This is a genomic window from Pandoraea terrigena, from assembly GCF_902459705.1.
Classification (GTDB): Bacteria; Pseudomonadota; Gammaproteobacteria; order Burkholderiales; family Burkholderiaceae; genus Pandoraea; species Pandoraea terrigena.
Window position 1 is genome coordinate 226900 of record NZ_CABPRU010000004.1, and the last position, 57671, is coordinate 284570.

At 66.1% G+C, this 57671-nt stretch carries 44 protein-coding genes (2 of these 44 only partly in view); 20 read left to right on the forward strand and 24 right to left on the reverse strand.

What is annotated here, in order from left to right; translation table 11 throughout:
* From PTE31013_RS11185 to PTE31013_RS11200, 4 genes are all read right to left on the reverse strand, one after another.
* Positions 1-5476, reverse strand: partial view of a non-ribosomal peptide synthetase gene (locus PTE31013_RS11185; RefSeq protein ID WP_150612869.1) — the 5' portion only. It extends 2468 nt beyond the left edge of the window; the window shows 5476 of its 7944 coding nt (coding positions 1-5476); it begins with the start codon at positions 5474-5476; its stop codon lies off the left edge, out of view.
* Positions 5476-18678 carry a non-ribosomal peptide synthetase gene (locus tag PTE31013_RS11190; protein WP_150612870.1) on the reverse strand — a complete coding sequence of 4401 codons (13203 nt, stop codon included), beginning with the start codon at positions 18676-18678 and terminating at the stop codon, positions 5476-5478. Before PTE31013_RS11190 ends, PTE31013_RS11185 begins: the two co-directional genes overlap by 1 nt.
* 132 nt (positions 18679-18810) lie before the next feature.
* A complete protein-coding gene (locus PTE31013_RS11195; RefSeq protein ID WP_150612871.1) occupies positions 18811-19785 on the reverse strand; it encodes a TauD/TfdA family dioxygenase in 975 nt (324 codons plus the stop codon).
* A gap of 70 nt (positions 19786-19855) precedes the next feature.
* Complete coding sequence (locus PTE31013_RS11200; RefSeq protein WP_150612872.1) at positions 19856-21553, reverse strand: cyclic peptide export ABC transporter; 1698 nt, start codon at positions 21551-21553, stop codon at positions 19856-19858.
* 59 nt (positions 21554-21612) lie between these two features.
* Here PTE31013_RS11200 and PTE31013_RS24800 point away from each other — a divergent pair, with 59 nt between their 5' ends.
* Both PTE31013_RS24800 and PTE31013_RS11205 read left to right on the forward strand, forming a co-directional pair.
* Complete coding sequence (locus PTE31013_RS24800; RefSeq protein ID WP_174978520.1) at positions 21613-21762, forward strand: hypothetical protein; 150 nt, start codon at positions 21613-21615, stop codon at positions 21760-21762.
* A 103-nt stretch (positions 21763-21865) separates the two neighbouring features.
* Positions 21866-23224 (forward strand): lysine N(6)-hydroxylase/L-ornithine N(5)-oxygenase family protein, encoded by a 1359-nt coding sequence (locus PTE31013_RS11205; protein WP_150612873.1) that lies wholly within the window; start codon positions 21866-21868, stop codon positions 23222-23224.
* Between the two features lie 111 nt (positions 23225-23335).
* On the opposite strand, the gene fhuF is transcribed toward PTE31013_RS11205, so the two are convergent.
* From fhuF to PTE31013_RS11225, 4 genes are all read right to left on the reverse strand, one after another.
* On the reverse strand, positions 23336-24244 hold the full coding sequence (gene fhuF, locus PTE31013_RS11210; RefSeq protein ID WP_150612874.1) for a siderophore-iron reductase FhuF: 909 nt from the start codon (positions 24242-24244) through the stop codon (positions 23336-23338).
* Positions 24241-24990, reverse strand: coding sequence for a thioesterase II family protein (locus PTE31013_RS11215; protein ID WP_150612875.1), 750 nt, complete (start codon positions 24988-24990; stop codon positions 24241-24243). The genes fhuF and PTE31013_RS11215 overlap by 4 nt, the downstream gene beginning before the upstream one ends.
* On the reverse strand, positions 24980-25252 hold the full coding sequence (locus PTE31013_RS11220; protein WP_150612876.1) for an MbtH family protein: 273 nt from the start codon (positions 25250-25252) through the stop codon (positions 24980-24982). Before PTE31013_RS11220 ends, PTE31013_RS11215 begins: the two co-directional genes overlap by 11 nt.
* 86 nt (positions 25253-25338) lie before the next feature.
* Complete coding sequence (locus PTE31013_RS11225; protein WP_150612877.1) at positions 25339-26079, reverse strand: 4'-phosphopantetheinyl transferase family protein; 741 nt, start codon at positions 26077-26079, stop codon at positions 25339-25341.
* Positions 26080-26437: 358 nt separating this feature from the next.
* Here PTE31013_RS11225 and PTE31013_RS11230 point away from each other — a divergent pair, with 358 nt between their 5' ends.
* Positions 26438-27004, forward strand: a complete 567-nt coding sequence (locus PTE31013_RS11230; protein WP_150612878.1) for a sigma-70 family RNA polymerase sigma factor — start codon at positions 26438-26440, stop codon at positions 27002-27004.
* Between the two features lie 82 nt (positions 27005-27086).
* On the opposite strand, the gene PTE31013_RS11235 is transcribed toward PTE31013_RS11230, so the two are convergent.
* Genes PTE31013_RS11235 through PTE31013_RS11270 form a run of 8 tightly spaced genes read right to left on the reverse strand, consistent with a single transcriptional unit; the run spans position 27087 to position 34252 of the window.
* On the reverse strand, positions 27087-27443 hold the full coding sequence (locus PTE31013_RS11235; protein WP_150612879.1) for a RidA family protein: 357 nt from the start codon (positions 27441-27443) through the stop codon (positions 27087-27089).
* A 55-nt stretch (positions 27444-27498) separates the two neighbouring features.
* Positions 27499-28932, reverse strand: coding sequence for an FAD/NAD(P)-dependent oxidoreductase (locus PTE31013_RS11240; protein ID WP_150612880.1), 1434 nt, complete (start codon positions 28930-28932; stop codon positions 27499-27501).
* The gene (locus tag PTE31013_RS11245) at positions 28929-29237 is read right to left on the reverse strand and encodes a (2Fe-2S)-binding protein (RefSeq protein WP_150612881.1); all 309 of its coding nucleotides are present in this window, start codon (positions 29235-29237) and stop codon (positions 28929-28931) included. Before PTE31013_RS11245 ends, PTE31013_RS11240 begins: the two co-directional genes overlap by 4 nt.
* The gene (locus tag PTE31013_RS11250; RefSeq protein WP_150612882.1) at positions 29215-30315 is read right to left on the reverse strand and encodes an NAD(P)/FAD-dependent oxidoreductase; all 1101 of its coding nucleotides are present in this window, start codon (positions 30313-30315) and stop codon (positions 29215-29217) included. Before PTE31013_RS11250 ends, PTE31013_RS11245 begins: the two co-directional genes overlap by 23 nt.
* A 3-nt stretch (positions 30316-30318) precedes the next feature.
* Positions 30319-31134, reverse strand: a complete 816-nt coding sequence (locus PTE31013_RS11255; RefSeq protein WP_150612883.1) for an ABC transporter permease — start codon at positions 31132-31134, stop codon at positions 30319-30321.
* Between the two features lie 12 nt (positions 31135-31146).
* A complete protein-coding gene (locus PTE31013_RS11260) occupies positions 31147-32085 on the reverse strand; it encodes an ABC transporter permease (RefSeq protein ID WP_174978522.1) in 939 nt (312 codons plus the stop codon).
* On the reverse strand, positions 32082-33161 hold the full coding sequence (locus PTE31013_RS11265; protein WP_150612884.1) for an ABC transporter ATP-binding protein: 1080 nt from the start codon (positions 33159-33161) through the stop codon (positions 32082-32084). The genes PTE31013_RS11260 and PTE31013_RS11265 overlap by 4 nt, the downstream gene beginning before the upstream one ends.
* 23 nt (positions 33162-33184) lie before the next feature.
* Positions 33185-34252, reverse strand: coding sequence for an ABC transporter substrate-binding protein (locus PTE31013_RS11270; protein ID WP_150612885.1), 1068 nt, complete (start codon positions 34250-34252; stop codon positions 33185-33187).
* Positions 34253-34426: 174 nt separating this feature from the next.
* Between PTE31013_RS11270 and PTE31013_RS11275 the strand changes: the two genes are divergently transcribed.
* The 5 genes from PTE31013_RS11275 (at position 34427) to arsH (ending at position 37994) form a co-directional block, all read left to right on the forward strand.
* A complete protein-coding gene (locus tag PTE31013_RS11275) occupies positions 34427-35317 on the forward strand; it encodes a LysR substrate-binding domain-containing protein (protein WP_150612886.1) in 891 nt (296 codons plus the stop codon).
* An 87-nt stretch (positions 35318-35404) separates the two neighbouring features.
* The gene (locus PTE31013_RS11280) at positions 35405-35740 is read left to right on the forward strand and encodes an ArsR/SmtB family transcription factor (protein WP_150612887.1); all 336 of its coding nucleotides are present in this window, start codon (positions 35405-35407) and stop codon (positions 35738-35740) included.
* Complete coding sequence (arsB, locus tag PTE31013_RS11285) at positions 35737-36801, forward strand: ACR3 family arsenite efflux transporter (protein ID WP_150612888.1); 1065 nt, start codon at positions 35737-35739, stop codon at positions 36799-36801. Before PTE31013_RS11280 ends, arsB begins: the two co-directional genes overlap by 4 nt.
* A gap of 9 nt (positions 36802-36810) precedes the next feature.
* Complete coding sequence (gene arsC, locus PTE31013_RS11290; protein ID WP_150612889.1) at positions 36811-37233, forward strand: arsenate reductase (glutaredoxin); 423 nt, start codon at positions 36811-36813, stop codon at positions 37231-37233.
* Positions 37230-37994 (forward strand): arsenical resistance protein ArsH, encoded by a 765-nt coding sequence (gene arsH / locus PTE31013_RS11295; protein WP_150612890.1) that lies wholly within the window; start codon positions 37230-37232, stop codon positions 37992-37994. Before arsC ends, arsH begins: the two co-directional genes overlap by 4 nt.
* 11 nt (positions 37995-38005) lie before the next feature.
* Here arsH and mnmH read toward each other — a convergent pair whose 3' ends face one another.
* Genes mnmH through PTE31013_RS11315 form a run of 4 tightly spaced genes read right to left on the reverse strand, consistent with a single transcriptional unit; the run spans position 38006 to position 41788 of the window.
* Positions 38006-39082: a tRNA 2-selenouridine(34) synthase MnmH gene (gene mnmH, locus PTE31013_RS11300; RefSeq protein WP_150612891.1), complete on the reverse strand. Its 1077-nt coding sequence runs from the start codon at positions 39080-39082 to the stop codon at positions 38006-38008.
* A complete protein-coding gene (locus PTE31013_RS11305; RefSeq protein WP_150612892.1) occupies positions 39079-39720 on the reverse strand; it encodes a hypothetical protein in 642 nt (213 codons plus the stop codon). Before PTE31013_RS11305 ends, mnmH begins: the two co-directional genes overlap by 4 nt.
* A 23-nt stretch (positions 39721-39743) precedes the next feature.
* Positions 39744-41249 carry a glycosyltransferase family 2 protein gene (locus PTE31013_RS11310; protein WP_150612893.1) on the reverse strand — a complete coding sequence of 502 codons (1506 nt, stop codon included), beginning with the start codon at positions 41247-41249 and terminating at the stop codon, positions 39744-39746.
* Complete coding sequence (locus PTE31013_RS11315; RefSeq protein WP_246174320.1) at positions 41246-41788, reverse strand: cytochrome b; 543 nt, start codon at positions 41786-41788, stop codon at positions 41246-41248. Before PTE31013_RS11315 ends, PTE31013_RS11310 begins: the two co-directional genes overlap by 4 nt.
* Before the next feature lie 345 nt (positions 41789-42133).
* Between PTE31013_RS11315 and PTE31013_RS11320 the strand changes: the two genes are divergently transcribed.
* Positions 42134-42958, forward strand: a complete 825-nt coding sequence (locus PTE31013_RS11320; RefSeq protein WP_150612894.1) for an isocitrate lyase/PEP mutase family protein — start codon at positions 42134-42136, stop codon at positions 42956-42958.
* Between the two features lie 46 nt (positions 42959-43004).
* Here PTE31013_RS11320 and PTE31013_RS11325 read toward each other — a convergent pair whose 3' ends face one another.
* Positions 43005-44393, reverse strand: coding sequence for an MFS transporter (locus PTE31013_RS11325; RefSeq protein ID WP_150612895.1), 1389 nt, complete (start codon positions 44391-44393; stop codon positions 43005-43007).
* A gap of 468 nt (positions 44394-44861) precedes the next feature.
* On the opposite strand from PTE31013_RS11325, the gene PTE31013_RS11330 reads away from it, so the two are divergent.
* From PTE31013_RS11330 to PTE31013_RS11350, 5 genes are all read left to right on the forward strand, one after another.
* Positions 44862-45533 carry a DUF1345 domain-containing protein gene (locus PTE31013_RS11330; protein WP_150612896.1) on the forward strand — a complete coding sequence of 224 codons (672 nt, stop codon included), beginning with the start codon at positions 44862-44864 and terminating at the stop codon, positions 45531-45533.
* 229 nt (positions 45534-45762) lie between these two features.
* Positions 45763-47208 carry a cytochrome ubiquinol oxidase subunit I gene (locus PTE31013_RS11335; protein ID WP_150612897.1) on the forward strand — a complete coding sequence of 482 codons (1446 nt, stop codon included), beginning with the start codon at positions 45763-45765 and terminating at the stop codon, positions 47206-47208.
* A gap of 40 nt (positions 47209-47248) precedes the next feature.
* Positions 47249-48247: a cytochrome d ubiquinol oxidase subunit II gene (gene cydB, locus PTE31013_RS11340; RefSeq protein WP_150612898.1), complete on the forward strand. Its 999-nt coding sequence runs from the start codon at positions 47249-47251 to the stop codon at positions 48245-48247.
* On the forward strand, positions 48231-48416 hold the full coding sequence (locus PTE31013_RS11345) for a hypothetical protein (RefSeq protein ID WP_150612899.1): 186 nt from the start codon (positions 48231-48233) through the stop codon (positions 48414-48416). Before cydB ends, PTE31013_RS11345 begins: the two co-directional genes overlap by 17 nt.
* 11 nt (positions 48417-48427) lie before the next feature.
* Positions 48428-49006 (forward strand): YbhB/YbcL family Raf kinase inhibitor-like protein, encoded by a 579-nt coding sequence (locus PTE31013_RS11350; RefSeq protein WP_246174287.1) that lies wholly within the window; start codon positions 48428-48430, stop codon positions 49004-49006.
* A gap of 77 nt (positions 49007-49083) precedes the next feature.
* Here the strand turns inward: PTE31013_RS11350 and folE are convergent, their stop codons facing one another.
* Positions 49084-49650, reverse strand: a complete 567-nt coding sequence (folE, locus tag PTE31013_RS11355; RefSeq protein WP_150612900.1) for a GTP cyclohydrolase I FolE — start codon at positions 49648-49650, stop codon at positions 49084-49086.
* Positions 49651-49865: 215 nt separating this feature from the next.
* Here folE and PTE31013_RS11360 point away from each other — a divergent pair, with 215 nt between their 5' ends.
* The 4 genes from PTE31013_RS11360 to PTE31013_RS11375 are packed head-to-tail and all read left to right on the forward strand — an operon-like array spanning position 49866 to position 54430.
* Positions 49866-50798, forward strand: coding sequence for an HlyD family secretion protein (locus tag PTE31013_RS11360; protein WP_246174289.1), 933 nt, complete (start codon positions 49866-49868; stop codon positions 50796-50798).
* On the forward strand, positions 50795-51772 hold the full coding sequence (locus PTE31013_RS11365) for an ABC transporter ATP-binding protein (protein WP_150612901.1): 978 nt from the start codon (positions 50795-50797) through the stop codon (positions 51770-51772). The genes PTE31013_RS11360 and PTE31013_RS11365 overlap by 4 nt, the downstream gene beginning before the upstream one ends.
* Positions 51769-52911, forward strand: coding sequence for an ABC transporter permease (locus PTE31013_RS11370; protein WP_150612902.1), 1143 nt, complete (start codon positions 51769-51771; stop codon positions 52909-52911). The genes PTE31013_RS11365 and PTE31013_RS11370 overlap by 4 nt, the downstream gene beginning before the upstream one ends.
* Positions 52912-52918: 7 nt before the next feature.
* Positions 52919-54430, forward strand: coding sequence for an efflux transporter outer membrane subunit (locus PTE31013_RS11375; protein ID WP_150612903.1), 1512 nt, complete (start codon positions 52919-52921; stop codon positions 54428-54430).
* Positions 54431-54470: 40 nt separating this feature from the next.
* Here PTE31013_RS11375 and PTE31013_RS11380 read toward each other — a convergent pair whose 3' ends face one another.
* Positions 54471-55388, reverse strand: a complete 918-nt coding sequence (locus tag PTE31013_RS11380; RefSeq protein ID WP_150612904.1) for a LysR family transcriptional regulator — start codon at positions 55386-55388, stop codon at positions 54471-54473.
* A 161-nt stretch (positions 55389-55549) separates the two neighbouring features.
* Between PTE31013_RS11380 and PTE31013_RS11385 the strand changes: the two genes are divergently transcribed.
* Together PTE31013_RS11385 and PTE31013_RS11390 are read left to right on the forward strand one after the other, a co-directional pair.
* A complete protein-coding gene (locus tag PTE31013_RS11385; protein WP_150613051.1) occupies positions 55550-55987 on the forward strand; it encodes a VOC family protein in 438 nt (145 codons plus the stop codon).
* Positions 55988-56096: 109 nt separating this feature from the next.
* On the forward strand, positions 56097-56801 hold the full coding sequence (locus tag PTE31013_RS11390) for a fumarylacetoacetate hydrolase family protein (protein ID WP_150612905.1): 705 nt from the start codon (positions 56097-56099) through the stop codon (positions 56799-56801).
* 746 nt (positions 56802-57547) lie between these two features.
* On the opposite strand, the gene glpK is transcribed toward PTE31013_RS11390, so the two are convergent.
* Positions 57548-57671, reverse strand: partial view of a glycerol kinase GlpK gene (glpK, locus tag PTE31013_RS11395; protein WP_150612906.1) — the final stretch only. 1388 nt of this gene lie beyond the right edge of the window; only the last 124 of its 1512 coding nucleotides appear in the window; its start codon lies beyond the right edge, outside the window; its stop codon occupies positions 57548-57550.

A 57671-nucleotide genomic window follows, 5' to 3' on the forward strand; every position in this document is an offset into this window, starting at 1 on the left:
TGACGGTCAGCCTGCGGCTGCGCGCCGCGCGCTGCCATGCCTGCGTGCTCGCGGCGTCGACACGGAACGTGCGCTCCCCATATCCCGGCGCGGGCGCAGTCGTGCGCAGCACGGCTTCATGCAATTGGGTCGGCGACTCGAATGCGCCAAGCCGCTCGCGCCAGAACGATTCGACGTCGCGCGGGCGGTGCGTCTGGAGCCACGCGATGTAATCGCGAAAACGCGGCGTCGCGCTGCCCGCGTCGGGCGCCCCCGACAGATAGGACTGCAGGATTTCACCGATGAGCTGAGCGCTGCTCCAGCCATCGAGCAGCGCGTGATGCACGGTCCAGATCAGTTGCCAGGCATCGTCGGCGATCTGTACAAGCGCCACGCGCTGCAACGGTGCACGCGCCAGATCGAACCCCTGGGCGCGCTCGTCCCGCGCGAGTTGGCTCACGACGATCGCCCCGTGCTGCCGGACCCGCTCGCGCCAGTCGAACTGGCGCAGCGCCTGCGGCACCTCGCGGTGCACCAGTTGGAGCGGCGGCGCCCCGTCGCGCCAGTCGAAGCTCGTGCGAAGAATGGCGTGGCGCTGCACGGCCGCCTGCCAGGCCGCAGCAAAAGCGTCGGTCTGCAAGCCTTCCAGGCGAATCTGTAGCTGGTTGATGTACGACGCGCTGCCCGGCGCCAATCGCGAATGGAACACCATGCCCTGCTGCATCGGCGAAAGTGGATAGGCGTCTTCGAGATCGCCGGCGGGCACCGGCAAGGCGTTCAGCGCGGCTTCGGTCAGATTCGCCAGCGGGAAGTCAGCCGCGCTTGTCACCCGCCCTTCAGCGCTCTCGACCACCAGTGAGGACAGCACCGTCTGCATGCGGTCCGCGACCCGGGCAATCGTGGCCTCGTGCAAGCGCGCCCGCGAGAAACGCCAATGCAGCTTCAGGCAACCATCGACCACCGCACCATCCACCGACAGCCAGTTGCCCAGTGGGGCGGCGCCGTCGCGGGCCGCACCGGCGCTCGCCTCGCTCGGCGCAAAGCGGCCGTTGTCAAACCCGGCGTCGACACGTCCCAGATAGTTGAAGGTAATGCGTCCATGCGGCAATGCGGCCATCGCCTCGCGAACCCTGGCGTCGCCGAGATAGCGCAGCGCACCGAACCCGAGGCCTGCGCGCGGCACGCCCCGCCAGATCCGCTTGACGGCGAACAGTGTTTCGCGCGGCGATGCCGCAACGTCGACCGCCAGCGGGTAGACCGACGTGAACCAACCGAACGTGCGCGTCAGATCGAAGGCTTCCGTGCCGGGCACGTCGTCGCGACCATGTCCCTCGACACACAGCACAATGCGCGCCGCTCCTGTCCATTCGCCGACGGCGTGCGCCAGCGCCGCTACCAGAAGCTCGTGCATGCGCGCACGGCCGTTAGCCACATCGAGCAGGCGCTGGGTTGCCGACGGGTCTAGCGCGACGGTAACGTCTGCCGCGTCGGCTTGACGGTCGCCATCGACCGGTATCGCGTCCACCGGTAGCGAATCGTGCGCCCCATGCAGTGCGTGCTCCCAGAACTGCAGCTCCTGCGCGGCCTCGGGCGATGTCGCCCAATCTCGCCAGTACGCCGCCCATGCCCCGATTGGGGTACTGGTGTCTGGCAGCGCCACCGGCTCCCCGGCTTCGATCTGCGTCAGCGCACGCTGCAAATCGTCCAGAAGCAAGCGCCACGAGACGCCGTCCACGGCCACGTGATGGCACACGAGCAACAGGCGCTGTCGAGCGCCGGGCAGCATCACGAGCAACGCGCGAAGCAGCGGGCCGTTTGCGAGCGACACACTCCGCTGTGCGCGCTCGGCAGCTTCAAGCGCCTCGGCGTCATTGGCCGCGATGACGACGTCGAGTGCTACGAGCGGTGCCTGCGCCGGAGCACGCTGCTGCCGCCATCCGCCGTCGGTCTGAACGTATCGCATCTGCAACGCTTCGTGGTGTGAGGCCACGGCCAGCAAGGCGGCACGCAGCGTATCGGGATCGAGCGAATGGCGCGCATCGCGAACTTCAAGCTGCACCCATTGATTCCAGTGATCCCGCTGCGCGACCGGCATATCGAAGAACCACGACTGGATCGGCAGCAGCGGCACGTCGGCGTCGACGTTGCTCTCAGTCGCCTTTGCCGTGATGGCCCCATGCGTGTGCAACGGCACCGCAACGGTGGCCAGTTCCGCCAGTGTCTGATACCGGAACACATCGCGCACCGTCACACGCCAACCGGCTTCGCGCACACGGCTCACCATTTGCAAGGCGACGATGGAGTCTCCACCGAGCGCGAAGAAGTTGTCGTGCCGGCCAACCTGCGCTGCGCCCAGCAGTTGGGTCCAGATCGTGGCCAGCGCGGTTTCGGTACCGGCCTGCGGCACTTCGGTACTGGCGCTTTGCCACACGGGAGCGGGCAAGCGCTTCCGATCGAGCTTGCCGTTCACAAGTTTTGGCAGGGCCTCAAGCACAAGCACCTGTGCCGGCACCAGATAGGCGGGCAGCCGCTCGCCGAGCGCCCGCCGCAATTGCTCGCCAAACAACGCGGCGTCGACGCCAGCGGGCGGCGTGGCACTCACATGAGCGACGAGCTGCACGCCCGCGGGGCCTTGCGCCGTACTGACCACCGCCTCGCGCACCCCAGACTCGGCCAGCAATTGCGCCTCGACCTCTCCCGGCTCAATGCGAAAGCCCCTGACCTTGAGTTGCTGATCGCGGCGGCCGAGAAATTCGAGATTGCCGTCATCGAGCCAGCGGGCCCGGTCGCCGGTGCGATACATGCGCGCACCCGGCGCCCCCCACGGATCGGGGACAAAGCGCTCCGCACTTTGCCCGGGCCGCGCCCAATAGCCTCGTGCCAACCCGTCGCCGCCGAGATACAGCTCGCCCGCCACGCCGACCGGCAGCGGCTGCAAACAGGGGTCGAGCACGTAGGCCCGACGCCGACCGACGAGCGAGCCGATCGGCGCATAGGGCGTCGGACTTTGCATGCCCGCACCGGCGGTCCAGTTCAATGGTGTGACGACCGTCTCCGTCGGCCCGTAACCGTTGAACAGGCGAGACGGTTGCAACGTCCGCATGACCACGGCGAGCGTGTCGCGCGAGAGCGCTTCGCCACCGCACGAGTAAATGAGCCCGGGGGGCACAGCGCCCGGGTGCGCCTCGACAAATTTCGCCACATGGCGCAGCAACGCCGTCGGCAATCCGGCGTTCGTCACACGGCGCTCGACGATCTGTTCGCATATCTCCTGCGCGGTCCATTGCCTCGCACCGCGCAGCACCACGCATGCGCCTTGCGACAGTAGCGTGAGCCAGCGCTCATGGGCGCCGTCGAACGCGAGCGATGCCACATGCAGCTCGCGAAACGCGGGCGTCATACCGAAGAGCGCGGCAATCGCACGGCAATGCATGGCAATCGGTCCATGACTGACGGCGACTCCCTTCGGTCGTGCGGTCGAGCCCGACGTGAATATGACGTAGGCCAGTTGGGCCGGGTGTAGCGCCGGCAACACTGCGTCCGGCACGGCCGAGGACTTTGCCAGCCCGACGTCGAGCGCCGCGACGCCGGGCGGCAAGCGCCCCGCGCCCCGCGCATCGGTCACGACGACACCAATCTGCGCGTCGGCGCAAAGCTCGGCCACACGCTCGTCAGGGTGTTCCACATCGAGTGGTACGTAGGCACCACCGGCACGCAGAACCGCGAGCATCGCCACCATCGCCTGCGGCGAGCGTTCAAGCCATACGCCCACACGCGCTTCGCGCCCGAGACGCCGGGCGCACAAGTGCGCGGCCAGCGCATCGGCTCGGCGCAACAGTTCGCCGTAGGTCAGCACCTCGCCGTCGCACTCAATGGCGGCGGCATCGGGCTGCAGCCCCGCGTGCGACGCAATCATGTCGGGCAGCAAGCGCGTGTCGCACGTTGGTTCGTCGGCCGGCGTACCCCAGGCGGCAATGGTGGCCAGTGTTTCGGGGTCCGCCAGCGGGAGGTCGCGCAGCGCTGACGTCGGCTGCGCGACCAGCGCCGCGAGCAGGGTCTGCCAATGGGCGCAGATGCGCTGCGCCGTTTGAGGCGAAAAGACATCGCAGGCATAGCCCAGTCCACCGCCGAGCGAGCCGTCCGGCGACTCGACGATGCCGAGATCGAGATCAAACTTCGCCTGCGATGTCTGCCCCTCAAGCACGGTGGCCGTTACGCCGGGGAGTTGCAGCGCTGCGACGGCATCACGCCGCTGGTGGTTCACCATCACCTGGAACAGCGGGCTATGGCTCAGGCTGCGCTCCGGAGCCAACCGCTCGACAACCTGTTCGAATGGCACATCGGCGTGGCGCTGCGCGTCGAGCAACACGTCGCGCACCTGCGCAAGCAATGGGCGGAACCCGCCGGCAAGATCGACACGCGCGCGGACGACCACCGTATTGACGAAGCATCCGACAACGCGCTCAAGCGCCGTGCGGCTACGGTGGCTGAGCGGCACCCCGACGCGTACATCGACCGTACCCTCCGGGCTGTTCTCGTCGCCCTGCCCGGCGGCGTATCGCGCCAGCAAGGCCTGGAACGAGGCCAACAACACCGCGAACGGCGTCGTCTGCGCTTCGCGCGCCAACTCGCGCACGCGCAGCGCAAGCGGCGCGGGCAGCGTGAATGACACACGCCCGCCCGCGGTATCACGCTGCGCCGGACGATGCCGGTCGAGCGGCAGCGCCAGCAGATCGTCGGCATTGGCCAGTTGCGTCGCCCAGTAGTCGAGCTGACCGGCGAGCGCATGACCACGAAGGCGCGTGCGTTGCCAGACCGCGTAATCGCCGTAGGTCGGCCCCACGGGCGCTTCTGTGGGCGTATTCCCGGCCCGCACAACGGCATAATCGTGCGTAATTTCACCGATGAGGATATCCAGCGATCCGCCGTCGGAAATCAGGTGATGCATCGTGAGCACCAGCGCGTGACGATCCGCCGCCATCCGCAACAACGTCGTGCGCACCAGCGGCCCCAGCGCCAGGTCGAACGCCCGACGACCGAGCTGCGCAACAGTTTCTCCAATACCCTTGTCGCTTGCCATGGAAGGCGTACCACCCGCCGCAAGAGGCACGACGTCGAGCGGGACGTCGATCTGCGTGTGGACCCGTTGCATGAGCTTGCCATCCTCGACGTCGAACGTGGTGCGCAGCGCGGCGTGTCGCGACACGGCCGCAGCGAACGCCTGGGCAAGGGCAGCCGCATCGAGATCGCCGTCGAGTTGCACGACGCCAGTGATGTGATAGGTGTCCGGGTTGTCATCGAGTTGCAGCAGGGTCCACATGCGCTGCTGCGCGAACGAGGCGGGCGCCTGAACGCTGCCCTGCCGCTGAGCGCTTTCGACCCAGCCGTCGAGCGGCAAGTGCTCCCGCACTTCCACGCCCTTGCGCTCGAGCAGCGCGATCATCGCAAGCCGCTGGGCTGGGGCTAAGCGCGCAAGTGTCGTTTGAATATCGTTCATCACTGTCGGTGCTCCGATCCGAGCAGCGCCGCGAGCGCCTCGGGGGAAAGGGATTCCATCTCACGCAGCGCCGCCTGCAAGGCGTCGTCGGCAACGATGGGGGGGGTGCGCGATGCGCCGGTGAGTGTGTCCAGCGCCTGCGCGAGCGCATCCAGACGGCTCGCCTCGAACAGCGTGCGCAGCGGGATGTCGACCGATAGCGCATCGCGCAAACGCGAGGCGACCTGGGTCGCCTGCAGCGAGTGGCCGCCCAGGGCAAAGAAGTCGTCGTGGCGACTCACGCGCGACACCCCGAGCACGCCTTGCCAGATCGCCGCGACAAGCGCCTCGTTCCCGGCATGCGGCGCTTCGAAGACGGCGGTACCCGCCGACTGCGGCGCCGGCAGCGCACGCCAGTCGAGCTTGCCGTTCGGCGTGAGCGGCAATGCCTCGAGGCGCACCCACTGGCCCGGCACCATATAGGCCGGCAAGCGTCCGGCAAGATGCGCTCGCAGTCGTTCCCAGAGCCGGTCTTCCGGACCAGGCGATGACACCACATATGCCACCAGTTGCTCGCCCGCGCCGTCGTTGCGCACGAGTACGGCGGTATCGGTCACGTCGGCGTGGCGCTGCAACTGCGCCTCGATTTCGCCCGGTTCGATGCGAAAACCGCGCAGCTTGACCTGCGCATCGCCCCGCCCGAGATAGTCGAGCGCGCCGTCGGCCAGGCGCCGCGCCCGGTCGCCGCTGCGGTACATGCGCGCGCCAGGGGCGCCGTCCGGGTCGGGCACGAAGCGCTCTGCCGTGAGACCTGCCCGTCCAAGATAGCCACGCGCGAGCCCTGCTCCGCCGACATACAGGTCACCCGCCACCCCGGGCGGCACATCGTTGAGCCCCGAGTCCAGCAAGCGCCACGTCAGATCGGTGATCGGCACTCCGATCGGTGAACCCGCCGTGTCGTCAGGGTGCAGCGCGCGATGGCTCACATGCACCGTAGTCTCAGTGATGCCGTACATATTGGTCAGACGCGTGGTTTGGCCAAAGCGCTGCCACCATGGTTGCAAGCGAGCAGGCGTCAGCGCCTCGCCACCGAAGACGATGTGGCGCAACGTCGTGGACGAGACGTTTTCGGGCATCGCGCCGAGCCATTGATAGAACGCGGACGGCGTCTGGTTCAGCACCGTCACCCCCTCCCGGTCGACCAGCGCCCACAGGGCACCCGGATCGCGCGCGGTATCCTGCGACACCACCACTAGCCGCGCGCCGTGGGCCAACGCACCGAATATCTCCCATACCGAGAAGTCGAAGGCATACGAGTGGAACATCGTCCACACGTCGCTGCGCACGAATGCGAAATCGCCAGATGTCGCGAGCAGCAAGCGCATGAGATTGCGATGCGTGAGTTGCGCGCCCTTCGGCCGCCCCGTCGACCCCGATGTGTAGATCACATAGGCGAGTTGATCCACATGGACCGCGCGCGTCGGCGCGTGCTCCGGCAAGGTGTCGTCGGACAGTATCGACTCGATCGTGCTCGCAAGCGGCGGCAGCCATGCCTCGCGCGCCAGCGCGGACTCGGTGATCGCGTGGGTGACGCCCGCGTCGGCGACCATGTACGCCAGACGCTCCGCCGGGTAGGCCGGGTCGAGCGGTACGTAAGCCGCACCGGCCTTGAGAATGCCGAGCATCGCCACGATGAGCCCGGTGCCGCGCGACATGGCCAGCCCGACGCGCGCTTCGGGCTGCACGCCCGCGCCGATCAGCCAGTGGGCAACGCGATTGGCTTGCGCGACGAGGGCTGCATAAGTCAGTTCGCGATGCTCGTCGCTCACCGCAATCGCGTCGCCGCATGCCTCGGCCTGAGCGTCGACGACCGCGTGCACGGGCAGTGGCACCGCGACACCGACGGGCACGTGAGCGCCTGACGGCGTTGCGCAAGGCGCCTGCGGCGTCATCGCCAAGCGCGCCACCGGGACGTGCGCCTGCGCCATCGCCACTTCGAGCAGCGTCAACCATTGACCGCCAAGGCGGCGCACCGTGGCCGCATCGAAAACGTCACAGGCATACGTCAGCCAACCGCGCAGCACGCCCGTCTCGTCCTCTTCCGTATCAAGCGCCAGGTCGACCTGGGCGTGGTGCGCTCGGCGCTCGATGGCCTGCATCGTCACCCCGCCCAGATCACGCAGCGGTGCGAAGGCGCGCTTCTGATGATTGACCGACACCTGAAACAACGGGTGCCGCGAAGCGCTGCGTACCGGTGCGAGACGCTCGACCAATTGCTCGAACGGCACGTCCGCGTGCTGTTGACCTGCCAGTAGCCGCTCACGCACTTGGCGCACCAGCGATGCGAACGTCGTCGGCGCCTCGATCAGCGAACGCAGCACCTGGGTGTTGACGAAGAACCCGACGACCGGCTCGAGGACCTCAAGCGCTCGCCCGGCCACCGGCATGCCAGTCCGTATGTCCCCTGCTCCGGTCACACGGTGCATGAGCAGGTGGAAGGCCGCAGCCATCACCATGAAGCGCGTCGCGCCATGTTCGCGGGCAAACCGGTCGAGCCGCGCCGGAAACCCTGCCGGCATCGTCAAATCGATGCTGGCGCCAGCGCCGTCACGAACGGCCGGCCGCGCACGATCGAACGGCAGGGCGAGCTCCGGATGCGTCGTGCCAAGTTGCTCCCGCCAATACGTCAGTGATTCCGCGTGCGCCGCACGATTCGACTGCTCGCGCTGCCAGAGCGCGTAGTCGCCGTAGCGAACGTCAGGCGCAGCGGTATTGCGCGTCGGCACAGTGCCGTCGGCGTGCGCCCGATAGGCACGAGCCAGATCGCCGATGAGCAGATTCATCGACCAGCCATCGCAGACCAGGTGATGCATGACGAGGATCAGTACATACGCCTGTGTGTCCAGGCGCATCACATGCACACGCCAGAGCGGGCCGCTCGCCAGATCGAACGGGGCCCGCGCAAGCGCATCGAACTGCTCTCGCACGGCGGCATCGCGAACGGCCGCGTTGGCGCCATCGGTCACGGCACCTTGCGTAAACGCGATGGGCAACGCGGCATGCACACGTTGCTCGGGCGCGCCCGCCTCGGCGTCGCTGGCCGCGATGGTCATGCGCAACGTCTCGTGCCAATCCGCCAGCGTATGCAGCGAGCGCTCAAGGACGTCGGTTTGCAAGCGCCCTTCGAGGCGAAGGGCGCCTGCAACGTGATACGCCCCGGCACGTGGGGCCAGTTGCGTTTCGAGCCAGACGCGCATTTGCGACGACGACAGTGGGAACGTGCTTCGCTTCGGATCACCGCGCAACGGCCACGCGGCGGGTGCCCTGTCCGACCCAGGTGACTGCGAAGACTCGGGCGGCGAAGCGAGCGTCGCCAGTTCCGCCACCGTCGGGTGTGACGCGAGATGCTGCGGTCCCACCTTGATCCCGCGTTTGCGCAACCGGGCGATGACTTGCAACGCCAGGATCGAATCACCGCCGATCGCGAAGAACGCTTCGTGACGACCCACCTGCTCGCGCTTGAGGACCTGGCGCCAGATGGCCGCGATGTCAGCTTCCACGCCACTGCGCGGCAACTCGACCGACGCCGCGCCCGCCGACGTGTGCGCATCACCGATCGCGAGCAACGCGCGACGGTCGACCTTTCCGTTCGCGTTGAGCGGCAACCGCTCGACACCCTCGATGCGCGCCGGCACGCAGGCCGAAGGCAATGCCGCCGCGAGTGCGGCGCTCACCGCATCGACCGTCGCCTCACCGGTAAAAAGGCCGTGCAGCCACGCGCCGCCGGGGCCGTCGTGACGAGCCACGACGGCTGCCTCGATGACCCCCGGCACCTGGCGCATGGCGCGCACGACTTCCGCCGGTTCCACACGATAGCCGCGAATCTTGACCTGATCATCCATGCGGCCGAGAAAGACAACCGCTCCGTCGGCGCGTTGCATCGCCCGGTCGCCGGTTCGATAGAGCCGCGCGCCCGGATGCCACGGATGTGGCACAAAGCGCTCTGCGGTCTGTGCCGGCGCGTCGAGATAGCCGCGCGCGACGCCCGCCCCGCCGATGTACAACTCTCCTGCCACACCGTTCGGCACCGGATTCAGGTCGGCGTCGAGCACATGCGCATCCAGATTCGCGAGCGACGCGCCGACAGGAATCGCTTCGCCGGGCACCGGTTGCCCAGGCAGCGCATACGTCAGCGCGCCGACCGTCGTCTCCGTCGGCCCGTAGTGGTTGAGTACGGCAAGTTCCGGGCGCGCCGCCCACAGTTGCGCCACGAACGAGGGATCGAGCGACTCGCCTCCTGTGACCAGCACGGCTCGCGGCAACACCGACGGTCCCGCGGCATCGAGCAATCCCTTCAGATGCCCCGGCACGATCTTGAGCACGTCGATCGGCCGCGCGCCACACCAATGCGCAAAGCGCTGCGCATCGAACGCGCAAGCCTGCGGCACGAGGTACAAGGGGCGGCCCAGGACGAGGGCACCGAACAGCGTCGTATGTCCAAGGTCGGCGGCCACCGTGGACGCCATGGCGAAGCCGCCGGTCGCGCCGGCATCGGTATCGAGGCCGCGCTCATGCAGACGTGCCGCCACGGCGTGCACGTAGTTATGCAATGCGGCGCGGCTGACCACGACGCCCTTCGGCTCTCCCGTTGATCCGGACGTATAGATCACGTAGGCGGCCTGTGCGGGGTGCGTCGCTACCGGGCGAAGGGCAGCGCCATCGTCTTGTGCCTGCGTCACATCGCGCCATCGGATCAGCGGTACGTGCGCGATGGTCGGCGCGCGATCGTCGACGATCACCGCCTTTGCACCACTGATCTTCGCAATTTTCTCAAGACGTTCTGGCGGCTGCGACGGATCGAGCGCAACGAACGCGGCCCCCGCTTTCCACACGCCCAGGATCGCACCGGGCAGCGCCGCGCTGCGCGGCAGACACACCGCCACGCGATCTTCCGGACCGATCCCGCGCGACTGCAACGCCTTGCCAAGGCGATTGGCCAGTACGTCGAGTTCGTCGCGCCGGTAGCGGGCGTCCTCGCCTTCGACGGCGAGCGCTGCACCGTCGCGATCGACATGGGCGTGCCAGTCGTCGAGCAAGTCGTGCGTCGACCAGGCGGTACCGACCGGCAACGCCGCCACCACATCGCCTATTCCCACGGTACCGAGCGGGAGGTCGAGGCAACCGGTCAGCGTCTCAAGCAGCGTCACGAAGCGCTCACCCAACGCCGCCACACTATCCTCGTCGAAGCGCGCGCGGGCATAGGCGAGTACCAGGCGCAGGCCGTCGTGCTGCTCAACGATCAACGAGAGCGGATAGTTGTTGCGCGCTTGCGCTTCGCGCGCTAGCAACGAAAGCCGTAGGCCGTCGTCACGCGGCCCCAGCAAAGCGGCATCCAGCGGGTAATTCTCGAAGACCACGATGCTCTCGAACAGCGCACCGTCAGTGGCCTCACCCCCATCTTCGCGCCGCGCTTCGCGTGTGATGGCCGACAATGCGACGTGTTCATGCTCGCGCGATTGCGCCGTCTGCGTCTGTAGCTGGCGAAGCCACTCCGCGACGGACAAGCGCGAATCGAGCGTCGCGCGCACCGGCAACGTGTTGATGAAGAGCCCGGCCATGCGTTCGATGCCGGGGATGGCAGCCGACCGGCCCGACGCCGTGACGCCGAACACCACGTCGCGCACACCGGCATGACGCGCGAGCAGGAGCGCCCATGCGCCTTGACACAGCGTGCCCGGCGTGACGCCCGCACGGCGCGCCGCGTCGCACCACGTCTGCCATTGGCCCGAAGCGAGTGTCCACGCCGCCTCGGCGTGACCGCTCGCCTGACTCGGCAAGCCGCTCGGGCGGGCAGCGGGCAACGGCGTCGGAGCGGCAACCCCGTCCAGCAGGCGACGCCAGTACGCCAGCGATGCCGTCCCGTCCCGCTCTCGCTGCCACGCGGCAAACGCCGCGAATGAAGGGGCCGACGGGAGGTCGGCATCGTTCGACACGCCGGTAGTTGCGCGCGCGGCATAGCGCGACATGACATCGCTCAGGACCAACCCCGTGCTCCAGCCGTCGAGCGCAACGTGATGACTGCTCCACAACAACCACCAGCGTGCCTGCCCCACGCGAATCAATGCGAGGCGCGGGCGATGCGCCTGCGCAAACGAGAATCCCACGGCCCGCTCGGCAGCGAAGCGTGCGTCCAGGCGAGCGTGTTGTGCCGCGCCATCCAGGTCTCGCCAATCCTCCACCGGCAGAAGGTCCGCACTCGGCGACACGGTCTCACGGGCGTACACCAGCAGCAGCGGCAAGTCGCCCGACTCGGCAACGTACGCCGTGCGCAATGCCGCGTGGCGCATGACCGTCGCGCGCCACGCGTAGGCAAACGCATCAGCATCGAGGTCGCCCTCGATGACGAATCCCTTCTGGTAGAAGTACGGGTCGGCCGTGCCCTGCTGTTGTGCATGGAACAGCAGGCCCTGCTGCATCGGCGTGGCGGGCACAATGGCTTCGAGCTGCTGCGGCGACGCGGGCAGCGTGGCCAGTTGCGCGCCCGACAGCCCCGCATGAGGAAAGTCTTCGGCCACGACGGGTTCGTGACCGGGCAGTGCTGCGGTCAATGCCGACAGCGTTGCACCGATGTCCTCGAGGAGCGCCCGTACGTCGTCGCGCGCAAATCGCGCGCGATCGTAGCGACAGACGAAACGCAGTGTGTCACCGCGTTGCCAGACGTCGACGCTCAGCCAGTTCGGCGGCGGCGCGCTCGGGTCGTGAGACAACCCGCCGTCGATGATGCCGTCGGCATCCGTACGGCCGAGGAAGTTCACGGTGACGTGGCCTTCGGGCAGCGCGTCGAGCGTGGCCCTGGCCTGCGGCGTGCCCAAGTAGCGTAGCGCGCCGTAGCTCGCGCCGTCCGCCGGGATACGTCGCCATGCCTCGCGCGTCGCGGCGAGTGTGGCCAGCGGCGTGGCGCCGACGCTTACCGACAACGGCCAGGCGGCCGTGAACCAGCCCAGCGTACGCGAAAGATCGCCCTGCCCCGTGCGGCCATCACGCCCGTGGCCCTCCACGTGAACGACATAGCGGTTGGCATTGGCCCGCACGCCCAACGTGTGGGCCACGGCGGCGGCCATGACCTCGTGCGCCCGAACATACCGCAGTCGCGCAAGCGACATCGCCAAGTCCGCGGGCCACGTGGATTCGATCTCGCCGATCCCGGTCTCGGAACGCCCAGGCCTTGCGATGCCAATGTCGTCGACGGCGCCGGACAACGCTTGCCGCCAGACGTCGAGCGCGGCTTGCGCTTCGCCGCAGCGGGTCCAATCATGCCATCGCTGTGCCCAATCTCGCATCGACTGGCCCACGGCCGGCAGTGCCACGGGCCCTCCCGAACGCGCCTGTGCAAGTGCGCTTTGCAGATCCTCCAGCAGGATTCGCCACGACACGCCATCGATTACCAGATGGTGCGCAACGAGGAAACAGCGAAGCGCGCCGGCGTCCGTACGCACAAGCAGCGCGCGCAGTAGTGGCCCGTGCGCAAGCGACAGGCTGCGCTGCACCCTTGCGAGACCTTCCGCGAGTTGAGCCTCGTCGCACATCGCCGCGTGCCAGAGCAGATCGTCGCCAGCCTGCGGCGGCACGTAGTGGGCTTGCCAGCGACCGTCATGCTGCGCAAATCGCAGGCGCAGCGCGTCGTGATGTGTCACAACCTTCGCAAGTGCTGCGCGCAGCGAGGCGATGCCGGTGCCCTCGGGCAGACGCACTTCGACCCATTGGTTCCAGTGATCGCGCCGGACAAGGTCCTGTTGGAAGAACCAGGCCTGCACCGGTGTGAGTGGCACATCGCCTTCGAGAGGCTCCGGTTCGCGCGTGGGCTCGACCTCACGGCCGAGCTCACGCGCCTGCGCGGCAAGACGCGCGAGCGTCTGGTGAGCAAAGACGTCCTGTGCGCCGAGATGCCACCCGGCCGTGCGCGCCCGGCCGACCATCTGCAGCGCGACGATCGAATCGCCACCCAGCGCGAAGAAATTGTCGTCACGGCTAACGGCGGGCAGGCGCAGCAACTGCTGCCAGATCGCGGCCAACGCCACCTCAGCGGCGCCCTGCGGCGCCTCGCCGCCGGTGCTGCGCCAGACGGGTGGCGGCAACGCGGCGCGATCGCGCTTGCCGTTCGGCAGCTTCGGCAGCGCATCGAGCACGATGATGAGCGCAGGCACGAGATAATCCGGCAGCCGATGCGACAACGTGACACGCAGGGCTTCGCCATCGAGATCGCGGCCGGCCACGTAGGCAACGAGTTGATCGCCCGCCGGCCCGTCCGCCGCGACAACCAGGGCGTCGTCGACCCTCGGTTCTCGCAATAGCTGCGTTTCAATTTCGCCAGGCTCGATGCGAAAGCCGCGCACCTTCACCTGCTGGTCGAAGCGGCCAAGATACACGAGCGTGCCATCGGCGAGGCGTCGCACCCGGTCCCCGGTGCGGTACATACGCGCGCCGGGTTCGCCGCGAGGGTCTGGTACGAAACGCTCGGCTGTCAGGCCCGGGCGACCGAGATATCCACGCGCTACGCCGTCGCCGCCAAGATATAGTTCGCCAGCCGCACCGAGCGGCACCTCGCCCAGCCACGGATCGAGCACCCACGCACTGCGGCGCCCTACCGGCTCGCCGATGGGCGCGTATGCCTGCCCAGCGAGCTGCGCGAACGGGTGCGCGTCCAGTGCACCGTCGATCGACCAGGCCACTGGCGTCATGACCGTCTCGGTCGGGCCGTAGCCGTTGATCGTCTGCGACGGATGGAACATCGCGTGGGCCGCGCGCAGCGCGGGCCACGGCATCGCCTCCCCCCCGAATGAAAGCAACCTGAGCGCCGGTGCGCCACTCGCCCCGCTCGTGGCGAGGCGGCAAAGATAGGCCGTTGGAAAGCCGGCGTTGGTGACGCCGTGGCGACGCATCGCGTCAACCATCGCCTGCGGCGCCCAGTGCCGTTCGTCCGCGATGAAGAGCGACGCGCCGCAGATGAGCGGCGCCATCCAGCGCTCGTGCGCGCCGTCGAAGTTGATCGAGAGCACATGCAGCTCGCAGACGTCGGGCGTGAGGCGGTACTGCGCGCCCGTCGCAACGCAATGCATGGCCAGCGGACCGTGCGCCACCGCGACGCCTTTCGGCGTGCCCGTCGAACCCGATGTATAGATCAGGTACGCCAGTTGGTCCGGGTGCAGTGCCTCGTCCGGTGCATGTGCCGGTAGTGAGGGATCCGCGGCGATGTCCGCCACCACGGCACGACGCGCGGGCAGCCATGGGGCATCGGCCAGCGGCGCCTCGGTCAGGACGAGCGATATCCCGGCATCGCCGACGATCTGCGCAAGACGCTCGGCCGGATACGATGGATCGAGCGGCACGAAGGCGCAGCCCGCCTTCATGATCCCGAGCAGGCCGGTGATCATGCCCGTCTGGCGCGACATGGCCAGGCCGATGCGGGCTTCCGGTGCCACGCCCTGCGCTCGCAACCATTGCGCGACGCGGTTGGCGGATCGCACCAGATCCGCATAGGTAAGCACGCCGGCTTCGTCACGCAGGGCGACGGCGCACGGATGCTGCCGCGCGCGTGCGTCGATGCGTGCCGGAATGGCCTGGAAAGGCGCACAGCCGTCGCGCGCCGCGGTGCGGCTGTAGTTCGGTGTACACTCGAACGCCACGTCCAGCGACGCAAGGGCATGTGTCGAGCGCGCGAGCAGGGCCGCAAGGCTTGCACGCCAATCGGCCCCGATGCGAGCGACAGTGGCGGCGTCGAACAGATCCGTCGCGAAGGTGAGTCGTGCTCGCAAGGCAACGCCATCGAGCGAATTCGCGTCGCGATCGGCGCCGTGCGACGTCGGATCGCGCAGCTCATCGATATCGAGCGCCAGATCATACTGCGCGCCGCTCGTGAGCGGCATTGCGCGCACATCGAGTCCAGGGGGCCAGACTGCCGCCGCGCGCGACGTGCGCGAGGTCACGGCATTGGCCACATGATGGTTCAACATCACCTGGAACAATGGCGACTGCCCCACACTACGCTGCGGGGCAATGCGCTCCACCAGGCGCTCGAAAGGCGCCTCGCGGTATGCGCTCGCTTCCAGTGCAGCGTCGCGCACCTGCGCAACCAACGTGTCGAAACTCGCCCTCGGATCGATCTGGGCGCGCCAGACCTGCGTGTTGACCACGCATCCGAGCATGCGATCGAGTCCAGCCACGTCGCGTTGCGCCACCGGCACGCCGACGCGAATGTCGGTCTCGCCCGAATAGCGATGCAGCAGCCATTGGAACGACGCCGCCAGAACGATGAAAGGCGTGGCGTGGCGCTGTGCGGCGTAAGTCAGCAAGTCGCGAGTCAGATCCGCCGTAAATTCGAACGACAGCGTCTGCCCCGCGGCGGTGCGCGCAGCGCCGCGCACACGGTCCGTCGGCAATGTCAGCACGGGCGACGGTTCCGGCAGGCGCGCCTGCCACCAGTCGAGCTGGCTGGCGAGCGCCGCACCGGTGACCCGCGCGTACTGCCAATGGGCGTGATCGCCCGGCTGCACAGGCACCCCGTCGAAAACGGGCATGCCGCCCGCCACGCACGCGCCGTAAGCCACGGCCAGCTCTTCGACAAACACGGTCATTGACCACGCGTCCGTCAGCAGGTGATGCATCACGAACACCAACCGCGACGCATCGGCAGAGGTCCGCAGCAACACCACGCGCCAAGGCGGTGTCTTGTCCGGTGAGAACGGCTGCGAGAGCCGGTCGCGGGTCAGGCGCTCGGCGGCGCCGTCCGGATCCTCGTTCGTCGTGAGATCGTGCTGTGCGAACGGCACCGCCGCGTGAGCGTGCACGATCTGCACGCTTTCGCCGCCTCGCTCGCCGAACGTGGTGCGCAAGATATCGTGTCGCTTCGCGACGGCATCGAGGGCTCGGCCCAGTGCCTGCGCATCGAGGCGTCCGTCGACGAGCAACTGGCCGCCCACGTGGTAGGCCGCACTGTTCGCCGGATCCAGGCGATGTGCCACCCACAGTCGCGCCTGCGCGGACGACTGACGGTAGACGCGCTCGCCCGCCGTCGCGCTCAATGGGGTGGCCGTCGGAATTCGCTGTCCCGCGTCGGCGCCACGGTCGGACGCATCGTGCGGCACAGGTGGGATTTTCTCGAGTTCTTTCACCCATTCGCCAAGCCGCGCATGTTCGTACAGCGAGGCAAGGGTTGCCCGCAATCCCAATCGCTCGTATACGCGGGCGATCACTTGCATTGCAAGCAACGAGCTGCCACCACAAAGGAAAAAGTGATCGTCCGGATTCACCTCCCGTCGGCCAAGCACGTCGCACCAGATATCGGCCGTGACTGTGTAACGGACATCGGAAAGGGGCTCGCTGCGCGGTTTGTCGGCCGAGCCACTGCCCGTCGTGTTCGCGGTAATCGCCCCGTTTTGCCAGACGGCCCACGCGTCGAGCGATCCCTCGCGCCAGCCCCTGGCGCACGCGCTGCGCTGCAATTTTCCACTCGACGTCTTCGGCAACGCGCCCGGATTGAGCAGCACCACCACGGACGCCGCCTGCTGACAAACGTCGGCCACCGCCACCGCGACGGCTTCGGCCAGCGATGTCGGCGTCACCAGTTTCTGCACACTGCGGCCAACCTCCGCCGCCACGCCGATACCGGGCTCACCGTCGATGTCGACAGCGAATGCCGTGACCCGCCCCTTGCGCACCAGCTCAACGTCGGCTTCGACAGCCTTCTCGATATCCTGCGGATAGAGATTGTGGCCGCGCACGATGATGACATCCTTGCAGCGGCCGGTCACATACAACTGCCGCTCGTGCAGAAAGCCCAGATCGCCGGTGCGAAGCCAGCGCCGACCGTCCGCATGCACGAACGCGTGCGCGCTTGCCTCGTCGTTGCGCCAATAGCCCTGTGCGACGCTCGGGCCGCTCACCCATATCTCGCCCACCTCGCCCGTGCCGACCGGCGATGGCGCGACATCGGCCGACTCGCTCCACGTCATGAGCCGTACGGCGTGATCGGCCTGCACCGCGCCGCAGCCCACGAGCCGGATACCGTCGCCAGCCGCCGCTTCGGCGCATTGCCGCGCCATGGCGGGACGGTCGAATTCGGCGGCGGTCATGCCATCGCCCCGCTGTCCGCCAGTGACGAAGAGCGTGGCTTCGGCGAGTCCGTAGCAGGGATACACCGCCGCCGGATTGAAGCCGGCCGGGGCGAACGCGTTGCAGAAGTCGACCAGGGTGTCGTGACGCACCGGTTCGGAGCCGGAAAACGCTAGCCGCCAGCCGCGCAGATCCAGCGACGCGATCGTACTGGCGTCGACACGCTGCGCACACAGGCGATAAGCGAAATCGGGACCGCCGCTGACCGTACCGCCAAACTGGTCAATGGCGCGCAGCCACCGCACGGGACGCTCGAGGAAGCATTGCGGCGACATCAACACCAGGCGTGCGCCGCGATAGATCGGCGACAGCAGCCCGCCGATGAGTCCCATGTCGTGATAGAGCGGCAGCCAGCTCACCATCGTGTCATCGCGCGTCATGCCAAGCCCCGCGACGATGGCCGCCTCGTTGGCCATGAGGTTCGCGTGGCTGACCATCACGCCCTTGGGCGTCGATGTCGAGCCGGAGGTGTATTGCAGGAATGCCAGGTCCGTCGGCGCAACGGCAGTCTCCTGCCATTCGGACGCCATCGCGTCGTCGATCTCGTCGACCACGACGATCTCCACGCCACGCAGTTCCGGCATGGCATCGCCCAAGGCCCGCATGGCGTCGCAATGCCGCCGGTCGGTGAGCACGAAGCGCGCGCGGGCGTCATGCAGGATGGACCGCACGCGCGCGAGATGCTGCGGCCGCGCCGACTCCGGCGGGAAGGCCGGCACCACGATCGCGCCTGCGTAAAGACAGCCGAAGAAGCCGGCCACGTAGTCGAGACTCGTGGGCATGAGCAACAGGCCCCGCTCTCCATGTGCCTGCCCGAGGCAAAGCCGCTGCAGGGTCGCCGCGATGGCGCGTGCACGTGCATCAAGGCCGGCGCAATGGAGCGTCTCGCCGACGCTGTCGTCGCCGGACAGCACACGCAGGGCCTCGCGCGAAGGCTCGAACCGGGCGCGCGCGCGCAGCAGGTCGACGATGTTTTCAATCGGGGCACCGGGCGATGCGGGGGCCGTCGCGTCGAGCGGGCCGAACGGTATGGGCAGGCGAAGAGCGTCGTTCATTACGGTAGCGACTCACGAAGCAGGAACGGAATCAAAGGCCACGGCGCAGCCACGGCCGCGATGACCACGGCGAATGGCGACGCGCCGCAGGCGACAAGCGCGAGATAGGAAAGGATGACGGGAGACCTGCGATCAATGATCGACGCCGTACGCCTGTGCCATCGCCACCACGACCTTGCGCGGCCCCTTGAACGGGGCACGCGCGTGCGCGACGAGCATGTTGTCAAGCATCAGCACGTCGCCGTTCTGCCACGGGAAGCTGATCTTTTCTGACGCCAGCACGTGACGCACGGTGATGAGCGAGTCTTCCTCGATCGGGCTGCCGTCGCCGTAATACACATTGCGCGGCAGATCCTCCTCGCCCACGACATCGAGCAGTGTCTCGCGCACGTCGGGTTCGAGATTGGAGATGTGAAACAGATGCGCCTGATTGAACCAGACCCAGTCCCCCGTCACCGGATGACGTGCGATGGCCTGACACACCTGGCGCGTACGCAACTCCCCATCGTCCTTCCATTCGCACGCAATGCGATGGGCGCGACAGTAGGCTTCGACCTCGGCGCGATCCTCCGTGTTGAAGACCTGCTTCCAGGGCACATCCAAACCATTGCCGAAATTGCGCACGTACATCAGCCCCTTCTCGGCGAAGCGATCACGCAGGGCTTGCGGCAGGCGGGCGAAAATGCGCCGGCTGTCGGCGATGGGGGTCTCCCCCCCCTCCGGCGCGGCTTGTACGCTGTAGAACCAGATCTTCATGGGCCAATCGCGCGTATACGATTGTTCGTTATGCAACGGAATGTGTTGGTGCGGTGGGTATTCGGTCGACGTGTACACGCCTTGCGCGACCTTGCTGCGCGGCGTGGAGCCGAACTCGTAGGTCAGCAGCGAATGACCAAAAGACGCGGCAAACTCGCGGAACGCCGCATCCCCGTCGATGCAAAACCCGCGAAAAAGCACACCGCCGCAGGTCGGTAGATATTGCTCCGCCAGCGCGTGCAGCGCACTGGCGGCCGCCTGGATCGGCACACCCGCGTCGCGCGGCTCGACCACCATCGGGAGGTCGCCATCGGTGCGCAGTGCGCGCACATCGAGCATCGTATCGAGCATGATTGGATCCTCAATGAAACCGCGGCGCCAGACGCGCCGCATTCTCATTGACGATCCTTGCGCCTGCAATTTAAGGGATTGAAGCGGACGACTGCGGTTTTTCCATATTCACGGCGTCCGCCACGCCCGCACTCGTCGTCGCCGGCTCGCCATCGGCGAGCAACTGGCCGTTCTCCATCTTCACCAGCCGATCGGCCAGGCCGAAATATCGGTCATCGTGCGAGATCACGAGCACCGTTTTCCCCTGCGCCCTCAACTCGGGCAGGATCTCCCGGTAGAACACCTCCTTGAACACCGGATCCTGATCGGCCGCCCATTCGTCGAAGACCAGGAACGGCCGGTCTTCCACGCAAGCGCTGACCAGGGCCAGGCGCTTGCGCTGCCCTTGCGAAAGATCGCGGGTCGAGAACGCGCCGTTCGTCACGCTCACCTTGTGCTGAAGGTGCAGCCGTGCCAGCCAGCGCGTCGCGAAGGCGTCGATGCGCGCCGCATCGGTTTGCGCGTCGTGCGCGCCAAGAAGCGTTTCGAACAGATGGAAATCGAAGAAAATCGCCGAGAAGAGTTGCCGGTAGCGATCACGGTTGTCGACACCAACGGGCTGGCCGTTCCATACGATCTCGCCGCTCTCCGGCACGTAAAGGCCCGTGAGTAGTTTCGCCAGCGATGTCTTGCCGCTGCCGTTGCCCCCGATGAGAAATGTGATTTCGCCGGGCCGGAACGTCAGGTCGATGGGCCCCATGCGGAAGATCTCGTCCTGCTGCTCGTGATAGTAGCTGTGCGTGATGCCGTGCATGCGCACGAGCGGCGCGCCTGTCGCCATGACGTCGACGGCCGTCAACTCATCGCTGCGCATGGCTTCGGTGACTTTCTGTATACGTTCGCTGGCCACCCGCGCCATGGTGAGCAGCGGAATGTTGTTGAGCATGGCCTCCAGCGGCGTGACCATGTACAGGAAGACGATGGCATATCCCGTCGCCACACGGGTGTTACCGGACGTTGCGCCGACCAGCACGAACAGCACCAGGCCGATGAGCGCGAAGAACAGGAAGCGTACCCAACTGACGGAGAAGATGAACAGCGTGAGCCCGCGCGAGCGGTTTTCGCGGACAGCCTCGATGGCGGCGCCCAGCACACGGACAAGAAACGCGTCGGCGCGGCGGCGATTGAGCTTGAGCTCCTTGGCGCCCGAAGCGAGTGTCTGGAAATGGGAGAAGAGTTCATCCTGGCGCTGGCCAGCCGTGCGCAGGTAGCGAATCACCCGGGTATGGCTGATGTGATAGCCCAACGCACCGAGCCCGATCGCCACACAGGCCATGAGGAAGATCGGCCACGACAGCACCGCCAAGTACAGAAAGCATCCCGTGACGATGGCGCCATTCATCACCAGCGTCGGCAACCCGATGAAGAAGTTGGCGACGTGGTTCGCATCGTCGGCAAGCACCGACTGCACGCGTGCGCCGCCCGTCGACTCTACCACGCGCAGTGGTGCGTTCACGATGACGCGCGAGACATGACGGCGCAGTTCGGCCAGGGTGCGCTGCCCCAGCCGCGTAAAGAGCGCGCCAGCGCACATTTGCGCGAGCATCGACAGCACGGCGAGCGCGGCGAAGCGCCACGCCAGCGCGCCAAGCTCTGCGGCGCTCGCGCCCAACGCGCGGTTGATCGAAGCGATCAGCATGACGTTCGCCATGCCGCACGCGAGCGAGGCTGCCACGGCGGCCGCAAGCAGCCAGCGCGAAGCACGCAATAGGAACAGAAACAGGAACACGACGCTCTCCGCTGGCGACCCGCCGCCGCATGCGCACACGCACGCTCTGGCGGATATCGATGAAGGAACAAGGAAGCCTGTGCGAGGCGATCCGGCCAACCTACGGCCAGATCCGCCGCTTTACCCGGCTCCATCGCTCAAAGACGATCCAGCCCGGCGAAAATTTTCCCGCCCTTGGCGGTACGGGCAAAGCGGTGACGCCGGGGTAAATTTCGGCGCCAGCCTCTCGTCTTTCGGGAAACGGATGCCCTGTGCGCATCCCCCCTGACTCTGGGTCCGGGTAAATCACCGGATGACCTTGCCGAGGCCCTCATGCACGCAAGTACCGAACCGTCCACGACGTCCATCCCTTCGCTCACCCATGATCTGATCGGCGTTGGCTTTGGCCCGTCCAATCTCGCACTGGCCATCGCCCTGGAAGAGCACGGCGGGCAAGGGCCCGGCATCACGCGGTTCCTGTTTCTCGAGAAGCAGCCTGAATTCACGTGGCACGGCAACATGCTGCTCTCGAACAGCCGCATGCAGATCGCCTATCTCAAGGATCTCGCCACCCTGCGCAATCCGCGCAGCCACTTCACGTTCATCAACTACCTGCACGAGAAGGCACGCTTGTCCGCCTTCATCAACCTGCAAAGTCATTACCCGACGCGGCGCGAGTACAACGACTACCTGCGCTGGGCGGCCGCCCACTTCCAAGGGCAATGTGCGTACGGCGAAACGGTGACCGGCATCGAACCCGTACTGGAGCGCGATCACGTGGTGGCCTTGCAAATCCTTTCGCGCGACGGCGACGGGCAAACACACGCGCGCCGCGCGCGAAACGTGATTCTCGGCGCCGGCGGCACGCCGCATATACCGCCCGCTTTCGCCCCCCTGCACACGACGGGCCACACGCGACTATTTCATTCATCGCAATACCTCGCGCGCGTCGCGGCGCTCAGCGACACGCCGCCCCGCCGCGTCGCCGTTGTTGGCGGCGGACAAAGCGCGGCAGAAATCTTTCTCGATCTTGCCGAGCAGTGGCCGCAGGCACAGGTTGATCTGATCATGCGCGGCCGCGCGCTCAAACCCGCCGACAGCAGTCCGTTCGTCAACGAGATATTCGATCCGCAATTCACCGACTTCATCTATGCGCAACCGGTCGAGCAGCGCATGCGCATTCTCGACGAGTTTCGCAATACGAATTACGCCGTGGTCGACGACGACCTGATCGCCCGCATCTACGACGTGCTCTATCAGCAGCGCGTGGGCGGTCACGGTCATCATGCGCTGCTGTGCTGCCACGACATTCAGGAGGTGCACGCCAGCGGCGAGCAGATCCGGCTGCACATGCACGAGCGCCTCTCCGGCCGCACCGCGACACAGCCGTACGACGTGGTGGTGCTAGCCACCGGATACGAGCGTCGCACGCACGAGCACCTGCTCGCCGCCGTGCAGCCCTGGCTTGACGGTCTCGAAGGCGAGCGCGACTACCGCTTGCGCACCCATGCCCGCTTTCTTCCTGGTATCTATCTGCAAGGATATTGCGAGCCCACGCACGGCCTGTCCGATACGCTGCTTTCGATTCTGGCGACCCGCTCGGCGGAAATTTCCGCCTCGCTGCTGGCGCGCGAGCCAGCTTGGACGGCATCGTCGCCCCAGGCGTCGCGCGTTGCGGCGCTCGCCGGCTAAGCCGGCCCGGCGTAGCACAGGCACGGCACTGAAGATCTCGCAGATGCCGTGCCACCGGCTCGATGAAACCCCAGACATTGGGGGGATGCATTGCGGCAGTTGGGGCGCCAGCTATTGCGGCGCATCATCGGCGACTTGCCACGCCAGTTGCCGATGAAGTTGCGACGGCGTCATCGTCAGCAGCAGTGGGCATGCGCCGCACAACAGTGCCTCGTCGCATCGAGTGCCCTTGCCCGCCAACTGATAACGCAGGCAGCAAACGCGCCGCGCACGCATCGGCGATGCAAGCGCAGGGGACGGCGAGGACATATACCTCACGGTGCGATAGAGCGGATTGTCGGCGGTCCGCCCAAAGCCGGCATCGTCGTCGAACAGCCACGCATAGTCGGCCGCCGCGCGAATGGCGAGCGACGGCACATGCCGCATCCGTTCCACAATGAACTCCAGCAGATTGCCCACATTGCCCCAAAGCACGCGCGGGGAAACCCCTGCCGCACCTTGCATGGCAGCGATCGCCGCTGGTAGATGGACATGGATCAGCGACGCGAAACGCTGCGCCGCAGGGGGGGGCACGAAGGCCTTGTGGTCCCGCGACGGCGGGGGGGTCCAGCTATCGGCAGGAAACCGGAGTTGCACTGGCAAACCGTCGCGCAGCACCACACCGCATGCGTCCGGATCGAGTGTCAGCACGCTGCCGTGAACCACCGCGATAGCCAGCGCGGCCGGTACGACGGCGCGAAAATAACACTTGCTCCACTGCGACATGAGCGCACGCGGTTCGACGCCCGGTACGATTCGGCGGACCCCTTCGAACATCGCGGGGAGGTGGTCCCCCAGGTCCGCCAGGCCGACAACGATATCGCCTTCGTGCAAGTCAACGGGCATGCGTGCACCGAATGCCAGTCCCGTGCAGAGCGGGCCGAGCTCGGCACGGACGATGTCCGGCAGACTCCCCGCCAGATCGAATTGCGCCGCACTCACGGGGGCTGGCGTCACCGGTTGCCCCGCGCGGGCACTCATCGCGCTTCCCACGCCCGTGGCACGTGCATCGCGGGGGCGAGTTCATTGGCAATCACCGCCAGCAGATGCGCAGGATCGTCGCGTACGAAGAAATGATCGCCTTCGAAGTCAGTGCGCGTGTAGGCCTTGCTGGTCTCGCAACGCCAGTCATCAAGCACTTCCGGCGCGAAGGTATCGCGCTGTCCGGCGAGCGCATGAATGGGCACCGGCAGCGGCGCACGCACCGCCCGTGACGGACGGCGATAGCGCCCGCACAACTGGAAATCGGCCTTGATGACAGGCAACACCATGGCCATCAGCTCGGGTTGCGCCAGCAACGCCTCCGGCGTGCCTCCCAGCGCGCGCATCTCGGCCAATGCATCGGCATCGTCTTGCAGCGCTGCGTAGCGCGTGTCGTCGCGCGTTGCAGGCGGCCGGCTCGCCGCCACGAACAGCGCCACCGGAGGGCGGCCTCGCGCGTGAAGCCGATGCGCGATCTCGAACGCCAGCAATCCGCCCAGGCTGTGGCCGAACAATGCGAAGCAGGCGTCGGAACTGATGTGCAGCGCCTGACATTCGTCGCTCAACTGGTCCGCAAGTTCGTGCGGATCGTGTTGCAGCGGCTCATGATAGCGCGTGCCTCGGCCCGGAAGTTCGAGCGGACGTACGGCCAGCCACGAAGGTGCGGCCTTTGCCCAGCTCGCGTAGACCGTGGCGCTGCCCCCGGCGCAAGGCAGGCACAGCAGGCGGCACGCGTCAAAAGCCATGCCGCCCCTCATCCCGTTCTTGCCCTTGTTGCCCTTCGCGCCCATCGTGAGCGTTACCCTGCGCCGCAAAATGCTCGCGCAGACTTCGCGGCCGCATGTCCGTCCAGACGGTCTCGATATGGGCCAGGCACGTCACCTTGTTCCCCGTGACGCCAACTTCGCGCCAACCGGCCGGCACAGGCCGGTAGTCGGGCCAGATGGCGTATTGCTCTTCATCGTTGATCACTACACGAAACACGCCATTTTCATCGTCGAAACTCATCGATTGCTCCTTTGAACACGCTGCGGCCTGAGCGGCGCGGCTCGCGCCCGCCCTCTGGCTGACAGACGGGTCAGCGCGTGGGCAATTTACCCCCGGGGCAACCAAGCCAGTGCCGCGCCGTAGCCGGGGGGCGCCGGCAACACCCGCAATTCCAGGCCACCCAAGGCTTGCGCAAGACCGGTGTCGCCGGTACGCCACGCAACGGCAGCAGAAGGCACCTTGGGTACACGGGCCGGATCGAATGCCTGCCCGGCATCGTGCACCACCCGCGCTACGGCGGCGACGTCCAGGCACAGCGCCGGAAGACTGCCCTGCAAACCGGTGCCGAGGGACTTGAACGCCGCCTCCTTGAGGCACCAGAGCCGATGGAACAGCGCCTGACGTCCGATGTCCTGGCGGTTAGTCCCCGGCAGCCAGCGCAGCAGCGCCCGACGCTCATCGACGTGCAGACAGAGGTCCCAAAGCTCGCTCGGTTCAGCCACGGCGTCGAGCCGCTCGATGTCGATTCCCACCCGCACGTCGCGCGAGTACGCCAGCAGCCCCCAGCGGCCCGCGTGGCTCACGTTGAAGTCAAGTGTCCCGCCGTCGGCCAGCCGTGGCCGGCCATACGCATCGGCCTCGAACACGACTTCCTCGGGCGCGGTGCCCAGCTCGGCGGCAAGCCGCTCACGCAGTGCGGCGCGCACACTTGCAAACCGGGCGCGGTCGTCCTCCCTTGCAAGGGAAGCCATTCTCGAGCGCTCGCTCGCGGACAAACGGGTCACTCCACCCCGCACCCCCAAAGCATCCGCAACCCGGATGAACTGCACCGCAATCCTCATTGGCATAACGAAATGAATGGCGCTTCACTCAAGTGTCGTCTCTCGAATCAAAATATTAATTGCAAATCATTCTCATTTTAACTATCGTTTACTATAAATTCGCTGTGAACCCTGTGCAAATCGACAGGGGGCCCCATGTCACGAGGGCCATGCCTTCGGGTCTCGCAGACGATCTGTAGTCCTGTCATTTCTCCCCGCACCGTTGTGCAGGAATGCGCCGCTGGCGTCGTTCCTGGCGGCGTTCGCCTGTCACTTTGGCATCGGCTGTGCAGGTCTCGCCTGTCACGCCAGTGTGGTTAAAAGCCGACAGTGACTGTGTGTCGCCCCACAGCCGTGCCTTCGATGCCGATCTGGAGGCAAAAGTATGAGCGAGCAGTTGAGTTACGCCGGGTGTCCCGGGCGGGGGCCAGCAGGCGCGGAGGCCACCGAGGACAGCGTCGTCGGGCAAATTTTCGTCACGCACCGGCGCGCCCTGGTCGGAACGGCAATGCGCATTCTTGGCTGCCCGTGCCGGGCGGAAGACGTCGTGCAGGATGCCTACATCAAGCTGTGCGACGCGCGCAGCACATGCCCGGTGCGCCATCCCGCCAGCTATGTGATGCAGGTCGTGCGCAATCTCGCGCTCGACGGCTACCGCCGCCAGCAGATCGAAAACCGGGTGTTCGCTGTGGAAGACGAAGCCATCGACATGCCCGATCGCACCGCGTCGCCCGAGGCGCAGGTCACGGCGCGGCAAATGATCAGCGGCATGCTCGAGCGCCTCAAGACACTGCCGGAGCGCACGCGCACGGTCTTCGAGATGTATTACTTCCAGGACTGCACGCAGCGTGAAATCGCGCAGTCCCTGGGCGTGTCGACCACGTTGGTGAACTTCATGATGCACGATGCCCGCCAAGCGCTCACGCCATGGATGAGCGGTGCCTCCGACTAGCCGCCCTTTACCGGACACGCCAATGAAAATGGCCCGCAAACCGATGCGGGCCAGAATACTGCCGGCGAATGGCCTCCGCCGATTATTTCGCGGCGGCGATCACGGCAATCTCGACGAGCAGATCAGGCGCGGCCAGGCGCGCTTCCACGGTGGCGCGCGTCGGGGGGGTGCCCGGGCTCGTCCATGCATCCCACACGGCGTTCATGCCGGCGAAGTCGGACTCGATATCCTTCAGCCAGACCTGTGCCGAAAGCAGGCGCGACTTGTCGATACCGGCGTCCTTCAGATAGCCATCGATCTTTGCGAGCACTTGCTTCGTCTGCCCAGTGATGTCCTGACTGCGATCGTCCGCCGTCTGACCACCGATGTAGACCGTCCCGTTATGCACCACGACACGGCTCATCCGTGCATTCGTGTGATGGCGTTGAATATCGCTCATTAACCACATCTCCAGAAGATTCAAAAAAACGAGTGGGAGGCGCGAGCCCCCTCACCTACTTGGGAAAGCCTGCACGCTCGTTCAGGATGTCGGGACCCTCGACCGCGGCGGCCAACTCGCCCAACGTCACCGGCTTGATGGGTGGACGGATGCGATAGTACCCGACCTCCGGCACCGCACAGCCCTGCACGTTGGCCAGCAGTTCAGCTACCGTCAAGCCGCAGAAGCGCCCCTGGCACGGCCCCATGCCACAGCGCGAAAAGCTCTTCGTCTGATTCGGGCCGACACAGCCCAAGCCCGCCATGCGCCGCACGTCGCCCGCCGTCACCTCTTCACACCGGCACACGATGGTGCTGTCGTCGGCCGGCACCCGGAACGCCTCGGCCGGCCGGTACAGCGCATCGAGGAACGGACGGATCGCCGTGTGTACCGACAGCTCACGGCGCAACGACAGCGCGCGCGAGTCGCGCTTCGCGGCGTCGAGCTTGCCGAGCTTCACGGCGGCTTGCAAGGCAGCGAGCCGTCCCGACGGCTCGGCCGCCAGCGCACCGGCGATGCCCGCGCCATCCCCAGCCACGAAGATGCCCGACAGGCTCGTCTCGCCCCAGGCGTCCGTCGTCGGATGCCAGCACAACTGTGCGTCGTCCCACGTGTGCGCGCAGCCGATCGAGCGCGTGACCTGCGTGTTTGGAATCACGCCCTGATGCAGCAACACCAGCGATGCGTCGACGCATTCGGTGCGCCCACCCACGACATACTCGACACCCTCGGCATGCTCGGTGCCGAGCACGCGCAGTGCCTCGACATGCTTGACGTGCTGCACGCCTGCCGCGCGAATGGCGCGCAGCAGCTTGAGGCCCTTCATCAGATACGACGGCGCGCGCAACGCCCCACCGGCGTGACGCAACGCGTCGCGGCGCCCGCTCGCCATGGCCGTATCGAGAATGGCGCGTACCGGCACGCCGGCATTGATGAGCTGCCAGGCGAACAGGTAGAGCAACGGGCCGCAACCAGCGAGTACGGCCGGCGAGTCGGGCACCAGCGCGGAGGCCTTGAGCAGCGTTTGCGCCGCGCCCACACCCATCACGCCAGGCAGCGTCCAGCCGGGAATCGGGAACGGCCGCTCCTGCGCGCCGCTCGCAAGGACGATGGCACCGGCTTCGATTTGCAGCGTTCCGCCGCCCGCGCCCTGACGGGTGACCGACACGCGTTTGTCCGCGCCGATCTGCCAGGCGAGCGTCTGCGGCCAATAGGCGATGCCGGCCGACGTGAATGCGTCGACCAGCCCACGCCCACGAAGATAGTCCGGGCCGAGCACCCTCGGGTCGGCCAGCGGCGAACGGCTCACGCTGCGATAAATCTGCCCGCCGGGCAGACCATTCTCGTCGACAACCACCGGCTCGAGCCCATGACGCTTCGCTTCGAGTGCCGCCGCCAACCCCGCAGGCCCGGCACCGACGACCAACAAATCCACGACTTTTACGCTCATGCCGCGCTCCTTGCACCGTTCATTCGACGCACCTGCATGCCTTCGCGCACGGGTGTCATGCATCCCTGCCGGTTCGGCACGCCATCGATCTCGACCAGACAATCGAAGCACACGCCCATCATGCAGAACGGCGCACGGTCGCTGCCCGTGACGGGCGTGGTCCGGCACGCCGTCACACCGGAGACGAGCAATGCGGCAGCGACATTCATGTCGGCCGGCACGTCAACCGGCGTGCCCTCGATAAACACTTGCACCGTCGCGCCATCCTTGCGCGCCAGCGACTTAAGCAGTGAAACGTTTGGCATAGAAATGATCCAAAAGCGCGGGACGCGGTGCGCCGAGAATCCACGGCGCGAGGGTTTCACAATGCGCGGCGGCGAGCGTCACGCCGCTGTGACAGGTCGCGAGGAACGCGCCCGGGCAGGCCTCCGAGGCCTCGTAGATCGGCAGACCGTCGTCCGTCATGACCCGCAACGCCCCCCACGCGCGCACCACGCGCACGTGCTTGAGCAGCGGGAATGGGGCGATGCCGCGCCGGGCGATGTCGGCGAGCACGTCGGGCGTCACGCCGTCGTTGAAGCCCACGTCTTCGGCCGAGTCGCCGAGCATGACCGAGCCCTCGACGGTCTGGCGCACGTAGATGGTCGGATAGTCGAGAAACGGCTTGACGCGCTCGGTCACGAGGATCTGGCCGCGCAACGGTTTGACCGGTGCGCGCAGCCCTACCATCGGCGCGAGATCGCGATTGCCCAGGCCGGCGGCCAGCACGACACGCCCGGCGTCGAGCGACACCTCCCCCATGCGCACGCGAAACGCGCTGCCCGTCTGACGAATATCGGTCACGCGCAGGTTCGGCGCATACTCGCCGCCCGCCTGCTCGAAGGCGGCGAACAGCGCGCGCAGCGTATAGAGCGGGCTGACATGACCGTCGTTCGGCGAATAAATGCCGCCCACCACGTCGGGGCCGATGGCCGGCAGCCGCTCGGCAAGCGCCTTGTGATCGAGCACTTCGTAGGTGAGGGCCGGCTCGGCTTCCTGCAGCTTGCGCATGCTCTCGACCTTGATGGCCAGCTCTTCGGGGGTCTGGGCGATATTGAAGCCGCCGGGTCGCTGAAAGCCGATGGAGACGCCGGTGCGTGCGAGCAGCTCGTCGGCGAGATCCTGCCAAAGGTTGGCGGAGTGCAGCGACCAGCGCGCATAGTTCGTACAGGTACCGCCCTTGCCCTGCACCCAGACCAGCCCGAAGTTGCCGCGCGCGGCACGCAGCGAATTGTCTTCGCCATCGCACACGACGACGCGTTGCCCCCGCTTGGCAAGCCCGTAGGCGATCGCCATGCCGACGAGGCCGCCGCCGATGACGGCGATATCGTATGTCTTTTGCATGTGTTAGTGATTCCCCACCAGAACCTTGTTGAGTCCGTAAATGCGATCGAGCATCAGCATCACCACCAGCGTCAGCGCGATGAGCAGCGTGGAGATGGCCGCCACGCTCGGGTCGACCGTCTCGCTCATGTTCATGTAAATGCGCACCGGTAGCGTGATCGTGGTCGGCGCGGTCACGAAGATCGTGGCCGTGAGTTCATCGAAACTGTTGATGAACGCGAGCACCCAGCCGCCCGCCAGGCCCGGCAGGATCGCCGGCAGCGTGATGCGGCGAAACGTCGTCCAGCGTCCGGCACCGAGCGAGCGCGCCGCACGTTCGGCTTCGTCGGCCTGCCCCGCGAGCGCCGCCATGATCAGGCGCAGCGCGTACGGGAAGATCAGCAGTGCGTGGCAAGCGACAAGGCTCACGAACGAGCCACCCATGTCGAGCAGCGTGAACAGCCTCAGGAACGCAATGCCCAGCACCACCGGCGGAATCATCAGCGGCGAGAGCAGGAACGAATTGATCGCGTCGCGTCCCGGGAACCGGTAGCGTGCGAGTCCCATCGCCGCCGGTACCGCCAACGCGGTCGACACGCTGGCCGACGTCACGCCCAGCCACAGGCTCGTGCGCAGCGCCGATAGAAAGTCCTCGTCGTTCATGAGCGACGAGAACCAGCGCAACGAAAAGTGACGCGTCGGGATGGACAGGAAGTTGTCCGGCGTGAAGGCGACCAGGCACACCACCACCAGCGGCGCGAGGATGAAGACGAGAAACACGACGTGAAACGCGAGCGCTCCCACCCCATTGCGGTCGTACCGGGAGTCTTGTTGATTCATATGCCTTCCCCCTCAGCCCAGACGGCGCGTGAAGCGCCGCTCGAGGGCGCGGTTGTAACCGGTGATGATGGCCACGTTCACGATCAGCAGCACGATGGCAATGGCGGCCCCCAGCGGCCAGTTCAGCGAGCCGAGAAACTCGTCATACGCCGTGGTCGCCACCACTTTCAGGCGGCGTCCGCCGATCAGCGCGGGCGTTGCGAACGCGCTCGCCGTCAGCGCAAAGACGATCAGGCTGCCCGAGAGAATGCCCGGCGTGATCTGCGGCAATACCACCCGCCACATCACCGTCGCCCGTCCCGCCCCGAGCGAGCGCGCGGCATGCGCGATCGCCGGATCGAGGCGCGTGAGCGAGGTCCACACCGAGAGCACCATGAGCGGCACGAGCACGTGCACCAGCGCCACCGTGACCGCGCCCATCGTGAAGAGCATTTGCAGCGGATGACCGATCAGCCCCAGCTTCATGAGCACGGTATTGACCAGCCCCTCGCGGCCCAGCAGGATCGACCAGCCCAGCGTTCGCACGACGACCGAAATCAGCAGCGGCCCCAGCACGAGCACCAGGCAGAGCGAGCGCCACGGATCGCGCATGCGGAACAGGAAGTACGCTTCGGGCACACCGACCAGCACGCACAACACCGTCACGCCAACCGAGAGCAGCAATGTGCGCAGGAAGATCTCGTAGAAATAACTGTCCGTGAGAATGTCGGCATAGTGCTGAAGCGAGATCGTCGGCAGCACCCCACCCAGGTTCGGGTCGAAGCCGCGCAGGCTCAACACGAACGTGAGGACGAGCGGCACCGCGAGCAGCACGAGGAAGAACAGCGCCGCTGGCATCACCAGTGTCCAGGCGGCACGGCGCTGGCTCGCGATCTCGGGCGAGATCGCCGCGCTCGCCTTCATACCCGGCACGGCCGATGCCCCCGGTGGCGTAGACGTCGTGGCATTCATGCGCCCTCCTGCACGAGACGCAAGGCATCGTCGGCCCAATCGAGCCCGACGGCCTCGCCATCGTTGGCCGCGACCACGCCGTCGTTGGACACGAGCACACGCAGCTCGCCGAGGGCCGTCGACACGGTGAGCACCCAATGGTTGCCGTGGAAGCTGCGCTGGCCCACGCGGCCCGCGAGCCGGCCCGCCGTCGCGGACGTCAGGCGAATACGCTCCGGCCGAAGACTGAATGTCGCCGGGCCGTTGCCCCCCATCCCCGTCGTCGGCCCGGCGTGCGCGGGCGACACCGCGAGTCGATGCCCCTGCGCGTCGAGCACCGGCACGCCGCCGCGCACATCGAGCTGACCGGAGATGAGATTGGTCTGCCCGATGAAGTGCGCGGCGAACGTGGCGCGCGGGTCTTCGTAGACATCGTGCGGCGTATCGATGCGCACCACACGCCCTGCGTTGAGCAGCACCACGCGATCGCTGATCGCGAGCGCCTCGGCCTGATCGTGCGTGACCATGACGGTGGTCGTGCCGACCTTGCGTTGAATCGTCCGCAGCTCGTCCTGCATCTGCTCGCGCAGTTTGGCGTCGAGATTCGAGAGCGGTTCGTCGAGCAGCAGCACGGGCGGTGCGATCACCAGCGCCCGGGCCAGCGCCACGCGCTGGCGCTGGCCGCCGGAGAGTTCGCGCGGATAGCGTTGCGCGTGCTGGCCCAGATGCACCAGCTCCAGCGCGTCCTGCACGCGGCGACGTTTCTGCCCGGGGTCCACGCGGCGCATATCCAGACCGAACGCGACGTTCTGCGCCACGGTCATGTGAGGAAACAACGCGTAACTCTGGAACACGATTCCGAGTCCGCGCTTTTCCGGCGGCACCGGCGTGAGGTCGCGGCCCTCGAGCAGAATACGGCCGCTGCTCGGGGCGACGAATCCGGCAATCATCTGCAACGTGGTGGTCTTGCCGCAGCCGGACGGGCCCAACAGGGAGATGAATTCGCCCTGCTCAATCGAAAGATCGACGCCCTCGACCGCCACGGTGTCACCGAAGCGTTTGCCGAGTTGCTCGAGACGCAAATATGGGGGGCTCATGACGCTTGAGGTCTCCGTGCGACTTAACGTTCGATCTGACGGTTCCAGCGCTGCGTCCACTCAGCGCGCTTCGCGTTGACGACATCCCAGTCGACACGAATGAGCTTGTCGATCTGGGCGGGCGACGGCACGCGTGCGGCCACGGCCAGCGAGAGTTGCGTCTTCTTGTTCGCCGGCGCAACGCCCGCGCTTTCGGCGAGAATGGCCTGGGTTTGCGGCGTGAGAATCGTTTGGACGAACTTCTGCGCCAGTGCGTTGTTGGCGGATTTGTCTACCACGCACATGCCCATGCTAAGGGCCACCGCCCCCTCCTTCGGATACACGAACTCGACCGGAATGCCCTGCTGGCGCAACGCTTGCACGCGGCCGTTGCCCCACACGGCGATGGCGACTTCATCCGACTGGAACAGCTCGGCGATCTTGCCCGGGGACGGATCGAACGACAGCACGTTCGGTGAGATCTTCTCCATTGCGCGGAAACCCGGTTCGATGTTGCTGTCGCTGCCGCCGTTGATCTTGGACTCGACGAGCAGCCCGTGCAGACCGTACGTGTTCTTGATGCTCGGCATCACGAGCTTGCCCTTGTACTTCGGATCCGAAAGGTCCTGCCACGAGGTCGGTGCCGGCCAGCCCTTCGACTGGAACAGTCGCGTGTTGTAGGCGATACCCGTGGCAATCAGGCCGGCCGCCACGGCATTGCCCCCCTTGAACTTCGCGATGTCGTACAGGTCGCGATAGACGGGCGCGTCGGCGAGCTTGCCGCAGAAACCCATCTGGATGGCCTGGTACATCGGGCCGTCATCGAGGAAGACGACGTCCATGCCGGCCTTGCCTTTTTGCGCCTGCAGCTTCGCGAGGTTGGTCGTCGAATCGCCGGGCACGATCACCACCTTGGTGCCGGGGTTCGCCTGCTCGAAAGCGGGAATGACGTCTTTCTTGAGCATCTGTTCAAACGAGCCGCCGTAAGCGCCGACGTACAACGTTGTGTCGGCGTGGGCAGCCGTGGCAGCGAATACCGATCCGGCGACACCGACAGAAATGGCCGTGGCGCGGGCAAGCTTGCGAAGCGTTTGGGGAACGACGGTCTTCATCGATAAGCTCCTTGCGTGAAGTAGGGTTGTGTGATGTTATGGCCCGGCAATATCAAAAAACCAACAACGTGCTGCGTGGTTTGCGTAGGTTCATTTTCGACGCGAGCACGGTCAAATCACATTTTTTCGCCCACCCATACGAAAATGTTATGACGTGGTTGAGATGAGGTTGTCATGAAGATTCGGCAGTTGGAGGCATTTCGTGCGCTGATCCTGCGCCAGACGGTCACTCGGGCGGCCGACATGCTTCACGTTTCCCAACCGGCAGTCACACGCCTGATCAACGATCTCGAGGCGGACATAGGGTTTTCCTTATTCGATCGGATCAACGGCCGCCTGAACCCGACGCCCGAAGCCATGGTGCTGTTCGAGGAGGTTGAGCGCTCGTTCGCGGGCATCGACCGCATTGCGCAGACGGCCGAGCAGATCAAGTCGCTGCGGCGCGGTTCGCTGCATGTCGCGGGCGCTCCCGCGCTCGCGCTGGAGTTCCTGCCCACCACGATGACGGGTTTCATGCGTGAGCATCCAGGCATCAGCACGACGTTGCTGATCCACGCGTCGAGCATCGTGGTCGACATGGTGGTGGGTCGGCGTTGCGACGTCGGCTTCATCGCGCACCCCCTCACGCATGCCGGTGTGAACGTCGAGACGCTGCACCGCGCGCCCATGCGCTGCATCCTGCCGCACGGACACCGACTCGCGAATCGCGACGTGATCCATCCTGAAGATTTGCGCGACGAGTCGTTCGTGTCGTATCCGAAGGAGTTCGACGGGCGGATGTATATCGACCGGATCTTTGCCGAGCGGCAGATCGACCGGGTGATGAGCGCCGAGTCGCAACTGTCCGCGGCGATTTGCGTGCTCGTGCAACACGGCGCGGGCGTGGCGATCATCGACCAGATCACGGCACGGTTCGCGGCAGGGCGCGTCGTTGTCAAGCCGTTCGAACCGGCAATCCTGTCGGGCTTTTCGCTGGTCACGTCGAACCAGCACCCGCCGTCGCAACTCGCGAAGGCCTTCGTCGACTTCACGAAGCAACGCATGATCGAACAGTTCGCCGAATGAGGCGCGCCACGCGCGTGCGCTTCGCCAGTCGACATCGGATCCTCGCACGGATTTGCAAAAATTCTATATTTCCACTACATTCGAATAATGGAAACCAATAACGCGCTCGAAGCGCTTGCCGCGCTCGCCCATTCGGTCCGCCTGACGGTGTTCCGCCTTCTCATGCAGGCCGGACCCGAGGGGCTGCCCGCCGGTCGCATCGCGGAACTCATGGACATGCCCGCCTCGTCGCTGTCGTTCCACCTCAAGGAACTGCACCACGCCGGGCTGCTCGCCAGCCGGCAGGAAGGTCGCTCGATCATCTACATGGCGCGTTTTGAAACCATGAACGCGCTACTCGGCTACCTCACGGAGAACTGCTGCGGCGGCGTCCCCTGTACGCCCGCCTCGTCCTGCGATGTCGTCGCGGAGGCCAACCAATGAGTGCCGCACAAAAAGTCGCGCCCGCGCTTCAAGCCGGGACCATCAGCTTCTTTGAGCGGTATCTGACCGTCTGGGTAGCGCTGTGCATCATCGCGGGGGTCTTGCTCGGCCAATGGCTACCCGGACTCTTCCATGCCATCGGCGCCATGGAAGTCGCACAGGTCAACCTGCCCGTGGGTCTGCTCATCTGGGTCATGATCATCCCAATGCTGATCAAGATCGACTTCGGCGCGATGGGACAGGTCGCCGGTCACTGGCGAGGCATCGGCGTCACGCTGTTCGTGAACTGGCTCGTCAAGCCATTCTCCATGGCGCTGCTGGGGTGGATCTTCGTGCGCCACGTGTTCGCCGCGTGGCTGCCGGCGGACCAACTCGACAGCTATATCGCCGGCCTGATCCTGCTGGCCGCCGCGCCCTGCACCGCCATGGTCTTTGTCTGGTCGCAACTCTGCAAGGGCGATCCGTACTTCACGCTCTCGCAAGTCGCCCTCAATGACGCCATCATGGTCGTGGCCTTCGCCCCGGTCGTCGGCCTGCTGCTCGGCTTGTCGTCGATTTCCGTGCCCTGGGATACGCTCGTCACGTCAGTCGGGCTCTACATCGTCATCCCGGTGGTGATCGCCCAAGCCATCCGCAAGGCCCTGCTGGCCCACGGAAAAGCCACGTATCAACGTGTGGTCAGCGCATTGGGGCCCTACTCCATCACGGCGCTGCTCGCCACGCTCGTTCTGCTCTTCGGCTTCCAGGGCAATGCCATCGTCGAGCAACCGCTGATCATCCTGCTGCTGGCTATCCCGATCCTCATCCAGGTACTGCTCAACTCGGGTCTGGCCTACCTGCTCAACCGCAAGCTCGGCGTGGCGCACTGCGTCGCCGGCCCGTCGGCATTGATCGGCGCCAGCAACTTCTTCGAGCTGGCCGTCGCCACGGCCATCAGCCTCTTCGGTTTTCAGTCGGGCGCGGCGCTCGCCACGGTGGTCGGCGTGCTGATCGAGGTGCCCGTGATGCTGCTCGTGGTCGGGGTCGTCAACCGCTCGCAACGCTGGTACGAATCGTCATAAGGAAACGTCATGTCCGTCACCATCTACCACAACCCGGCCTGCGGCACGTCGCGCAATACGCTGGCCCTGATCCGCAACGCGGGCATCGAACCCACGGTCATCGAGTACCTGAGCGCGCCCCCGGACCGCGAGACGTTGCAAACGATGATTCGCGATGCGGGACTGACCGTGCGCGAAGCCATCCGCGAGAAAGGCACGCCCTATGCCGAACTGGGTCTCGCCGATCCATCGCTGACCGACGACCCGCTTCTCGACGCGATGCTCGCGCATCCGATCCTGATCAACCGCCCGTTCGTCGTCACGCCGTTGGGCGTGCGGCTGTGCCGCCCCTCCGAAGTCGTGCTCGATATCCTGGCCTCGCCGCAAAAGGGGGCGTTTACGAAAGAAGATGGCGAGGTCGTTGTCGACGCCAGCGGACGGCGCGTGAAATGAGGGGCGATCTTCCCAACGTCAGTCGCGCGGTGCTCGATATACCGGATCTTCGCAAACTCGAGCCCAACAGCGTCAGCACGCACCCTCCGCGCATCCTGTTGCTCTACGGCTCGCTGCGCGAGACGTCGTACAGCCGGTTGCTGGTGCAGGAAGCCGAGCGCCTTCTTCGGCACTTCGGCGCCGAGACCCGCATCTTCGACCCCAAGGGGTTGCCCTTGGCCGATAGCGTGCCAGCCGATCACCCGAAGGTCGTCGAGCTTCGCGCGCTTTCGGCATGGTCGGAAGGCCAGGTCTGGTGCAGCCCGGAGCGCCACGGCACACTGACCGCCGTCTTCAAGAACCAGATCGACTGGCTGCCGCTGGAGATCGGGAGCCTTCGGCCAACGCAGGGGCGCACGCTCGCCGTGATGCAGGTCTGCGGCGGCTCGCAGTCCTTCAACGCGGTGAACGCGCTGCGGGTACTCGGCCGATGGATGCGCATGGTCACGATCCCCAACCAGTCCTCGGTCGCCAAGGCGTACCAGGAATTCGACACGACGGGCCGCATGAAGCCGTCGTCTTATTACGATCGGGTCGTCGACGTGATGGAAGAACTTTACAAGTTCACCCTCCTGGTCAGGGATCGCACCGACTACCTCACGGACCGGTACAGCGAGCGCAAGGACGCGGCCCCCGCCACCGCGACGGCACTCGCCGCGGCCGCGATGTCTCATGAGCGAGACGCACAGGTCAGCGACACCGACAGTGGCGAAATCGAATAAGCGACCGGGAACTAAGGCACGAGCGGCGGAGGGCAACCCATCCCGCACTGCGCAAGCAATGCCTGCGCCTGCGCCCCCAGGTCTTGCGCCGTCGGGCGAAACGGGAACGGAATGGCGTCGGGCAGCCCCAGCAACATCTTGCGCGAGCTTCGCGAATACGCCGGATCGTAGTGCCGGGTGATGAGCACCTCCGAGAGTTCGCGTTGCCGCCCCTCGTCGAGCAACGTCAGCCATTGATCGATGACCGCGCGCCCATGCAGCGGAACCAGCCGGAGAAGCTGCGCACGAAAGTCGTCCGGCCGCGCCAGCAAATGACTGTACTCCTGCATCAACAGGTCGACCCGCGCGTCCAGAGCGACGCGCACCTCGACGCACGTCGTCGCCCCGCGCAGCGATGACATCAACGACTCGGGCAGGGTGATCAGTCCGATCCGGCGGCTCTCCGCTTCGACGAACACGGGCCGCGTCGGATCCAGGCCGCGCAACGCGCCGATCAACGCGGTATCGAACGCTTTCTGAGACGGCTGGGGCACGCCCGGCATCGCCCCGAGCAGTGACCCGCGATGCACGGCCAGTGCCTCGAGATCGAGCGTCTGAGCCCCCGCGTCGGCCAGCGCATGCAACAGCCGGGTCTTGCCGCTGCCCGTGTGCCCGGCCAGCACGATGTAATCGAGCGTCGAGGGCAGCGTGCCGAGCGATGCCACGACGTCGCGCCGGTACGCCTTGTACCCGCCCTCGAGCTGGCGCGCCCGCCAGCCGATCATGTTCATGATGAGGGTCATCGACTCAGACCGCTTCCCGCCCCGCCAGCAATAGATGAGCGGACGCCAGTTGCGCGGCCGGTCGGCGAACGTCGTGTCGAGATGCGCGGCGATATTGCGCGCGACCATGGCGGCGCCCACGCGCGAGGCATCGAACGGTGACACCTGCTTGTACATCGTGCCAACGATGACGCGCTCTTCATTGCTGAGCACCGGCGCATTGATCGCCCCGGGCATGTGGTCGTCGGCAAATTCCAGCGGTGTGCGAACGTCGATGATGTCGTCGAAGTCGCCCGCGTTTTCCAGGCGGACGCGCAGCGAGTTCATCGTGCCCCCGCCAGTTGCCCGCAGTGCGTGCCGTATGGCGTGCGCGACGTCGCCTGTGCAAGCACGGCCTCGCCCAAGCCGGCCCGCACCTTCGCGGCACGATCGATAATGCGCGCCGCCGCTTCAGGGTCGCCCGCGCCGCCCAAGGCCAGCGCATAGTCGTCGAGCACCTCGGCATAGGCGAGCGGCGCCTTGCGCGACGCCTCCATGCGATCGAGCGCCCCCAGCGCGCGGCCGAAATACTTGACCGATGGCGCGTACTGCCGCTGAACCAGCGAGAGTCTCGCCAATTCGATCAACGCAGGGTACCGGAAGTGCCCCGTCAGGATATCGAGATCGTACGCGAGACTCAGCTCACGTCCGGCCTCCGTGTAGTAGCAGGTCACCCCCAACGCCCGGCCATAGTCGAAGTGCATGGCCGCGCGATGCGACGCCGGCCAACCCGACTGATCCGCCACGAGCACCGCCTGCCCGAAGGCCCGGCGCGCGCCATCCCAGTCGCCGCGCACCTCGGCAGCGCCACCCAGCGCGGCGTAGTCAGGGCCGGACGGCTTGCGCTCGGGGACACTGCACCCGGCTACGGCGAGCACGCCGCCGAGCGCGCACCCCATGGCCAACCACGTCGAAGATCGAATCATCAGAAGAGAACACTGCCGGAAGATCATAGGTCGCGGGACACCTCGGTCCCGCGTTCGCCCGACAGGATACCGCGTCGCACCTGAACGCCCCAACGCTGACGTCCGGTCAGGAAGTGCCCCCAGCCCAGCGCCGCCCCCGTGTGCCGCATCAACTGGAACGAAAACGGCTCCAGCACCGCCGCGACAAGCGCCCATCCGAAGCTCGTGCCGGCGCGGTGGCCAGTCCAGCGCCGGTACGCATGCACCGACCAGAGATGGAAGCCGAGATCGATGCCGATCTTGCCGAGAATGATGCCCGAGACCGGCAGCAGCACGCCAACATGGCCCTCGCACACGAACGTCACGAGCAGCGCGAACGCGGTGAGTCCGTAGATCGGCTGGAGCGTGTCGAATGCCTTCACCGGCAGCATCCAGCGGCCCAGATTGCCGTAACGGCCATTGCCGACCATATCGCGATACCAGTATTGCGTCTGGAGAAACCCAGCAAACCACCGGCGGCGCTGACGCAGGAAGCTCCTGAGCGTGCCCGGCGCATCGGTGATCGCCTGCGCACCGCCAACGACACGCACCTCCCACCCCAGGCCGTGCGTGGTCGAATACCGGCGCAGACGATGGATCAGTTCGTAGTCCTCGACCAGGCAGGCCGGGTCGAATCCGCCGACGGCCAGCACCGCCTCGCGACGGAAACACGCGAATGCGCCCGAAATCAACAGCAGGCCGTCGGCGCGCATCCAGGCAAACCGCGAAATGAAGTTGCGGATGTATTCGTACGTCTGGAAAAGTTGCAACACGCGCGCGCTCGCCGTTCGCCCGCATACCGGCGTGAGCACACCGGTCGCGGCCACCAGCCCGGGACGGCGGGCAAACGCCTCATGCATCGCGGCGCACGCCTCGCCATCGAGCAACGTGTCGGCGTCGACCGTCATCACGATGTCCGTATCGATGTCCACCAGCGCCGCGTTGAGCGCGCGCGCCTTGCCTCCATGCGGCACGCGCAGCCATTGCAGATTCGGATAGCGCAGGCTCGGCGCGCTCAGGCCGCCTTCGCCGGGGTCGGTGAGCCCATACTCGCCGGTGAGCAACGCGAACGTGCCGTCGCGCGAGCCGTCGTCAGCGATGACGATGACGTCCGGCACTCGCCGCCCGGCCATCAGCGCGCGCAACGTGACCGGCAACGCCGCCGCCTCGTTGTGCGCCGCGACCACCACGCCGAGCGTCAGCCGAACGGCGGCAACGTCGGGGCCGGCATCGGCGGACGTCTCGTCGGGATCGGGGCGCATCAGACGCTGCGCCTGCCAGAATACGAACGCCAGCAGCACCGTGTCATACGCGACATAGGCGACCCCGGTACCCCACGCGAAGACCCCCTTGAGGACGAAGGCCTGCGCGAACAACAGGCACCACAGCACTGCCGCGCCCGTATGCACCAGCCAACTGGCCAGCGGCGTCGGCGGACGGGTGAAGCGCGGCGAGTGAAGCTCGCGCGCGGCGTCGAGCCGCGACGCTTTGACGGTCGTGTCGACACTCACGGCAGCATCCGGCGGAGCACCGGGTGACGGTCGATCCACTGATGCTTGAGCGCACCGCCAATGTGCAACGCCAGCAGCACGTACAAGCCGTAGGCACAGTAGGTATGGACGTTACCGAGCACGGTGTGCCAGTGGTCCTTGCTTGCATCGTTCAACGCCATCAGGAAGCCCATGCGCGGAAACGGCACGATGCCAAACAGCACCAGCGGATGCGTCGAGGCGGCGACCCACGCCGAGTCGTGCGCCCAGCCCGTGAGCGGCAGTACGACAATCAGGACATAGAGCAGCCAATGCGCGAGATGCGCCGCCGTACGTTCCCACGAAGCGAAGACTTGCGAGAGCGCGGGCGGACGATGCGTCGCGCGCCACAGCACACGCAGGATCGCCAGCCCCAGCACCGCGATGCCGATGGACTTGTGCAGATCGATCCAGAAGCGCACGTCGATTTTCTCGAGCGTGGCGTCGGACAGCAAGGCGATCGTCTGGCCGATGGCGACGTTACCGAGCATCAGCAAGGCGACCGCCCAGTGCAACACCATCGCCACACGAGTGTACTTGGCGTCTTCATGCAATGCCACGCCGCGCGGGGGGGCTGACACGGACGCCGCGGAGGGAGGCTGAGAGTTCACGTCGGTGATCCTGAAAATGCAGAAGAGGATGATTGCATAACGCGAATGGAATCGCGCTTATTCCTGAAGTTCCCCCGAAAAAGTTGTTACACGAGATTACATGCCGGGTGCAGGCGCGCGAGATGAAAAACGTCTGAAGGTCGATATTATGCCTGTCCCCCTCGGGGCCGCCTTGCGAGGCCGGCGCAAAACCGCGATGATCGGGCATTGCGTGCGCAGCGTGAGCGGAGCCGCGCCCCCTACAGGAGACCCACCATGTCACGTAGCACCGCTGAAAAACGCGCCGCCTTTCGCGAACTCCACCTTGCCGGTTGCTTTGTGATCCCGAATCCGTGGGACGCGGGCAGTGCGCGGTATCTCGAACACGCGGGCTTCAAGGCGATTGCCTCGACCAGCTCGGGCTTTGCCTGGTCAACGGGACGCCCCGACAATGGAGTCACGCGCGACACTGTACTGGCGCACTTGCGCACGCTCGTCGACGCCACCGATCTGCCCGTCAATGCCGACTTCGAAAGCGGTTTCGGCAACACGCCAGACGAGGTCGCGCAGAGCGTCAGGATGGCCGTGGCAACAGGTGTGGCCGGCTTGTCGATAGAAGACGCGACGGGCGACGTCAATGCGCCGCTCTTCGCGCTCGACGACGCCGTTGCGCGCATGAAAGCCGCGCGCCGCGCGATCGACGAGACCGGCGGCGACACGCTTCTCATTGGTCGCGCGGAAAATTTCTTCGCGGGCGTGCCCGATCTCGACGACGCCATCGCGCGCCTCCAGGCGTATGCCGAGGCCGGCGCCGACTGCCTTTATGCGCCGGGCATCCAGTCGGCCGAGCAGATCCGCGCCGTCGTCGAGGCCGTGGCGCCCAAACCGGTGAACGTGCTGATCGGGGCCACGTCGCCCGTGACGTTGCAGGATCTTGCCGACCTTGGCGTGCGGCGCGTGAGCGTGGGCGGTGCGCTGGCCCGTGCCGCATGGGGTGGTTTCATGCGGGCCGCGCAGGCGCTCGCCGAAGGGCGCTTTGACGGTTTCGATGGCGCCGCAAGCGGCGCCACGCTCAACGAGCTGTTCCGACCCGGCGAGTGACCTTGCGGGCACATCGCCGGGCCGCGCGTGAGGGAACGCGCTTCGCTTACTCGACGTGCGCGACGCTGCCCGCGAGCACCGCACCACCGGCGACCTCCGTGGGCAGTGCCCACGACATCCAGCGCGTGCGCAGAGCAACGACCAGCAGGAACGCAAGGGCAGCCAACGCGCCGAACGTGGCGAAGCCCATCTGGTAGCTGCCCGTCGATTCCTTGGCTATGCCCATGATGACCGGCAGATAGAAGCCACCGATCCCACCGGCCGCGCCGATGATGCCCGACATCAGGCCCGTCTTGCCTTTCCAGCGTTGCGGCACAAGCTGGAACGTAGCGCCGTTACCGAGACCGAAGCACAAGTAGATCAGCACCAGCAGGGTGATGCCGGCACCTTGCGGGGGCATCCATGCGGCAAAGACAAAGTCGATGGCGGAAATCGCGGCGAGCAGCGCCACCAGCGCACGTACGCCGGAGATCCTGTCGGCGACCAGCCCGCCGATGGGGCGCACCAGCGCACCGAGGAACGCAAGCAGCGACATGAACAGCCCCGCTTCGATGCGCGGCATGCTGTACAGCGAGATGAGCAGCGTGGTCACGTACGACGACATGCCGACAAAGCCGCCGAACGTGATGCTGTAGACCAGCATGATGACCCACGTGTCGCGCTCGCCGAGCACGCCACGGTAGTGACGCGGCAGCACGGCAATTGCGAGCAGCGCGCCCAGCACCGGCAGCAACAGCACGCCAGTCTTCCCTTCGCCGAACGCCCCGGCATGCACGCACAACACGAGTGCGATGAGACCGAACATCGTGATGAAGAAGCTCGTGAACGCGCGCGGTGTGCTGCCCGATTTCACGCCCTGATCCTTCGCCCAGAACACCACCGCCAGCGCGGCGAGCCCAAGCAGCGGCAGAGCGGCGCCGGCCGCACGTGTCCAGCCGTAGTGCTCGGCCAACCCCGGGAACATGAAGCCATCGAGCACCGCGCCGATGTTGCCCGCTGCCGCGAGCCCCAACACCAGCCCCTGCACCTTCGGCGGATAGTTGCTGCCGGCCATCGGCAACGCCACGGCGAAGCTCGCGCCGCCAATGCCGAGGAACACACCGAGCACGAGCAGCAACGTGTATGACGGCGCGCCCGGCATCAGCAGCAGCACGATCGACGGAATCGCCGACAAGATGATGCCCATCAGCGCGATCTTGCGACCGTCGAAGGCCTGGTACAGGTTGCCCAGTGTGACGCGCAGAATCGCCGCGCCCAGCACCGGCACGGCAACGAGAAAGCCCGTTTGCGCGGGCGTCATCGCAATGTCCTTGCTGATGAACGGCGCCAGAGGGCCGAGCATCACCCAGACAGTGAAACCAGTGTCGAAGTAAAGAAAACACGCAACCAGCGCGCGCCAGTTGCCACTTTTCAACGATTGCGTGAGCGTGCTCATGGATACCCTCGTGTTCGTATGCCAAAAAAAAAGCGCCCCGAAGCCGTACGCCTGTGACCAGGCCCATGGCTTCGGGACGCCGTTGCCCCGAAGTTCGCGCTCGCGCGCAGTGATGCATGCGGTGCAGAAAATTCGCTTGTCTTCACTCGGCCGCCGTTGGCCTTGCCTACTCCCAAGCAATTGGCGTGCCATGTGCAGGAAAAAACGCTTCACGCCAGGCCAGATCCCCACAGCACAAGGCGAAGCGCGAATTCGATGTCCCGGAAAGAAGCGTGCAGTCGGCCGCGCGGCGTCGTGTGCGCGACGCCGCCGCCGACACGGCAACGGGCACGATGCCGCATCGCGATGCGGCGGCGCACCACAACTGTGCCTGGGGTCATTGCGCGGAAGCATTCGTGCGCATGCACCGGGGAATGACGGCGTTGGAGGATAATCGAACCGCCCACGGCCACCGTCCCGACCGCCTCCATGAACGCCAAGCTTTTCCCGCATTTGCTGCGCTTCCACCCGCGACTGCTCATCGCCATCGTCCTTGGCGTGCTTGCCGGCCTCTTCATCCAGCTTGTCGTGAAAGGGGAATTCGGCACGGCGACGCGCACGTTGATCGGCTGGAACGTCGGCGCGTGGTCGTATCTTCTGATGATCTGGTTGATGATGGTCACCGCCCCCAAGCGCAGCATCGAGCGCTTCGCCGAGCAGGAAGACCAGAGCGCGGCCGTCGTGCTCACCATGGTCAGCCTGTCGGCCATCGCCAGTGTGGCCGCCATTGTCCACGTGCTGGCGAGCGCCAAGTCCGGCGCCCCGCATCAGGCCTCCGAGCACGTGCTGTTCGCGGCCGCCACACTCATCGCCGGATGGTTTCTGGTGCCCACGATCTACACGCTGCATTACGCGCGCCTGTACTTCACCGATACGGAATCGCCCTACGCAATGGCCTGGCCCGACCGCGACTGCGATCCGGATTACTGGGACTTCCTGTATTTCTCGTTCACCATCGCCGTCGCCTCGCAAACCGCGGATGTCGCGCTGACATCGCGCCGCATGCGACGCACCGCGCTTGCGCAGGCCATCCTTTCGTTTTTCTTCAATCTCGCCGTGCTTGGGCTGTCGATCAATATCGGCGCCGGCCTGCTCGCCTAGCGCCGCCCGCGTGTGACATGACGTCGCACCCGGCGAGGACATCAATCCCCGGAAAATCAGGCCACTAGCGCAAGGCGACGTGGCTATCGATGCCGCGTCAATGCGCCACATGTGACGTCTTGTCACGCGTGCTGCGATGCAGCACGCCCTACCATGCAGGCAAACAAGGGGCGATCGGCAGTGATGATCGCCCGATAGACAGGGTTGGTTTGCCTACATTGATCACGACATGACTGCCGTTCCGGAAGCCCTCGACCTCGCGCGCCTGCAATTCGCGTTCACGGTCTCGTTTCACATCGTTTTCCCCGCCGTCTCCATCGGCCTGGCGAGCTTCATCGCCGTGCTGGAAGGTCTCTGGCTCAAGACGCGCCAACCACACTATCTCGATCTGTGCCGCTTCTGGTCAAAAGCCTTCGCGGTGTGCTTCGGCATGGGCGTCGTCTCGGGCGTGGTGATGGCCTATCAGTTCGGTACCAACTGGTCGGGCTTTTCGAGTTTCGCCGGTGCAGTTACCGGACCGCTGCTGACTTATGAGGTGATGACTGCGTTCTTCCTCGAAGCCGGCTTCCTCGGCATCATGTTGTTCGGCTGGAACCGCGTCAGCGAGCGGGCGCACTTCGCCGCGACCTTGTGCGTGGCTGTCGGCACGTTGATTTCGACGTTCTGGATTCTCGCGTCGAATAGCTGGATGCAAACGCCGCAAGGTGTCGAGATCGTCGACGGCCGCGTGGTCGTGCTGTCGTGGTGGGAGGTGATCTTCAACCCGTCGTTCCCGTATCGGCTGGCGCACATGAGCATTGCCGCGTTCGTCGTGGCCGCGCTCGTCGTGGCCGGTACCGGTGCATGGCACCTGCTGCGCGGGCGCCGCGACCCGGCCGTCAAGACCATGTTTTCGATGGCCCTGTGGCTGCTGCTGATCTTCGCGCCGCTGCAAGCCTTCGTCGGCGATCTTCATGGCCTGAACACGCGTGAGCACCAACCGGCCAAGCTCGCCGCCATCGAAGGGCTTTGGGACACGAAGACCGGCGGCACGCCGCTCAACCTGTTCGGCTGGCCCGACATGGACGCCGAGACCACGCGCTACGCGCTCGAAGTGCCTCATCTGGGCAGCCTCATCCTCACGCATCGCTGGGACGGCGTGATTCGCGGCCTGAAGGAATTCCCGAAGGACGAACGCCCCAATGTGCCGCTGGTGTTCTGGAGCTTTCGCATCATGGTCGGCCTCGGCCTCGCCATGATCGGCGCCGCGCTGGCCGCTGTGTGGTTGCGTCGTCGCGGCACGCTCTTCACGTCGCGGCGCTTCGCTCGCGTCATGCTCATCCTCTCGCCGACGGGCTTCGTGGCGTTGCTCGCCGGTTGGGTCACGACCGAAGCCGGACGCCAGCCGTGGGTCGTCTACGGCGTGATGCGCACCGCGCAGGCGATGTCGCCGGTGAGTGCCCAACAGGTGCAGGTCTCGCTGCTCGTGCTCGTGCTCACCTACTTCCTTGTGTTCGGCACCGGTGTCTATTACCTGCTGAAGTGGCTGCGCGTCGGTCCCGCGCTGCCCGGCGATCCGTCGACGGCATCCGGCCACGCTCACGCATCGCCGGACAGCCACTTTGCACCACAGGCGGCCCCTGCCCTGTCCGGGCTGTCCGGGCGCATGGACCCCGACAGCGCGCAGGCGACCTGATCGGCGCCCCCTCACGATATCGACGTTAGCGAGATTTCTCATGGATCTGACCTTGGCGTGGGCCGCCATCATTGCGCTTGGCCTGTTTCTCTACGTGGTGCTCGATGGCTTCGACCTCGGCATCGGCATTCTCTTCCCGTTCTTCCCGGACGCACGCGAGCGCGACACGATGATGCACTCCGTCGCGCCCGTCTGGGACGGCAACGAGACGTGGCTCGTGCTCGGCGGCGCCGGACTGCTCGCGGCATTCCCGATGGTGTATTCGGTGCTGCTCTCAGCCTTGTATCTGCCGCTCGTATTCATGCTTGTCTGCCTGATCTTTCGCGGCGTAGCGTTCGAGATTCGCGGCAAGTCGCATCGCACCCGGCCGTGGTGGGATCTCGCGTTCATCGGTGGCTCGGCTGGCGCGACGTTCTTTCAGGGGGTCTCGCTCGGCGCTTATCTGTCGGGCATCCCGGTGGAGAACGGCCAGTTCGCGGGCGACGCCTTCGCCTGGGTCACCGCATTTAACCTCTTTACCGGACTGGGATTACTCGTGACCTACGCGCTGCTCGGCGCCTGCTGGCTGATCGGCAAGACCGAGGGCGATTTGCAGCGCCGCCTGCGAGTGCTCGCCTGGCCGCTGACGCTGGCGCTAGTGGTGACGATGGCCGTCGTGTCGCTGTGGACACCGCTGCGCGTGCCGCTCGTGGCCGACCGCTGGTTCGCCGACCAGTGGTTCTGGCGCTGCGTGCCGGTGCCGTTCCTCGTGGCGGGCGCCACGCTCGTCATGCGCCGCGTGCTGCGCCGCGGGCACAATGCCACGCCGTTCTGGCTCGCCATCGGCCTTGTGTTTCTCGGTTACAGCGGTCTGCTGATCAGTGCGTACCCCTACGCGATTCTGCCGGGCATCACGCTCTGGGACGCGGCCGCGCCAACGTCGAGTCTGTCCTTCACGCTATGGGGTGCCGCCTTCATCATTCCGGTGATCCTCGCCTACACGATGCTGGCGTACTGGGTGTTTCGCGGCAAGGTGACGCACGATGCGCACTATCACTGACCTCGTGCGCCCCGCCGTGCGCCAGCAGCGCGAGCGGGCCATCGTCCTCGGGCCGTGGCGGGCACGGCTGATTCGCTGGGGCTGGTTCGTCGCGCTGTGGTGTGCAGGTGTGGCGGGCGCCGCCCTGCTTGCACTACCATTCAAGCTCATCATTGCATCTGCCAAATAGGAGGCGTGCTTATGAATCGGCTTTCATTCCCGACGCAAATGCGGTCCTTGCGAATGGCCGGCACGGCGGCCATCGCCGTGGCCCTCGCCACAGGCGCCGGTGCGGCGTGTGCCGAAGGCATGCGTGTGTCGTCCAGCGCGTTTGCCGACGGCGGCGTGCTGCCCGCGATCCACGCCGGGCTGGGCGAGTGCGGCGGAAAGAACATCAGCCCGCCGCTCGCGTGGCAATACCTTCCACAAGGCACCCGCAGCCTGGTCATTACGATGAAGGATCCGGACGGGGCGAAAGGCGGCGGCGTGGTGCACTGGCTCGCGTACAACATTCCGGCAACGGTCTCGTCGCTGGCCGCCGGTGCGGGCAACGAAACGAACGAGCACGTCACGCTCGGCAAGAACGTCAGCGGGGCCATGGCCTATCGCGGCGCCTGTCCGCCGGTCGGCGATTCGCCGCATCACTACATCATTACGGTGACGGCCACCGATCTGGAACCGGGCCGTCTGCCGCCGGGACTCGACGCGAATGGTCTGACAGCCGCGCTGGCCGGTCACACGCTGAACGGCTCGACCCTTGTGGCGCGATACAGCCGGTGAGCGGTCGCCGTCGAACAAGAAAAAGCGCTGGCGGGAAACCCCGCCAGCGCTTTTTTTCCTTGCCCCTCGAGCCGCGACTATTTGTCGCGTGCCAGCGCGAGAAACTCCGTGCGCAAGGCCAGGTTCGGCTGCAACTCACCGAGCATCGCGGACGTCACCGTTTCTTCCCCGGCCGTGCGAATGCCGCGGCTTTCCATACACATGTGACGACACGACACCACCACGCCCACCGCCTTCGGTTGCAGATGCGTCATCAGCGCTTCAGCGACTTGCGTGGTCAAACGCTCCTGCACCTGCAGGCGGCGCGCGAAACAGTCGACCAGGCGCGTGAGCTTCGACAGTCCGACGATCTTGCCATTGGGCAGATAGCCGATGGTCGCCTTGCCGAAGAACGGCGCGAGATGATGCTCGCAATGGCTGTAGACGGGAATCCCGCGCACGACGATCAGTTCGTTGTATTGCTCTGCGCCGTCTTCGAAAACCTTGAGCACTTCAGCCGGATCCTGACCATAGCCGGCCGTCCATTGATGCCACGCCTTTTGCACGCGGGACGGGGTTTCGTGCAGACCGGGGCGGTTCGGATCTTCGCCGATGTGTTTGAGGAATCGCTTCCAGTCGTTTTCGTCAAACGTGTCGTGAGACATATCAATCAAGCTCCTTGCATGAGGTCCGGTGCGCTGCGCCGTGAAGGCTTGCGCGCCCCGTGCGCCGCCGGACATGTGCGCACAATAGCAGAGAGTCCCTTTGCACGCATGCCGCCGGATTGCCGGCGGCCCCGCTTTTGCGCTAAGGTGGCAGCGAATAACCGCAACGCACGAGGCGCGTCATGCTGGCAAGCCCCCGCCTATGCACTAACGCGATGACCCTTGCCGCCATGGCCTTGCTGGCCGGCTGCGGCGACCACGGCCCCCGGCCGTGGCAGGGCTATGTGGAGGGAGAGTTCGTCTATGTCGCCTCGTCGCAGGCTGGCACACTGACGACGCTGTCGGTCACCCGCGGCCAGCAGGTCAAGGCGGGCGATGCCCTGTTCGATCTGGAATCCACGTTCGAGCTGGCCGCCCAGGCCCATGCGCGCGAGACGCTCGCCAGTGCCGAAGCCCAGTTGCGTGATCTCGAAACCGGGAAGCGTCCCGACGAAATCGCCGTCTCCGCCGCGCAACTCAAGCAAGCCATCGCCGTACGCGACAAGTCGCTTGCCCAATTCGACCGCGATCAGGCGCAATACGCCGCCGGGGGAATTGCTCGCGAACAGCTCGACGCCAGCCGCGCCGACGCCCGCAGCAGTACCGCCCGCGTGCAGGAGTTGCAAAGCAGCCTGGCAGTGGCGCGACTACCGGGGCGCGACGCGCAACGGCAGGCGCAAGCCGCCCAGGTGGACGTGGCGCGCGCCTCGCTGACGCAGGCCGACTGGCAACTCGCCCAGAAGCATCCGGTCGCGAGCGCGCCGGGCCGCGTGTACGACACGATGTATCGCGTCGGCGAATGGGTGCCGGCGGGCAGCCCCGTCGTGCGGCTGCTGCCGCCGGGCAACATCAAGGTGCGCTTTTTCGTGCCGGAGGCCGACTTGGGCCGTCTGCACGCCGGGCAGACCGTGCATATCGCCTGCGACGAATGCGGTGCCGGCGTCGCCGCCCGTATCACGTACGTCGCCAATCAGGCCGAGTACACACCGCCTGTCATCTACAGCAACGACACGCGCGACAAGCTCGTCTACATGATCGAAGCCCATCCCGCCGCCGCGGACGCCGTCAAACTCAATCCAGGCCAGCCGGTTCAGGTGACGCGCCCATGAACGGTCATGACGCGCCCCCGCGCGAAACCGTCGCTCGCCGGGGTGACGGTCTCGCGATCGACGTGAAGGGGTTGAACAAACACTTCGGCGACAAGCACGTCGTCAAGGACGTGTCGCTGCAAGTGCAACGCGGCGAGATCTTCGGCTTTCTCGGACCGAACGGCAGCGGCAAGACGACCTGCATCCGCATGATGTGCGGATTGCTCACGCCCGACTCGGGCAGTGGCACGTGCCTGGGCTTCGATATCGTGCGCGAGAGCGCGCAGATCAAGCGTCTGGTGGGCTACATGACGCAACGCTTCTCGTACTGGGAAGACCTGACGATTCGCGAGAACCTCGATTTCGTGGCACGCGTGTATGGCATGCCGAACCGGCGCGACGCCGTCGAGCGGGCCATCGAGCGGCTCGGCCTGACGAGCCGCTCGAAACAACTGACCGGGGCGCTCTCCGGCGGCTGGAAGCAGCGCCTTGCGCTCGCGGCGTGCATGTTGCACGAGCCGCAGGTGCTGCTGCTCGACGAGCCGACTGCCGGTGTCGACCCCACGGCCCGGCGCGATTTCTGGGAGGAACTGCACGAGCTGGCCGCGCGCGGCATTTCGGTCCTCGTAAGCACCCATTACATGGACGAGGCGGAGCGCTGTCACAAGCTCGCCTACATTTCGTATGGCGAACTGCTCACGCAAGGCACGGCCGCCGAGGTCACCCACCGCCAGCACCTGTCGACGTGGCGGGTGCATGGGGAGAACCTCATTGACCTTGCGCGCGAACTGCGCGCGCAACCCGCCGTGGCGCAGACGGTCGCGTTCGGCGACGCGCTGCACGTGAGCGGGCGGGATGCCGAAGCGCTCGACAAGCTGCTGCACGCACTGGCCGCCAAGCGAAGCCTGCGCGTCACGCCCATCGACACGAGCCTGGAGGACGTGTTCATATACCTGATGAGCCACGCGAAAGACAACTTCGGGGACAGGAAATGAGCGCGCCGCTTGGGTTCTCCATCGCCCGGTGGTGGAGCATCGTGTGCAAGGAATTCCTGCAACTGCGCCGCGACCGTGTGACGTTCGCGATGATCGTGGGCGTGCCGCTCGTGCAACTGGCGCTCTTCGGCTTCGCCATCAACTCCGATCCCAAACACATGCCGACGGCAGCGCTCGTTGCCGACGACAGCGAGTTCACGCGCAGCTTCATGGCTGCGATGGAGCAGTCGGGATACTTCCGCTTTACCGAGACGTTGACCAGCGAAGACGCCGGACGCGCCGCCCTCGCCCAGGGCCGCGCACAGTTCGTACTGAACATTCCCGCCGACTTCACTCGCCGGCTGCTGCGCGGCGAGCGCCCTGCCGTGCTCATCGAGGCCGATGCGACCGACCCGATGGCGATGGCCTCGGCGCTCGGCGCCCTGCCTGCCATCGCGCAATCCGTGGCGCAGAAGGACCTGACGGGGCCGCTGGCCCATCTGGCCGGCGCACAAGGCGCGTTCGACGTGCAGGTGCATCGTCTCTACAACGCGGAGGGCATCACGCAATACAACATCATTCCCGGTCTGATGGGGGTGATTCTGACAATGACGCTCGCGATGATGACCGGCATCGCCATCGTGCGCGAGCGCGAGCGCGGCACGATGGAAAACCTGCTCGCCACACCGGTACTGCCCATCGAAGTCATGGCCGGCAAGATCGTGCCCTACGTGGCCATCGGGTTGCTCCAGGCGACCATCATCCTGATCGCCGCGCGCTTCGCCTTTCATGTGCCGTTCGAGGGTAGCGTCGTCGCGATTTATCTCGCCGCGCTGGTGTTCATCGCCGCCAACCTGATCGTCGGGATCGCGCTGTCGTCGTTTGCGCAGAACCAGTTGCAGGCCATGCAGCTCACGGTGTTCTACTTTCTGCCGAGCATGCTGCTCTCGGGCTTCATGTTTCCCTTCGGTGGGATGCCCGCGTGGGCGCAGGCCATCGGCAACTTGCTGCCGCTGACCTATTTCAACCGCCTCATTCGCGGCATTCTGCTCAAGGGCAACGGCTGGGGCGATGCTTGGCATGATCTGTGGCCGCTGCTGGTCTTCTCCGCCATCCTCATGATGGTGGCCGTGAAGTTCTACAAGCGTACCCTCGACTGAGGCCATCATGCGACTCGCCCAACGTGTGCATCGTCACCGTCGCCGCAGCTACGTATCGCGGTGGCTTGCGCTCGGGCTGAGTGCAACGCTGGCCGCCTGCGCGGTCGGCCCGGGCTGGCGCACGCCAGAGGCCACGCATGTCGCGCAGTACACTGCGGGAACGCAACCGTCGACGACCGCTGGGACAGCGGGCGCGCAAGGCGCCTCGCAGACCTTCGTCATCGGCGAGGACGTGCCGTCCGCCTGGTGGACCCGCTTCGGCTCGCCCGCGCTCGACGCCCTCGTCGCCCAGGCGTTGGCCGATAGTCCGACGCTGCGCCAGGCCGAGGCGAAACTGCGTCAGGCGCAGGAGGACTTTGATGCGCAGACCGGCGCGCGCTCGCTGCCATCGGCGAACCTGAAACTCTCCGGCGCGCGCGAACGGGTCGATCCTGCGTCGTTCGGCATTATCAGCTCGCAGAGTCCCAGCCCGTTCACCTTGTATAACGCCAGCGTTGACGTGTCGTACACACTCGACGTGTTCGGCGGCAATCGCCGCGCGCTGGAAGGGCTCGCCGCCCAGATCGACTATCAACGCTTCGCGCGGGATGCCGCCAGGCTCTCGCTTGCGGGCAATGTCGTGACAGCCGCCCTGCGTCAGGCCAGTGCACGGGCACAGCTCTCGGCGCTCGAAGGCATCGCGACGGCGCAGCGCGCGCAGCTCGATATCACACGCACACGCGCGCGCGTCGGGGGCGTAGCCACGCTCGACGTCGAGAATCAAGCCGCACTCGTCGCCCAGACCGAAGCCCAGTTACCCGCGTTGCACACCCAGATCGCGCAGTACGATCACCAACTGGCTCGCTTGACCGGCCAGGCGCCGGGCGCGTTCGCGTCGCCCGTCATCGATCTCGACGCGCTGCAACTACCACAGACGGTTCCCGTCGCGCTGCCGTCGACACTGGCCCGGCGACGCCCGGATGTCCTGGCTGCCGAAGCACTGCTGCACAAGGCGAGTGCCGATGTCGGCGTCGCCACCGCGAACCTCTACCCGCAGTTCACGCTCTCCAGCAGTTTCGGCACGCAGCGCATGCGAATGGCCGATCTTGGCGATGGCGTCAATATCTGGAACCTCGGGATGAACCTGCTGCAACCGCTCTTTCGCGGCGGCGAGTTGCGGGCGCAACGGCGCGCCGCCATCGCGGCATACGACGCCGCGCTGGCGTCGTATCAGGATACGGTGCTGCTTGGCCTCGCGCAGGTCGCCGATGCCATGCGCGCGCTGGCGTCCGATGCCGACACCCTGGCCGCGCGCGCCGATGCAGCCAGGCGAGCCGAAACGGCCCTGCGGATCGCGAGCGAACGCTACCGGGCGGGCGGCATCAGCCATCTCGCCTGGCTCGACGTGCAGCGTCAGGCGCTCGATGCCACCCGTGCCCGGCTCGACGCGCAGGCGACCCGCCTGACGGACACGGCCGCGCTGTGGCAGGCGTTGGGCGGCGCGGCGACCGAGCCGGCCGGCACACAAGCGGCACCCTAGGCGCGCCCTATCCGCGCCCTATCCGCGCCCTATTCGCGCCCTATCCGCGCGATTGCGCCTCGTCGGCAAGACACCTCATCAACGTGGCGACCGGTGCGCGCGCGAGCGCCGGCTGGCGCACCAGCACCCCCAACTCGCGCGTCAGCGGCGCGCCGCTGAGCGGCAGGACCTGAACGCCCATCGCGCCGCCCTTGGCAGGCTTCGACGCCGCGTCGCCGTCGAGCGACAGACCGATGAGCGTCGCCGGCACGATCGACCATCCCAGCCGCGCGCGCACCATGCGCAAAATGACTTCTGGCTCGTCCAGTTCCACGCCCTCACGCACCCAGAGCCGGTGCCGACGCAGGTATCGCTCGACGCGTTCGCCGCCGTATGAGCGCCGGTTATAGCGCACGAACGGCAGCGCTTCCGCCCAGTCCACTACCGTCCCGCCAGTGCCCTTGGGGGCGATGGCCACATAGGGCTCGTGCATAAGCGTTAGCCATTTCATATCGGCCGGCACACCGATGCGCGGCCGGATCATTACCGCCAGATCAAGTTCCTTCGCATCGAGTTGTGCGAGCAATTGCACCGACATGCCCGGCACGATGTTCAGATGCGGCATCGCACCGAACGCCGTCCAGCGCGCCATCGCCCCGGGCAGCAGGCCGAGCTGCACCGTAAGGATCGCCCCGACGTGGATCGGCGCGAGGGCCGCCTGTGCGCCATGCGCACCCGCCTCGCCGCGCATCGCCTGATAGCCCGCAATCACCCCCTGCGCCTGGGCGAGCAAGCGCCGGCCATCGTCGGATAACGACACGGCACGCGCGGTGCGCTCGAAGAGCTGCACGCCGAGATCGTCTTCAAGACGCTGAATCTGCGCACTCACCGCCGACTGGGTCAGTCCGAGTCGCGCCCCCGCCGCCGAGAACGATGCGGTTTCGGCAGCCGTGACAAAGGTTTTCAGGTAACGAATCATTGATCGAAAATTTTGTGGCTGAGCGTCCGAATTATTCGCTTTTGATTATTTTTATCGATGGATAGAATTTACCGCAAATGCGTGCCGTCGTTCGCGTCGCCGATGCACCGGGAAGCCTTTTCCGAAAGCCGGCGCCGGATTCGGCACTCGCTCACTCTCACATGGCATTGGAGTTCCGCGTGGCAACACCACTCTTTCACCTCGCCTTTCCTGTCGACGACCTCGATGCGGCCCGCCGGTTCTACGGTGACGTGTTGGGCTGTGCCGAAGGCCGCAGCTCGGATCACTGGATCGACTTTGATTTCTTCGGTCATCAATTGGTCGCCCACCTCGCCCCGGAAGACGCCGGCAAGCGCATCACCAATCCTGTCGACGGCGACGATGTTCCCGTCCCGCATTTCGGCGTTATCCTTGACATGCCTGCATGGCACGCCTTGGCTGATCGCCTGCGTGCCGCGGGCACCCGCTTCGTGATCGAGCCGCATATCCGCTTCGCCGGGCAGGTGGGCGAACAAGCGACGCTCTTCTTCTACGACCCGGCCGGCAACGCGCTGGAGTTCAAGGCGTTCGCGGATATGTCGCAGGTCTTCGCCAAGTAGCCCTGCTGTGCTGTCGTTCGCGCGGTTGGGCGCGACGGCAGTCCAGACGCCGTCTCGTGTCGGCGCCTGTTCATTTCGTCATTGTTTCGTATCAGCCGAGAATCTTCCGATGAGCCAATTCGTTATTTCGGCGCCGCCCCAGGCGTCGGTCGCCGTGGCAGGCAGCGATGCCCGTTTCCCCGTGCGCCGCGTGTTCTGCGTCGGCCGCAACTACGCCGCGCACGCGCGCGAGATGGGCAGCAATCCGGATCGCGAGCCGCCGTTCTTCTTCATGAAGCCGGCCGACGCCGTCGTGGCCGCTGAGGGCACGCTGCCCTACCCGCCGCTCACGAGCGAACTGCATCACGAGATCGAACTGGTGGTCGCCATCGGCGCCGACGGCGAGAACGTCGATGCGGGTCAGGCGCTGTCGCTGGTGTGGGGCTATGGCGTGGGTGTCGATCTGACCCGTCGCGACCTGCAACAGCAAGCCAAGGACACGCGCCGCCCGTGGGACTGGGGCAAGGCATTCGATGCGTCGGCACCGTGCGGCCCGCTGCACGCCGTGGCCGATGTCGGCCATCCGAAGGAAGGCCGCGTGTGGCTGGATGTGAATGGCGAGCATCGCCAGACGGGCGATCTCAACGAACTGATCTGGTCGGTGCCCGATCTGATCGCCGAAATCTCGCGCAGCGTGAAGCTCGCCGCGGGTGACCTGATCTTCACCGGCACCCCCGCCGGCGTCGGACCGCTCGAGCCCGGCGACAAGGTCAGCGCCGGGGTCGCCGGGGTGGGTGAGATCGCGTTCGCGATCGGCCAGAAGCCCGCCGCCTGACACGCGTCGTTCGATCGAGCCAGACGCGGCGCCCGTTCGTCTATCGAGATACGCCGGTCGAGATACGCCAGCCAGGATATCCACAGCAACTGTTGATAACCCTATGCATAAGTGTCTCGCCGGCGGCGCAAACGCCCACCGGCATTGGGTGTCAAGTGCCTTGCCTAATTTGCTGTCACCCGTGTCGCACAGCGCGTCTCGAACGGGGCCCCGCGCCCCCGGTGCAACGTTCAGCACACCCTCCGCGCACTACCGTTCATTCCTGAAACGTTTTTCATCGGACGATGGCATGCGCCTCGCATCAAGCGATCAACTTCCCTTTTGATTCAATGCTTTGTCGGCATTGGCACGCTTCTCGCATTATCAAGGAAGCAAACCGTCCGCCCTCGGGAAGTCTCATCGCCAGGGTCGACCGCTTCGGGAATCACGCCATGCACGCCACATGGCCCCGGCACGCCCGATGCCTATCCCTCGCCGGGAGCGCCCCGAGCGCGGACGGATTGCACCGATGATCGAGTCGGTTCAGACGATGGGAAATAGTCAGGGAGGGGATCATGCAAATGCGCCGCACTGGGCCTTGCGCCCTAAGCCCCTGCGTCAGGTCGCTCGCGCCTGCAAGTCCGGCCAAGTCGGCCCGCCGTCATCCGCGTGAGCGGTGTGCGAGCTGGCGGCATCGGCGGCACGACGCCGCGGGCGACCGCCGCCACGTTGCGCCCGGACGGGCATTGCGCTGAGGCCCGCCCTCGTCAGGGGGCCTCGCCGTCTTCCGCCCAGAACTTCGCCGCGCGCACGGCGCGTTGCCAGCCATTGACGGCCCGGTTGACGTCGCGCTCCGGCAGCTTGCGGGAAAAGCGTCGCTGTAATTCCCAC

What these genes read in the sequence shown, in the direction of transcription:
- PTE31013_RS11190 (WP_150612870.1), bottom strand. Translation starts at nt 18,678, where the DNA reads ATGAACGACGCTCTTCGCCTGCCCATACCGTTCGGCCCGCTCGACGCG.
- PTE31013_RS11195 (WP_150612871.1), bottom strand. Translation starts at nt 19,785, where the DNA reads ATGCTCGATACGATGCTCGATGTGCGCGCACTGCGCACCGATGGCGAC.
- PTE31013_RS24800 (WP_174978520.1), top strand. Translation starts at nt 21,613, where the DNA reads ATGAAGGAACAAGGAAGCCTGTGCGAGGCGATCCGGCCAACCTACGGC.
- PTE31013_RS11205 (WP_150612873.1), top strand. Translation starts at nt 21,866, where the DNA reads ATGCACGCAAGTACCGAACCGTCCACGACGTCCATCCCTTCGCTCACC.
- fhuF (WP_150612874.1), bottom strand. Translation starts at nt 24,244, where the DNA reads ATGAGTGCCCGCGCGGGGCAACCGGTGACGCCAGCCCCCGTGAGTGCG.
- PTE31013_RS11215 (WP_150612875.1), bottom strand. Translation starts at nt 24,990, where the DNA reads ATGGCTTTTGACGCGTGCCGCCTGCTGTGCCTGCCTTGCGCCGGGGGC.
- PTE31013_RS11220 (WP_150612876.1), bottom strand. Translation starts at nt 25,252, where the DNA reads ATGAGTTTCGACGATGAAAATGGCGTGTTTCGTGTAGTGATCAACGAT.
- PTE31013_RS11225 (WP_150612877.1), bottom strand. Translation starts at nt 26,079, where the DNA reads ATGCCAATGAGGATTGCGGTGCAGTTCATCCGGGTTGCGGATGCTTTG.
- PTE31013_RS11230 (WP_150612878.1), top strand. Translation starts at nt 26,438, where the DNA reads ATGAGCGAGCAGTTGAGTTACGCCGGGTGTCCCGGGCGGGGGCCAGCA.
- PTE31013_RS11235 (WP_150612879.1), bottom strand. Translation starts at nt 27,443, where the DNA reads ATGAGCGATATTCAACGCCATCACACGAATGCACGGATGAGCCGTGTC.
- PTE31013_RS11240 (WP_150612880.1), bottom strand. Translation starts at nt 28,932, where the DNA reads ATGAGCGTAAAAGTCGTGGATTTGTTGGTCGTCGGTGCCGGGCCTGCG.
- PTE31013_RS11245 (WP_150612881.1), bottom strand. Translation starts at nt 29,237, where the DNA reads ATGCCAAACGTTTCACTGCTTAAGTCGCTGGCGCGCAAGGATGGCGCG.
- PTE31013_RS11250 (WP_150612882.1), bottom strand. Translation starts at nt 30,315, where the DNA reads ATGCAAAAGACATACGATATCGCCGTCATCGGCGGCGGCCTCGTCGGC.
- PTE31013_RS11255 (WP_150612883.1), bottom strand. Translation starts at nt 31,134, where the DNA reads ATGAATCAACAAGACTCCCGGTACGACCGCAATGGGGTGGGAGCGCTC.
- PTE31013_RS11260 (WP_174978522.1), bottom strand. Translation starts at nt 32,085, where the DNA reads ATGAATGCCACGACGTCTACGCCACCGGGGGCATCGGCCGTGCCGGGT.
- PTE31013_RS11265 (WP_150612884.1), bottom strand. Translation starts at nt 33,161, where the DNA reads ATGAGCCCCCCATATTTGCGTCTCGAGCAACTCGGCAAACGCTTCGGT.
- PTE31013_RS11270 (WP_150612885.1), bottom strand. Translation starts at nt 34,252, where the DNA reads ATGAAGACCGTCGTTCCCCAAACGCTTCGCAAGCTTGCCCGCGCCACG.
- PTE31013_RS11275 (WP_150612886.1), top strand. Translation starts at nt 34,427, where the DNA reads ATGAAGATTCGGCAGTTGGAGGCATTTCGTGCGCTGATCCTGCGCCAG.
- PTE31013_RS11280 (WP_150612887.1), top strand. Translation starts at nt 35,405, where the DNA reads ATGGAAACCAATAACGCGCTCGAAGCGCTTGCCGCGCTCGCCCATTCG.
- arsB (WP_150612888.1), top strand. Translation starts at nt 35,737, where the DNA reads ATGAGTGCCGCACAAAAAGTCGCGCCCGCGCTTCAAGCCGGGACCATC.
- arsC (WP_150612889.1), top strand. Translation starts at nt 36,811, where the DNA reads ATGTCCGTCACCATCTACCACAACCCGGCCTGCGGCACGTCGCGCAAT.
- arsH (WP_150612890.1), top strand. Translation starts at nt 37,230, where the DNA reads ATGAGGGGCGATCTTCCCAACGTCAGTCGCGCGGTGCTCGATATACCG.
- mnmH (WP_150612891.1), bottom strand. Translation starts at nt 39,082, where the DNA reads ATGAACTCGCTGCGCGTCCGCCTGGAAAACGCGGGCGACTTCGACGAC.
- PTE31013_RS11305 (WP_150612892.1), bottom strand. Translation starts at nt 39,720, where the DNA reads ATGATTCGATCTTCGACGTGGTTGGCCATGGGGTGCGCGCTCGGCGGC.
- PTE31013_RS11315 (WP_246174320.1), bottom strand. Translation starts at nt 41,788, where the DNA reads ATGGTGTTGCACTGGGCGGTCGCCTTGCTGATGCTCGGTAACGTCGCC.
- PTE31013_RS11320 (WP_150612894.1), top strand. Translation starts at nt 42,134, where the DNA reads ATGTCACGTAGCACCGCTGAAAAACGCGCCGCCTTTCGCGAACTCCAC.
- PTE31013_RS11325 (WP_150612895.1), bottom strand. Translation starts at nt 44,393, where the DNA reads ATGAGCACGCTCACGCAATCGTTGAAAAGTGGCAACTGGCGCGCGCTG.
- PTE31013_RS11330 (WP_150612896.1), top strand. Translation starts at nt 44,862, where the DNA reads ATGAACGCCAAGCTTTTCCCGCATTTGCTGCGCTTCCACCCGCGACTG.
- PTE31013_RS11335 (WP_150612897.1), top strand. Translation starts at nt 45,763, where the DNA reads ATGACTGCCGTTCCGGAAGCCCTCGACCTCGCGCGCCTGCAATTCGCG.
- cydB (WP_150612898.1), top strand. Translation starts at nt 47,249, where the DNA reads ATGGATCTGACCTTGGCGTGGGCCGCCATCATTGCGCTTGGCCTGTTT.
- PTE31013_RS11345 (WP_150612899.1), top strand. Translation starts at nt 48,231, where the DNA reads ATGCGCACTATCACTGACCTCGTGCGCCCCGCCGTGCGCCAGCAGCGC.
- PTE31013_RS11350 (WP_246174287.1), top strand. Translation starts at nt 48,428, where the DNA reads ATGAATCGGCTTTCATTCCCGACGCAAATGCGGTCCTTGCGAATGGCC.
- folE (WP_150612900.1), bottom strand. Translation starts at nt 49,650, where the DNA reads ATGTCTCACGACACGTTTGACGAAAACGACTGGAAGCGATTCCTCAAA.
- PTE31013_RS11360 (WP_246174289.1), top strand. Translation starts at nt 49,866, where the DNA reads ATGACCCTTGCCGCCATGGCCTTGCTGGCCGGCTGCGGCGACCACGGC.
- PTE31013_RS11365 (WP_150612901.1), top strand. Translation starts at nt 50,795, where the DNA reads ATGAACGGTCATGACGCGCCCCCGCGCGAAACCGTCGCTCGCCGGGGT.
- PTE31013_RS11370 (WP_150612902.1), top strand. Translation starts at nt 51,769, where the DNA reads ATGAGCGCGCCGCTTGGGTTCTCCATCGCCCGGTGGTGGAGCATCGTG.
- PTE31013_RS11375 (WP_150612903.1), top strand. Translation starts at nt 52,919, where the DNA reads ATGCGACTCGCCCAACGTGTGCATCGTCACCGTCGCCGCAGCTACGTA.
- PTE31013_RS11380 (WP_150612904.1), bottom strand. Translation starts at nt 55,388, where the DNA reads ATGATTCGTTACCTGAAAACCTTTGTCACGGCTGCCGAAACCGCATCG.
- PTE31013_RS11385 (WP_150613051.1), top strand. Translation starts at nt 55,550, where the DNA reads ATGGCATTGGAGTTCCGCGTGGCAACACCACTCTTTCACCTCGCCTTT.
- PTE31013_RS11390 (WP_150612905.1), top strand. Translation starts at nt 56,097, where the DNA reads ATGAGCCAATTCGTTATTTCGGCGCCGCCCCAGGCGTCGGTCGCCGTG.